The 57671-nt window shown below is 52.5% G+C and carries 49 protein-coding genes, 1 tRNA gene and 1 pseudogene (2 of these 51 cut by a window edge); 22 read left to right on the top strand and 29 right to left on the bottom strand.

Annotated elements, in window-relative coordinates; genetic code table 11:
- Both JWJ90_RS08090 and JWJ90_RS08085 read left to right on the top strand, forming a co-directional pair.
- Positions 1–36, top strand: the 3' portion of a protein-coding gene (locus tag JWJ90_RS08090) for a cytochrome c3 family protein (protein WP_205226706.1). 477 nt of this gene lie to the left of the window's left edge; only the last 36 of its 513 coding nucleotides appear in the window; the start codon falls outside the window, past its left edge; the stop codon is at positions 34–36.
- A gap of 10 nt (positions 37–46) precedes the next feature.
- Complete coding sequence (locus tag JWJ90_RS08085; RefSeq protein WP_205226705.1) at positions 47–1357, top strand: multiheme c-type cytochrome; 1311 nt, start codon at positions 47–49, stop codon at positions 1355–1357.
- Positions 1358–1423: 66 nt separating this feature from the next.
- Here JWJ90_RS08085 and JWJ90_RS08080 read toward each other — a convergent pair whose 3' ends face one another.
- The 3 genes from JWJ90_RS08080 to JWJ90_RS08070 form a co-directional block, all read right to left on the bottom strand.
- On the bottom strand, positions 1424–2446 hold the full coding sequence (locus tag JWJ90_RS08080; RefSeq protein ID WP_205226704.1) for an Lcl C-terminal domain-containing protein: 1023 nt from the start codon (positions 2444–2446) through the stop codon (positions 1424–1426).
- A gap of 396 nt (positions 2447–2842) precedes the next feature.
- The gene (locus tag JWJ90_RS08075; RefSeq protein ID WP_205226703.1) at positions 2843–3622 is read right to left on the bottom strand and encodes an enoyl-CoA hydratase/isomerase family protein; all 780 of its coding nucleotides are present in this window, start codon (positions 3620–3622) and stop codon (positions 2843–2845) included.
- Positions 3623–3857: 235 nt separating this feature from the next.
- Positions 3858–4088, bottom strand: a complete 231-nt coding sequence (locus tag JWJ90_RS08070) for a hypothetical protein (RefSeq protein ID WP_205226702.1) — start codon at positions 4086–4088, stop codon at positions 3858–3860.
- A 399-nt stretch (positions 4089–4487) separates the two neighbouring features.
- On the opposite strand from JWJ90_RS08070, the gene JWJ90_RS08065 reads away from it, so the two are divergent.
- Positions 4488–6326, top strand: coding sequence for an SLC13 family permease (locus tag JWJ90_RS08065; protein WP_205226701.1), 1839 nt, complete (start codon positions 4488–4490; stop codon positions 6324–6326).
- A gap of 425 nt (positions 6327–6751) precedes the next feature.
- Complete coding sequence (locus tag JWJ90_RS08060) at positions 6752–8011, top strand: HD-GYP domain-containing protein (protein ID WP_205226700.1); 1260 nt, start codon at positions 6752–6754, stop codon at positions 8009–8011.
- A gap of 94 nt (positions 8012–8105) precedes the next feature.
- Here the strand turns inward: JWJ90_RS08060 and JWJ90_RS08055 are convergent, their stop codons facing one another.
- From JWJ90_RS08055 to JWJ90_RS08040, 5 genes and pseudogenes are all read right to left on the bottom strand, one after another.
- The gene (locus tag JWJ90_RS08055; protein ID WP_205226699.1) at positions 8106–8408 is read right to left on the bottom strand and encodes a phage integrase central domain-containing protein; all 303 of its coding nucleotides are present in this window, start codon (positions 8406–8408) and stop codon (positions 8106–8108) included.
- Between the two features lie 9 nt (positions 8409–8417).
- Positions 8418–8519, bottom strand: a pseudogene (locus JWJ90_RS23910) (integrase arm-type DNA-binding domain-containing protein); the annotation flags it as partial.
- A gap of 457 nt (positions 8520–8976) precedes the next feature.
- Positions 8977–9053, bottom strand: a tRNA-His gene (locus JWJ90_RS08050).
- Between the two features lie 59 nt (positions 9054–9112).
- Positions 9113–9763 (bottom strand): zinc ribbon domain-containing protein, encoded by a 651-nt coding sequence (locus JWJ90_RS08045; RefSeq protein ID WP_205226698.1) that lies wholly within the window; start codon positions 9761–9763, stop codon positions 9113–9115.
- Positions 9764–10078: 315 nt separating this feature from the next.
- Positions 10079–11764 carry a prephenate dehydratase domain-containing protein gene (locus JWJ90_RS08040; RefSeq protein ID WP_205226697.1) on the bottom strand — a complete coding sequence of 562 codons (1686 nt, stop codon included), beginning with the start codon at positions 11762–11764 and terminating at the stop codon, positions 10079–10081.
- A gap of 519 nt (positions 11765–12283) precedes the next feature.
- Between JWJ90_RS08040 and JWJ90_RS08035 the strand changes: the two genes are divergently transcribed.
- Entirely contained in the window at positions 12284–13315 is a 1032-nt protein-coding gene (locus tag JWJ90_RS08035; RefSeq protein WP_205226696.1) for a response regulator, read from the top strand.
- A 153-nt stretch (positions 13316–13468) separates the two neighbouring features.
- On the opposite strand, the gene JWJ90_RS08030 is transcribed toward JWJ90_RS08035, so the two are convergent.
- The 3 genes from JWJ90_RS08030 to JWJ90_RS08020 all read right to left on the bottom strand — a co-directional run bounded on the left by JWJ90_RS08030 (position 13469) and on the right by JWJ90_RS08020 (position 17136).
- A complete protein-coding gene (locus JWJ90_RS08030; RefSeq protein ID WP_205226695.1) occupies positions 13469–14389 on the bottom strand; it encodes a plasmid pRiA4b ORF-3 family protein in 921 nt (306 codons plus the stop codon).
- A gap of 257 nt (positions 14390–14646) precedes the next feature.
- Positions 14647–16341, bottom strand: coding sequence for an FAD-dependent oxidoreductase (locus JWJ90_RS08025; RefSeq protein ID WP_205226694.1), 1695 nt, complete (start codon positions 16339–16341; stop codon positions 14647–14649).
- 222 nt (positions 16342–16563) lie between these two features.
- Positions 16564–17136 (bottom strand): TetR/AcrR family transcriptional regulator, encoded by a 573-nt coding sequence (locus JWJ90_RS08020; protein WP_205226693.1) that lies wholly within the window; start codon positions 17134–17136, stop codon positions 16564–16566.
- Positions 17137–17331: 195 nt separating this feature from the next.
- On the opposite strand from JWJ90_RS08020, the gene JWJ90_RS08015 reads away from it, so the two are divergent.
- From JWJ90_RS08015 to JWJ90_RS07980, 8 genes are all read left to right on the top strand, one after another.
- Positions 17332–18735, top strand: coding sequence for a sigma-54 interaction domain-containing protein (locus tag JWJ90_RS08015; protein ID WP_205226692.1), 1404 nt, complete (start codon positions 17332–17334; stop codon positions 18733–18735).
- A gap of 184 nt (positions 18736–18919) precedes the next feature.
- Positions 18920–19441, top strand: a complete 522-nt coding sequence (locus tag JWJ90_RS08010) for a NifB/NifX family molybdenum-iron cluster-binding protein (protein ID WP_205226691.1) — start codon at positions 18920–18922, stop codon at positions 19439–19441.
- A gap of 63 nt (positions 19442–19504) precedes the next feature.
- Positions 19505–19732: a DUF5320 family protein gene (locus tag JWJ90_RS08005; protein WP_205226690.1), complete on the top strand. Its 228-nt coding sequence runs from the start codon at positions 19505–19507 to the stop codon at positions 19730–19732.
- Positions 19733–20001: 269 nt separating this feature from the next.
- Positions 20002–20400 carry a hypothetical protein gene (locus JWJ90_RS08000; RefSeq protein ID WP_205226689.1) on the top strand — a complete coding sequence of 133 codons (399 nt, stop codon included), beginning with the start codon at positions 20002–20004 and terminating at the stop codon, positions 20398–20400.
- A complete protein-coding gene (locus tag JWJ90_RS07995; RefSeq protein ID WP_205226688.1) occupies positions 20397–21263 on the top strand; it encodes an ATP-binding protein in 867 nt (288 codons plus the stop codon). Before JWJ90_RS08000 ends, JWJ90_RS07995 begins: the two co-directional genes overlap by 4 nt.
- The gene (locus JWJ90_RS07990) at positions 21248–22162 is read left to right on the top strand and encodes a nucleotide-binding protein (RefSeq protein WP_205226687.1); all 915 of its coding nucleotides are present in this window, start codon (positions 21248–21250) and stop codon (positions 22160–22162) included. Before JWJ90_RS07995 ends, JWJ90_RS07990 begins: the two co-directional genes overlap by 16 nt.
- Before the next feature lie 17 nt (positions 22163–22179).
- On the top strand, positions 22180–22554 hold the full coding sequence (locus JWJ90_RS07985) for a NifB/NifX family molybdenum-iron cluster-binding protein (RefSeq protein WP_275889082.1): 375 nt from the start codon (positions 22180–22182) through the stop codon (positions 22552–22554).
- A gap of 24 nt (positions 22555–22578) precedes the next feature.
- The gene (locus tag JWJ90_RS07980) at positions 22579–22938 is read left to right on the top strand and encodes a NifB/NifX family molybdenum-iron cluster-binding protein (protein ID WP_205226685.1); all 360 of its coding nucleotides are present in this window, start codon (positions 22579–22581) and stop codon (positions 22936–22938) included.
- Positions 22939–23051: 113 nt separating this feature from the next.
- Here the strand turns inward: JWJ90_RS07980 and JWJ90_RS07975 are convergent, their stop codons facing one another.
- The 9 genes from JWJ90_RS07975 to hcp all read right to left on the bottom strand — a co-directional run bounded on the left by JWJ90_RS07975 (position 23052) and on the right by hcp (position 34837).
- The gene (locus JWJ90_RS07975) at positions 23052–23576 is read right to left on the bottom strand and encodes a shikimate kinase (protein WP_205226684.1); all 525 of its coding nucleotides are present in this window, start codon (positions 23574–23576) and stop codon (positions 23052–23054) included.
- Positions 23577–23914: 338 nt separating this feature from the next.
- Positions 23915–25342, bottom strand: coding sequence for an aldehyde dehydrogenase family protein (locus JWJ90_RS07970; protein WP_205226683.1), 1428 nt, complete (start codon positions 25340–25342; stop codon positions 23915–23917).
- A gap of 11 nt (positions 25343–25353) precedes the next feature.
- Complete coding sequence (locus tag JWJ90_RS07965; protein ID WP_205226682.1) at positions 25354–26511, bottom strand: iron-containing alcohol dehydrogenase; 1158 nt, start codon at positions 26509–26511, stop codon at positions 25354–25356.
- A gap of 129 nt (positions 26512–26640) precedes the next feature.
- Positions 26641–27351: a hypothetical protein gene (locus tag JWJ90_RS07960; RefSeq protein WP_205226681.1), complete on the bottom strand. Its 711-nt coding sequence runs from the start codon at positions 27349–27351 to the stop codon at positions 26641–26643.
- Between the two features lie 15 nt (positions 27352–27366).
- Positions 27367–28797, bottom strand: coding sequence for a hypothetical protein (locus tag JWJ90_RS07955; RefSeq protein WP_205226680.1), 1431 nt, complete (start codon positions 28795–28797; stop codon positions 27367–27369).
- A gap of 617 nt (positions 28798–29414) precedes the next feature.
- The gene (locus tag JWJ90_RS07950; protein ID WP_205226679.1) at positions 29415–31514 is read right to left on the bottom strand and encodes a sigma 54-interacting transcriptional regulator; all 2100 of its coding nucleotides are present in this window, start codon (positions 31512–31514) and stop codon (positions 29415–29417) included.
- 228 nt (positions 31515–31742) lie between these two features.
- Complete coding sequence (locus tag JWJ90_RS07945; RefSeq protein WP_205226678.1) at positions 31743–32483, bottom strand: ATP-binding protein; 741 nt, start codon at positions 32481–32483, stop codon at positions 31743–31745.
- An 18-nt stretch (positions 32484–32501) separates the two neighbouring features.
- On the bottom strand, positions 32502–33107 hold the full coding sequence (locus JWJ90_RS07940; RefSeq protein WP_338032304.1) for a nitrite/sulfite reductase domain-containing protein: 606 nt from the start codon (positions 33105–33107) through the stop codon (positions 32502–32504).
- A gap of 101 nt (positions 33108–33208) precedes the next feature.
- Complete coding sequence (hcp, locus tag JWJ90_RS07935; RefSeq protein ID WP_205226676.1) at positions 33209–34837, bottom strand: hydroxylamine reductase; 1629 nt, start codon at positions 34835–34837, stop codon at positions 33209–33211.
- Between the two features lie 156 nt (positions 34838–34993).
- Between hcp and JWJ90_RS07930 the strand changes: the two genes are divergently transcribed.
- The 5 genes from JWJ90_RS07930 to ade all read left to right on the top strand — a co-directional run bounded on the left by JWJ90_RS07930 (position 34994) and on the right by ade (position 41075).
- Positions 34994–35659, top strand: a complete 666-nt coding sequence (locus tag JWJ90_RS07930; RefSeq protein ID WP_205226675.1) for a Crp/Fnr family transcriptional regulator — start codon at positions 34994–34996, stop codon at positions 35657–35659.
- Between the two features lie 146 nt (positions 35660–35805).
- A complete protein-coding gene (locus JWJ90_RS07925) occupies positions 35806–36387 on the top strand; it encodes a DJ-1/PfpI family protein (RefSeq protein WP_205226674.1) in 582 nt (193 codons plus the stop codon).
- A gap of 515 nt (positions 36388–36902) precedes the next feature.
- Positions 36903–37781, top strand: a complete 879-nt coding sequence (locus JWJ90_RS07920) for a transporter (RefSeq protein WP_205226673.1) — start codon at positions 36903–36905, stop codon at positions 37779–37781.
- A 446-nt stretch (positions 37782–38227) separates the two neighbouring features.
- Positions 38228–39418: an MFS transporter gene (locus JWJ90_RS07915; protein WP_205226672.1), complete on the top strand. Its 1191-nt coding sequence runs from the start codon at positions 38228–38230 to the stop codon at positions 39416–39418.
- 7 nt (positions 39419–39425) lie between these two features.
- Entirely contained in the window at positions 39426–41075 is a 1650-nt protein-coding gene (gene ade / locus JWJ90_RS07910) for an adenine deaminase (protein WP_205226671.1), read from the top strand.
- Positions 41076–41130: 55 nt separating this feature from the next.
- Here ade and JWJ90_RS07905 read toward each other — a convergent pair whose 3' ends face one another.
- Positions 41131–41964: a competence/damage-inducible protein A gene (locus JWJ90_RS07905; RefSeq protein WP_205226670.1), complete on the bottom strand. Its 834-nt coding sequence runs from the start codon at positions 41962–41964 to the stop codon at positions 41131–41133.
- A gap of 371 nt (positions 41965–42335) precedes the next feature.
- On the opposite strand from JWJ90_RS07905, the gene JWJ90_RS07900 reads away from it, so the two are divergent.
- Positions 42336–42680, top strand: a complete 345-nt coding sequence (locus tag JWJ90_RS07900) for an Lcl domain-containing protein (RefSeq protein ID WP_338032305.1) — start codon at positions 42336–42338, stop codon at positions 42678–42680.
- Positions 42681–42702: 22 nt separating this feature from the next.
- Here the strand turns inward: JWJ90_RS07900 and JWJ90_RS07895 are convergent, their stop codons facing one another.
- The 4 genes from JWJ90_RS07895 to JWJ90_RS07880 all read right to left on the bottom strand — a co-directional run bounded on the left by JWJ90_RS07895 (position 42703) and on the right by JWJ90_RS07880 (position 49762).
- A complete protein-coding gene (locus JWJ90_RS07895; RefSeq protein ID WP_205226668.1) occupies positions 42703–43473 on the bottom strand; it encodes a L,D-transpeptidase family protein in 771 nt (256 codons plus the stop codon).
- An 88-nt stretch (positions 43474–43561) separates the two neighbouring features.
- A complete protein-coding gene (locus JWJ90_RS07890) occupies positions 43562–44728 on the bottom strand; it encodes an MBL fold metallo-hydrolase (RefSeq protein ID WP_205226667.1) in 1167 nt (388 codons plus the stop codon).
- 139 nt (positions 44729–44867) lie between these two features.
- Positions 44868–46112, bottom strand: coding sequence for an MFS transporter (locus JWJ90_RS07885; RefSeq protein ID WP_205226666.1), 1245 nt, complete (start codon positions 46110–46112; stop codon positions 44868–44870).
- Positions 46112–49762: a hydantoinase B/oxoprolinase family protein gene (locus tag JWJ90_RS07880; protein ID WP_205226665.1), complete on the bottom strand. Its 3651-nt coding sequence runs from the start codon at positions 49760–49762 to the stop codon at positions 46112–46114. Before JWJ90_RS07880 ends, JWJ90_RS07885 begins: the two co-directional genes overlap by 1 nt.
- Before the next feature lie 447 nt (positions 49763–50209).
- Between JWJ90_RS07880 and JWJ90_RS07875 the strand changes: the two genes are divergently transcribed.
- Together JWJ90_RS07875 and JWJ90_RS07870 are read left to right on the top strand one after the other, a co-directional pair.
- The gene (locus JWJ90_RS07875) at positions 50210–52024 is read left to right on the top strand and encodes a hybrid sensor histidine kinase/response regulator (RefSeq protein WP_205226664.1); all 1815 of its coding nucleotides are present in this window, start codon (positions 50210–50212) and stop codon (positions 52022–52024) included.
- 362 nt (positions 52025–52386) lie between these two features.
- A complete protein-coding gene (locus JWJ90_RS07870; protein ID WP_205226663.1) occupies positions 52387–53292 on the top strand; it encodes an RluA family pseudouridine synthase in 906 nt (301 codons plus the stop codon).
- 5 nt (positions 53293–53297) lie between these two features.
- On the opposite strand, the gene JWJ90_RS07865 is transcribed toward JWJ90_RS07870, so the two are convergent.
- From JWJ90_RS07865 to JWJ90_RS07850, 4 genes are all read right to left on the bottom strand, one after another.
- Positions 53298–54086, bottom strand: coding sequence for an EI24 domain-containing protein (locus JWJ90_RS07865; protein ID WP_205226662.1), 789 nt, complete (start codon positions 54084–54086; stop codon positions 53298–53300).
- Between the two features lie 214 nt (positions 54087–54300).
- The gene (locus JWJ90_RS07860; protein ID WP_205226661.1) at positions 54301–54585 is read right to left on the bottom strand and encodes a hypothetical protein; all 285 of its coding nucleotides are present in this window, start codon (positions 54583–54585) and stop codon (positions 54301–54303) included.
- Positions 54586–54652: 67 nt separating this feature from the next.
- A complete protein-coding gene (locus JWJ90_RS07855) occupies positions 54653–55789 on the bottom strand; it encodes an SPL family radical SAM protein (RefSeq protein WP_205226660.1) in 1137 nt (378 codons plus the stop codon).
- Positions 55790–55993: 204 nt separating this feature from the next.
- A complete protein-coding gene (locus JWJ90_RS07850; RefSeq protein ID WP_205226659.1) occupies positions 55994–56830 on the bottom strand; it encodes a glycosyltransferase family 2 protein in 837 nt (278 codons plus the stop codon).
- 346 nt (positions 56831–57176) lie between these two features.
- Here JWJ90_RS07850 and JWJ90_RS07845 point away from each other — a divergent pair, with 346 nt between their 5' ends.
- Positions 57177–57671, top strand: partial view of an Rne/Rng family ribonuclease gene (locus JWJ90_RS07845; RefSeq protein WP_205226658.1) — the 5' end (the start) only. 1011 nt of this gene lie beyond the right edge of the window; 495 of the gene's 1506 nt are visible here — the first part of the coding sequence; its start codon is at positions 57177–57179; its stop codon lies off the right edge, out of view.

Below are 57671 nucleotides of genomic sequence, written 5' to 3'. Positions count from 1 at the left end.
AACATCAAGAAATACCTCAACAAACAGCAGCTATAGGAGGAGGAAAATGCGTATACTACTCGCGGTGATCTTCGCTGTCGGGTCGGTTGCCCCAGCACTCGCCCTGGACAGCCCCGTCAAGACCCTCAAGGTCGAGCGCGGCCTGAGCGCGGAAGGGCAGAAATGTGTGGAATGCCATGCCGAGAAACATCCCGGTATCGTTGCCGATTGGGCTGACAGTCGCCATGGCCATGTCGGCGTTTCCTGCATCGACTGCCACAGTGTTGACCCGGGCTCCCCTATGGCGGCACAGAACTGTCCCGGCGTCAAAGGAACAGAAATCTACGTAACCTCTATGGTAACCCCCGACACCTGTGGTCGCTGCCACGCCAAAGAGGTGAAAGAGTTCAGCATGAGCGGCCACTATCGTGGCAGCCTGCAGTACAACGTTCCCGAAGGTCGCAACTACAAAAGCATGACAGCCCTGATCGAGAAACACGAAGGCCAGGGCATGGAAAAATTCAAACGCGCCGCGGAAATGACGGGCTGTATGCAGTGTCATGGCTCCAAAATTTCCATGGGTCCGGATAAACGCCCGACCAAAGAGAGCTGGCCAGCAGCCGGAGTCGGTACCATCTGGCCCGACGGCACGGTGGGCAACTGCGTGGTCTGCCATACCCGTCATCGTTTCAGCATTGCCGAGGCGCGTCAGCCTGCTGCCTGTGCCTCCTGCCATCTTGGTCCGGACCATCCCGACATCGAGATCTTCAACAACAGCAAGCATGGGCACATTTACGCCTCCGAAGGCGATGAATGGAACTATGAGACAGCTCCGGATGCCTGGGAGCCAAGTGATTACCGCGCTCCGACCTGTGCGGTCTGTCATATGAGCGGTATTGGCGAGCTGACCACCACTCATAATATTTCCGAGCGGTTGAAATGGAACCTCTGGGCCAAAACCTCCAAGGTCCGCAACTCACCCGATCCGCTGAGCATGCTGACCGGTGACGGCATCGAGGGGCGCAAGAAGATGACTCAAGTCTGCAACAACTGCCACAGCACGCTGCATACCGAGAACTTCTTTGGGCAGGCCGACTCCCATATCGAGCTCTATAACGAGGGCTACTTTGCTCCGGCAGAGGCCATGCGCAAAGAGCTCGCTGAGAAAAAACTGCTCAAAGCCAACCCCTGGGATGACGAATTCCAGATTGTCTACTACCATCTCTGGCACCATCAGGGACGCCGCATGCGTCAGGGTGCAGCCATGGCCGGGCCGGACTATGCCCACTGGCATGGTGTCTTCGAGTTGCAGCAGGATCTCTACAAACTCAAGCGCATCTACAAAAAACGTCTTGAATCAGGACAAATCGAAGACTGATCCATCAAAATGAACAAGGGAGCAGCCTCGCTGCTCCCTTTCTTTTTCTGCTGCACAGACCCCTTTTTACTCCTCGTTCTTTCGTTGTACGCCAACCGGCCAGACCCAAAAGGTGGAATCCGGTTTGTAGCCCACCCCCAAAGCTCCTTTGTCCGTATAGAGAACCCAGGCCCAATCCGGCTCAAAAGCACTTGTGGTTGCGGCCCAGTACCCTTCCTGTAAATCCCAAAAGGGATGGTTGCTCGGCAGTGCCGGAGAGTGTTGCCCACAATCAACCAGCGATGCCAATTCATTGATGGTGGGGAGATACCAGTCAATGCTCAAATGTGCATGCCGCTCATTCCACTCCTGGACCGCAACATAAGCCTGTTCCCAGGGGATCGGTCCGGCAGTCGCGTTTGCCTGCGCTGCCCAGACAAGCCCTGTGAGATGATCGATCACCAAGTCATCCTGAGGGGTAAAGCGTGGTTCAGGCCAGGGGCGTCCCAGATGAATGTCTCCATCCTGGCCCGTTTGAGCGCAGGCAATAGGCAGCCCTTGGCTATCATAACAGCGCTGCTGCCCGGTTGCGGCAAGCACGCCCTTGCCTTTTCCGCGAACCGGCCAGAAGAGATAGGCCTGATCTTTACGTCCATAAAACATACGCGCCCCTTCTAACTGCACAGCCCAGGCATAGGCAGGATTGATCGCGGCAGTAGTTGAACTCCAGTACCAGCCAAGAAAAATATCGACAAAGGGGTGTCCAGGGGGCAATGCGGGGTTCTTGCTGCCGTAACAGAGGAGACTGTGCAACTCATTTCGGTTGGGCAGCCGCCAATCTTCATAGCCGCCGTACCTTTCCCGGTTTAGCTCGGCAACCTGCAAGAAGGCTTCATTCCAGGTACAGGGAAATCCCCCGATATTGACACTTCTCGTCCAGAAGAGTCCGCTCAGATGGTCCTGGACCACCTTATCCTGAGTTGTAAAGCGGGGGTCAGGCCAAATAAGCCCCCGACCAAAGGCTGCGTCCTGTCCTGTCCCCATGCAGGGCAGTTCTACTCCATTTTGGTTATAACAGTGTTTCTGTCCGGTTTGTAGAATGTGTCGCATAGTCGCCCCATATTTGTGTTCTGGGCATCTTGAATAATTGCTTTTTCTGCCAATCCCTGCGTCATACGCAAAATTTTATCCTCGGAGGTAAGCGAAGACTCCGATATCAACTATATGCCTGCGGTAAAATTTTACGCAATCCTCGGAGTCTGGCGCTTACCTGGCCTTGATTGAAAAATCTAATTATTCAAGACACCCTTCTGTAATGTAAAACACTAGGGAGACTCGACCGGGAGAGCAAGGTTTCAGGCGTGCATAAGGGGAGCGGGCAGGGGAAAGGACAAAGCGACAATCTCTACGATCTATTGTCCTTACGTTCTACTGCAGGGACAATAGATCGTTGATGTATTAAGGGGAAGGCGGAATCGTCCACGAGAGGGTTCAAACAGAAATGGATTACTTCTCCTGCCAAACAGGGCTCCGTTTCTCTCGAAAGGCGTTGACGCCTTCTTTGGCATCTTCCGTGGAGCAGAGGCGGGCGAACGCCTCGTTCATGAAATCAAAGGCTTTGTGGTAGTCGAAGTCTTCAGCCGTATAGTAGGCTTTTTTGGCGATCTGCATGGCAATCGGACTTTTGACGGCCAAGGTCTGCGCCCATTTTCTGGTTTCCTGGTCGAGTTCCTCATCAGGAACCACCCGATTGATCAGCCCCAGGCGGGCGGCCTCTTCAGCCTGAACAAACTCACCGAAAAAAAGCATCTCCAATGCTTTTTTTCGACCGACCGAGCGGGCAACCGCTACAACAGGACCTATACAGTTCAGCCCGACATTGATGGCTGTCAACCCCATTCGGGCCTTGGTTCCGGCAATGGCAAGGTCGGCTGCTGCAACCAACCCAGCCCCATTAGCCGCTGCAACCCCGCTGACCTGGGCAATAACCGGTTTACTCATTCGACTGATCGAGACCAGAGGTGCCTCCATGGACTCAACCCAGCTGCGGAGTTCCTGGGTCGAATGGCCTTCGATATAGCTCACATCAATGCCGGCACAAAAGGCCTTGCCCTCCCCTTTCAGCACAATCACCCGAACTTTGGAATCGACTTCCATCTCCCAGAGAGCCCGATCCAACTCCCAGGCAAGTCCAAGTGTGAACGTATTCAACTGGTTGGGACGATTCAGGATGATTTCTCCCACATAATCATCTCCAACGTTGACAATGATGTTATCGTATCCCATGACCAACTCCTCCGTTTTGGTGTTGTCTGAATGGTTTGATATTTCAGACTCTGTAAGACATTCACAGGGAACGCCGCCAATACTGGTTTGCTGGTACTGCCGATACTGCTCTCATTACGAGCAGGGGGGCTACTACGCTGTGGCTAACAAAGAGCTTCTATAAAGAAGAAGAAATAACAAGCAATTAACTCAACAAAAAAGTACAACAGAAACCGTCTTCCCACAAGGGGAAAACTCAGTCGGCAAGCCTGTACCCCCTCGATTCCATACAGGCGTGGAGCTCAATCGTGTAGCGATCAATGTGCTCCAAATCATGACTCTGCCCCCAGTTGGGCGCCTGCTCTCTTGATGTCTGCCGCCGACAGGAAGCCATATCCGCTGCAAATCCGGCCTCGGTGATCCCTGGCTTGGTCCAGCGCTGGGGCCCACCACATCCCCAAACAAGACAGCCTGCGATGGCGCCCAAGATAACTCCTTTCCAAAAATTCCTTCTCCTCATTAACATCGACACCTCCGTTTGTTCTTTGTCTCTTGAGAAAAGCGCAACTTCTTCGCCACCCAGACTTCTTTTTTTTATTCTCTTACGAAGAACAATGATTATTTTTCCAAGATGTTGAGATTTCCGCCCTACAAACACACATCATTATAGGGAATCTTGAATAATTGCTTTTTCTGCCAATCTCCCGGAGCCTGGCGCTTACCTCGTCATACTCAAAATTTTATCCTCGGAATATCAACTATATGCCTGCGGTAAAATTTTTTACAATCCTTGACCTTGATTGAAAAATCTAATTCTTCAAGACACCCTATAGAGAGAGCGGGACAGCTCAACGAGCAATGCGTTCGTGCAGCCAAGGAACCGACCATGCATTTCCCCCTGCCCCCGAATCCCCATGCGATTGCGGTCTTACTGCTCACCATTCTCGCTCTTGTCCTGTTGAGCCGGGAAAAAATCGCTCTGGAAACCTCCAGTCTTTTTCTGCTGGTGAGCCTTAGCGTTGGCTTTGAACTTTTCCCTTTTGCCGATCAGGAGGGAACCCAGGTGCATGCCGTTGATTTTTTCTCCGGTTTTGGTCATGAGGCCTTGGTCGCCGTCTGCGCACTGATGGTTGCCGGTCAAGGCGTAATGCGCACCAACGCCCTGGAGCCCGCAGGCCGCATTCTTGCCCGGCTATGGAAGCGAAGCCCTTCACTCTCCCTGCTGCTGACGCTTTGTTTCGGCGCAGCCATCAGTGCCTTTATCAATAATGTACCGGTGGTGGTCCTGTTAATGCCGGTCTTGATCAGTGTGTCGTGCAAAACCGGTACTTCGGCGGCCTCTGTCCTCATGCCCATGGGTTTTTCCACCCTCCTGGGGGGGACCGCAACCACCATCGGCACCTCCACTAACCTGCTTATCGTTTCCGTGGCCTCGGATATGGGCCTTAAACGGATGAACATGTTCGACTTCATCCTGCCCGCGGCCCTGGCCGCCAGTGTCGGCCTGCTCTATCTCTGGTTGGTGGCGCCCCGCCTACTGCCACGGCGGGGTATTGCCATCGATAATGGCTCCCCTCGGGTTTTCGATGCTCATCTGGCTGTCCTGGAAAAGAGTAAGATCGTTCACCTGCCCCTTGCCAAAGCCATCGAACTGACTGGTGGCAGTATGCGTGTGCTGGCTCTGGAACGGGGACATGGCAACCTGATTATGCCGCTGCCGGATGTGGAGCTACGTGCCGGAGACCATCTTGTGCTCAAGGAGACACCGGAAAAGCTCAAGGAATTTGAACAGATTTTAGAGGGGACCCTCTATCCGGTGGACTCGGCAGAGCGCCCCATTGATAACGAAAATCCCCTGCAGGCACCAGATCAGCAGATTGCCGAGTTGGTGATCCTGCAAAGCTCCCCCCTGCATGGGCAGAGCCTGAGTGAGTCCCACTTCGCCGAACAGTATGGCCTGGTGACTCTGGCTATTCATCGAACCGGTCGATCGCCCAAACGCATCTACGATCGTCTTGAAAAACTCCCCCTGATGGTGGGTGATATTCTTCTGGTGCAAGGGCCTCGCAGACAGATTGCCAAGCTCAAGGAAAGAGCAGAGATGCTGGTTTTGGACTCCACCATGGACCTGCCCTTCTCCCAAAAAGCCCCTGTGGCCATGTTTATCATGAAGGGGATTATTCTGACAGCAGCCTTTGGCCTGCTCCCTATAGCCGTCAGCGCCACGCTGGGGGCTCTACTGATGATTCTCACTGGTTGCCTGAACTGGCGGGATGCCAGCCGGGCACTCAGTGTGCAGGTCATCCTTATTGTCGTGGCGAGCCTGGCGCTTGGAACGGCCATGCTCAGGACCGGTGCTGCCGAATATCTGGCCACACTATTTCTAACCCTTGCCGGCAATGCCTCTCCTGCGCTGGTCCTCAGTGGCCTGATGCTCCTGATGGCACTGTTTACCAATATCATCTCCAACAACGCCACGGCTGTCATTGGTACGCCCATAGCTGTTTCCATTGCCGAGCAACTGCAGCTCCCCGCAGAAGCCTTTGTGCTGGCGGTCCTCTTTGGGGCCAACATGAGCTATGCCACCCCCATGGCCTACAAGACCAACCTGCTCATCATGAATGCCGGAGAATACAATTTTCATGATTTTCTCCGTGTAGGTGTACCGCTTCTGCTCTTGATGTGGGCACTGCTCAGTCTTGTATTGCCGATTTTGTACCTCTAGGAAGTCCGACGACAAAAGCCCTTACGGACACAGATCATGAGCGAGGCCAACCGTCCCGCCAACAGAAACCTGAGATCAAGTTAGCTGACTTCGCTCATTCGCCAGTAATAGAAAAGAGCTGTGAGGGAGGCGACAACACATGCAAAATCAGACCGGAGGGCGCCATACTCCAGAAAACCACCGGCTGGCTATACTCATCAGCCTGTCTACCGAGGGTAGCCCCCAAGCCCCTGCATCCATGGTATAATTCGCCACATCCTCTGTATTGCCTCCCGGGCTTGTTCATAAAATTTGTCCCGGTTTTGAACTTGGCGCGAAGAGTATGCTAAAATTAGAGTAAGATTTGGCGTCACCTTCTCCAGAGCAACGGACAAGACTCTACCGATTTTCACAGCAAACTGTACAAGCAACGTAAAAGAAAAGCCATGCAAGCAAATCTCAGACAGGTAATTTACGCTCTTTCCGATGCCCTTGATTTGGTCGGCGTCGATGATATAGCCCACGGCAAACGAGTCGGCATTATGGCGACTGCATGTGGCCAATCTTTGCAAATGCCACCAGAAGAACTCACTTTTCTCTTTGAGCTCGGCCTTCTTCACGATATTGGCGTGAGTTCGACCCGGATGCACAAACATCTTGTGGAAGAGTTTGATTGGGAGGGGTCCCAGGAACATGCGGAAACGGGATGGCTCCTGCTACGCGATTTCCCGCCCCTTGAGTCCATGGCCCTCCCCATTTTCTATCACCATACGCGCTGGCAACAACTGCTCTCAGATGAGGTTGAACCACGCGTTGCCCAACGGGCCAATCTTATCCTCTTGGTTGACCGGGTGGATGCTCTGTCAGCCCCCTACTACGGAACAAACGCCATACTGGCACATAAGGAAACGATTCGAGAGGAGATCCGCAAGCGTACGGGAACCTATTTTGCGCCGGATCTGGTCACCGCTTTTTTAAACGCTTCCCGCGCGGAGGCATTCTGGTTAAGCCTCGAACCACGATCGGTGCAGCGTTTCCTGCAACAACAGTTGATAAAAGCGCCCCCTGTTGCGGCCCCCCTGGAGCAATTGCTCTATCTGGCTCGTATCTTTGCCCGCATCGTGGACGCCAAGAGTCCCTTTACAGCGGCCCATTCTCTGGGCGTTTCACAGCTCTCCCGTTTTCTTGCGCACACCTTGGGACTCGACAGCACGACCTGTTGCAAAATTGAAATTGCCGGTCTTCTCCATGATCTGGGGAAGCTACGTGTTCCGGATGAAATATTGGAGAAACCAGGGCATCTCAACTCAGAGGAACTGCTTTCCATTCATACACATAGTTTTGAAACCTTCCAGATCTTGTACTCCATCGAAGGGTTTGAAGAAATCGCCAGTTGGGCCGCCTATCATCACGAGGCACCCGATGGCTCCGGCTACCCTTTCCATCTCAGCGGTGCGGAACTCTCCCGGGAGGCAATGATTATTCGTGTTGCCGATATCTTTCAGGCCTTGGCTCAGGATCGCCCCTACCGGGAGGGGTTACAAGCTGAAGCGGTTCTGACTGTTTTGGAACAGTTACGCCAAAAGGGACAACTTGACGATGAGATCCTACAGGTGGTCAGGAAGCATCTCGACCAGGCGATGGCTATCGCCTGTCCAGTAAAGGACCATGCAGGGAAGGGGGAAAGCACGAGGAAGAAAGAATAAAATGAAGCTTCCGTGGTAAGCGTCAATTGCCCGTAATAGTCGTGCCGTTTCCTCTTGGGTTGTTGGCGCGGCCATGTGCTTGACGATTCTTGAGCTAAATGATTATGGAGCCCTTCGGCGGGGAGACAACGATTTTACCTGACGGAATGGTGTGAAGGAAGACTTGTTTGCATGACGAATAGGCTTTTCGTGCCGTAGCGCTGGATCTGGCATCAATACGTTTCAACACCATCAGAAGTTCGGCAGCTGAAATTTCGTCGATTGGTCTGTCGCTGATGTACGGGAAGACATCTTTTTCCAAAATGGTCAAAGTCTTTTCCCGGTGCAATGGCGACCACCCCGGCGATTTCAGTGCTACCCATTCGAGGGCAATCTTTTGGAAACTGTATTCTCCCACGACATTCTATTTGAACGCCTTTTTGACCTCACTGGGATCGATTCCATTTGCAAGGTGCTTTCTTGCTTACTGGTGCCTTGTTCTGGCATCCTTAAGTGAAATCTCAGGGTAAAGCCTGAATCCGTGAGGATTCATCGGGGCGTCAGTTTCGCTATTTGTGACGTACCGATTAAAGTACACTTTATCAGTATGTTGCAGGCAATAAGAATGGCGTGCTGATGGATGCCCCAAGGGGCGGCGGGTGAAGTTGAACAACAAATGAATTAATTTAAAAATCCTTGTCCCATTAATTGGATATGCTGTTCAGTGACCACCCGCCGTCACGGATTCAGGTAAAGGTCCAAGGGAGATGAGCTTTTCTTTTATACCGAAACGATATTTGTACCGCCAACGTTTGGAACCTTTGGGAGTAACCACTTTGGCTATATGTCGAGTTCCCCTGAAGTTACCCCCAGCTTACCGTCGATGTCAATGAATTTGCTTAGACACTACTAGACAACAAAAAAGCCCGCATTCTCAATGAAAATGCGGGCTTATTGATTTCTTTGGACTGCTTTAGATAAATGAATGGGGTGAGCGATGGGACTTGAACCCACGACCTCCGAGGCCACAACCCGGTGCTACCACCAGCTGAGCTACGCTCACCACGCAATCGGACGCTTTTATACACGCCTTTTAGCTTCTTGGCAAGTACAAAGTCACGCTTAAAGCTCTTTTGAGCAGTGTTTACAAATTTTTGCCTGCAACTTGACCAACTCGGAGCAGTAGGGGCACTCTTTAACGAAGTTGGCCTCCAAAACCTTTTTCAGGGCCAGGTTCACTTCCATGGCCAGGTGCTCATCGCGAAAGCTGTGATTGCGCAAGGGATCAAGACAACTCAGGTCGTTGATTTGAGGCAGCATTTCTATGGCTCGCTTGCGATCTTCCACCTTAGCTGACTCGTCAAGAATAATGGTCAACACCGGTTCAAGATTTTTCTCCTCCACTGCAGTATCCAGCGCGGCCAGGGCCTTCTTCTGCGTCATGTAGCGCTCGTTTTGTTTCTTGAGCGCTTCAATATCGACAATGCTGCCGGTAAAGGCGTCTTTTCCCGCCACCATCATGGTGTAGGTCTCTTTGGAGCCGGGAATCTCCATATACCGGTACGACCCTACATGACCGTACTGGTTGGCAATATAATCCCAGCCTTTGACAAAAAGCGGGCAGGTATCGTTAAGACAAATAAAGAGATACTCCGATCCCCAGCCCAAACCATCGCCAACATGAACCTGAGGTGCATGACAGAGGGTCAGGTCACCGCTGCAGTGGGGACAGTAGTGTTTTTCTTCAGAATATTTTATCACGGTGGACAACATGTTCAGAGGCTCCTTAGGGTTGAACTATTATCTCTGTCCCCGGCAAAGGACAGGGGGCACCGCCGACCGGCGGTCTTTGCAAGCTGGGTCAACTCCCACCGGAAGGTCCGGACGGGCGCAACAGCAACAGCATGCACCATAGGGCAAAAAGCACCAGAAAAAAGATTTTTTTGTTTTTGCGACGATTTTCAGGCATGCTCCTAGGGTAACCATTGACCTGATCCTGGTCAACCAACCCCCCCGAGAGCATTGTTGCTGGCAAAATCATTCTCCCGAATCTGTGGAGAGGAAATTCAGAATTCTGCTCGGCTCTGGCTAGAGCATCCTCCCCAAAACTTCATCAACAGCCTTCGCCTGCTTCATACGTGCCTTGAGAAAATGCGCTGTTAAGTGGTCGCTGTTGCCGTCAATCAAATCGCAGAGTCCCTTAATCGAGGCTTCATCAGCCATCCCCATAACCTTACTGAGATTTTTTGCAAAATCGATCACGATTTTGCGGCTATCGCCCGAGGTCGACATTATCTCGGCATAGGTGCGTGGATTTTGTGAATGCACCCGGGACATGGCCAAAATAGGGTAAAGCGAGGTCAGGGTGCAGTGGCTTGCGATATCATCGGCGGTAATTTTGTTCTCGCCCAGCGTCATGGCCAGGGCCACGGAAATCATGGTGGGCAGCTTCTGGCCAATCCCCATGAGCAGGTCATGTTTACTGGGGGAATCATGAAAAATGTCCGCCCCATGTTTATACAAAAAGGCCTCAAACTCACTGCAGAACATACCGCTTCGCGAAGTACGCACTACAATGGCGTTTTTATCCTTCATGGTCGCAGCCTGTGGGCCCCAGAGATTATGAACCAGCATAACCTCGACATCTTCCTTGGTGGTTTCAAGCGCGGTTTGTATCGTGTCTTCTGACTCCCCGGCAAGCAGGACCAAGGCCTGGCCTGCAGCCAGCAGGGGGGCATAACGACGAATCGTGGCAGAGGTCACTGAGATTGGTACACAGATCACCACCACATCGACCTCTCCTATCATTTTTTCCGGACGAAGCGTTGAAGTGCGTCCCGTCATCTTGATCTCGTAGCCTTCGTTCTCCAACCGGTCGGCAAACCACTTGCTCATGGCACCTGTCCCAATGAAACCAAATGATTTTATATATTTGGTTCGCATATCCACGCGCGGGAATGACCCAAGAACCCGAATCATCCCTTCCTGACCAATAACCTTTGATTCGATATGGGCAATGGCCGCGTTCATACTCTCGCTGGAGCTATGCCCCTCTGCCTCCAGGTAGATACGCAGCTTTTGGGTCTTGATATCATTTTCCGTGCGCATATCGGCAATATTGATGCCACGGCGGGAAAATTCATTCAGTATGTCGACCAAAAGGCCTACCCGATCATCCAGGGGCTCGGTGATGAGCGTGGTAGCATCGTAGCCGGTAACAGGGGCCAATGCATGCCCCAGGACTGCATAACGAGTCCGGTTATGAGGGGCAACCTCACGCTCGATAATACGCAGGCCATGAGCGGTCAGGGTTTCGGCGTTATCGATCACCGCCACCCCTTTGGTCTGGCCGGAGCGTTGCCTCTCGTTGATGACCTGGCTCACATCAGGTACACTCATTTCCGCGACAGCAGGGAGCAGATTCTCAATAAACTCCTCGCATTGGTGGAACACCTCCCGCTTGCTTACCAGCAGAGTGATATCCTCTACCGTATCTTCCGGGTCAAAGACGCCTAAAGAGAGGTTTGAGTGGAGAAGCACATTATCCACCCAATATCCGCGACGCACCTGGTCAAAGAAACGAAAATACTGTTTTTTCTCTCCTTCACGGGTGTTATACACCGGCAGGATGGCATAATCGGTTTCTCCGCTTGCAAAGGCTGCAAGCAAAGCCTTAATGTGCGGATAGAGACAGATTTGGGCCTCTTTATCAAAGAGGATGGCAGCCTGCCAGGATTGGGAGTATTCCGGACCAAGGGTCGCGATAGTTTTCATTGCGGAAAATTCCTTAACCATGAGTATCGGGTGGAGACAACGCCCTGAAGCCCTTCTTTTTCTCAACAACACAAAAAAAAGACTACAACTGAGCGGGGAAACGGGCAAAAACAAGTCCAACCCGCTGAAATACAAGCTCAGGGCCGTATAGTAAAGGGTTTTTTCGCCTTTTCCATCTTTGAAGCTCTGGAAAAATTTTAGCGCTTCAAAGACGTTTACTCCTAGCCCCAGGGAACCCGGCAGTTCGTTTCCCCTTGTTTTTTATTGACTCTTTTTCTCTCCCTTCCCTACAATGCTGCTAAAGGATGCTTTGAACCTTTCATGTTCCTGAATCCGTGACGGCAGGGGGTCACTGAACAGCGTATCCTATTAATGGGACAAAGATTTTTAAATTAGTTCATTTATTGTTCAGCTTCACCCGCAGTCACGAATTCAGACATAAATACGCAAGACTGTCCCTGTGAAGAAGATCCACCTCAACACCCCCAGGAACAATTTTTCACCAAGTGGAGTTTGCCTATGCCCGGTTCTCTCTTCCGCCAGCCAGCTGTCCTTATCATAGAAGATGAAGCCACCCAACGCCTAATGCTGCAAAACCAACTCACCCCCCAGGGCTATCCCGTTATGGTTGCAGAAGACGGGAAATCGGGATTAAAGCTCTGGGCTGAGCACCCGGAAATTCGCTTGGTCATCACAGATCTTTCCATGCCGGATATGGATGGCGTTGAGGTCGTTCGGGAGATACGTCGTCAGGAAAAGAGCTACACCTATCTTATGGTCCTCACAGGCATTGACGATAAAGAATGGTTGCTCAAAGCCCTCTCTGCCGGGGCTGATGATTTTGTACATAAACCGGTATTACGAGAGGAGTTGAATCTTCGCTTGCTGAGTGCCCAGCGTTTACTTCGACTGGAAGACCAGTACAAACTGGTTGGAGGCTTGGCAGAACTTGCTGCCGTACGTGCAGGTGAGGAGGCATCTCGTGTGCAGCGACTCAAGCTTTACTGTCGGGTATTGGCCCACGACCTGCTCACCCATCATCCGGAGTTGGGACTCAACAAGCAGTTGATCGATGACCTGGCCAATGCGAGTGTTTTGCATGATATCGGAATCATGAACGTTCCAGACGGCCTGCTGAACAAGCGGGGAAGGGTCTCCCAGCGCGAAAAGGAATTGATCCGGCAACACGCCAGGGAAGGCGGTAAGATTTTGCAAAAACTCTATGTCGAGACCGGATCCACCTACCTGCTCCTGGCCCACCAGATGGCCTCCTATCATCATGAACGTTGGGATGGCACAGGGTACCCGGAACAGCTCAAGGGCTCGGAAATCCCCTTGTCCGCTCGAATAGTCGCTCTCGCCGACACCTATAATGTGCTGCGCTCACGCAGGCCCTACAAAGACCCCATGCCCCAGGAACATACCGAGCGAGTTATTATTGAGGAAAGCGGCAAGCATTTTGATCCAATGCTAGTGGAAAGCTTTGAGCGGGTTAAGCTGCAGATGGCGGAGATTCACGAAGAGAACCGGGATCTTTCAGAGACCTGGTAGCCACTGAAGAGACCAAATCGGGCGGGAGGAGGCACAACTGTGTTGTGCTTCCTCTGCCACCCTCAGGGAAGATCTGGTCCCCTGCGATTTTTCATTAACTTCCGTAGGGTGGTTATTGCTTGAGGGGTCTTGAAAAAAATTATTTTATTAAGTTTACCAAATATCCTCGAGATCCACATTGGGATCATCATATCGCTCAACGGTTTCAAACCACTCCTTCTTATTAGACTTGATTTCTTCTTTCATAAAATCAAGATCTTCTTGGCTCACATTGCCCACACTCTCCATGAAAGTGTAAAAATGTTTCAGGCTGGTGATATTTTCTTTGATCGAGGCAACTGAAGCCCAGAGAGCCTTTCTGATAAACCAGAAACCCAAAAAGGACGAGACATGTTCCACACCTGCGGGTGGTTCTATTGACTCTTCGTACAACAAAAATTCATTTATGTAGAAATCGATATTGGACACATGTTTATTGATCGTTTTTCGGGAAAGACTCTTCGCCGCTAAATACCCTTCAAACTGTTGAAGCAAAGGGGCATTTTTCTTCCGAAGAACATCTCCTTGTTCCTCTCGATCCTCATCATATTCCCAGGCGTCTTCATCCTCGTCATCATAGTCAGGATACTGGTCAGGTGAAGCACCGGCCTTTTCACTGACACGTGGATAGTGTTTTTGGGGGTAGAGATCCAAAATTTTTTCAACACGTATTTCGTGTTCCCAGGAATCACCAAAATCAAAAATGTACTCAAAGCTGCCTTTGGGGCTCAACAGCAGGTCAGCTATTGTGGTTTCGGATGCATCCAACAAAGTTTTGGAGCTGCCCCCTTCATCAAGTAACTCCAGCATGCCAGGATCTGTATATTCAACCGCCTGGGCAAACCTCATGCGACTCTTACCCATGCCTTGAGTCATAAAGAACGAATACATATGCGGATCATAGCGATCAAAGGCATAAAAAATAGCTTCATGCAGTTCTTCAAGAGTTTGAGAACCTAGGATTTCAATCCTCCGCCAGATTTTTTTATCGCCGGAGAGGATTACCTTGAGAGTATAGAGTTGACTTTGGGCCATATGCTTGTCGTTGTCTATAAGAATTGAAAGTCGGATTTTGTGGCAAGGAAGAATAGAAGAATATTCGGACAGAGGCTAGTATTTCTTTACAGATCCCCAATTTTAAGGCCATTCACCTCAAAAAAAAACCGGCAAGGACCGGAACCGCTTACGCGGAATAATCCTTGCCGGCCGAGTGGGCAACTCGTTCAGACAATCTTTACTATAAAAAAATTGCAGGCAGAGCTTAGTCGGCCCTGCATGGGCTGGGCAGGTTGTTATTTCTTGCGACCATACGGCCAAGCCATGATACCGCCTTCCATAACTTTGACATTTGTAAACCCGTGGGCACGGAGAATACACTCAGCCTCATAGCCGCGCAGGGAGATCTTGCAGAATGCGATGATCTCGGCATCTTTGTCTGCGGGCAGAGCATCGAGTTTTGTACGCAGAGCCCCAAGCGGAATCAGGTTTTCGCCGATTCCCATCTCCATCTCTTCAAACTCGTTGGGATTTCGCCCATCAAGAAAGAAAGGCTTCTCACCGGCATCCAGCTTTGCCTTGACATCCACACTGGAAATGCCGTGCATCCGCCCCTTGAGCTTATTCTCCATAATGTGACAGGCAGCAATAAAATGATCAATGGCCGGAGAGAAAGGCGGTGCATATGGCAGATCCGAGGTAATCACATCGGTCACCGTCATTTTTCCCTGGATAGCCATGGCTGCAGTGGCAATCTGGCGGCTGACATCCCCCAGGCCCACACACTGATACCCCAGAATGCGCTGATCTTTATCCACCAGCAGTTTGGAAATCAAAATTTTCGCACCCATGAAACCTGGTTTATCAGGGCTTGCATTCACCACGGTAGTATAGCCCTCAAGACCGATACGCTTGGCAGCCTTCTCAGAGAGACCGGTAGAGCCCGCGGCGAAATCAAAAGCTTTACAGATGCCGGTATGAATGGTTCCGGGAAAAGTGGCCACATTGCCACTGATGAGGTTCTCGCCAATAACGCGGCCCTCTAAGTTAGCCAGATCCCCCATGGGCGCAAACGCCTTGTCACCGGTAATTCGATTGGTCACCTCAACACAGTCTCCCGCAGCATAGATGTCTGGATCCGAAGTCTGCATGTACTCATCGACAGTGATACCACCGAATTTACCGATTTCCAGTTTAGCTTCCCTGCCTATCTCCGAATTCGGTCGTACACCTATTGCCATAACCGCCACGGAACAATCGATTACGGTACCGTCGGCAAGTTTTACACCGGTGAGTTTCCCCCCCTCACCAACAAACTCAGAGACGCCGACCCCGGTGACCACGTTTGCCCCCTTTGATTTAATATGGTTCTCAACCAGTTTGGCAAGATCCCAATCAAGGAAGGTGAGGACCTGGTCAACTGCCTCAACCACAGTGACCTGAATACCGGATTCCTGCAGGGCCTCACAGGCCTCGATACCAATGAGCCCGCCACCGATGACCACGGCCTTTTTGACCTCGCCATTATCACGAACCTGGCGCAGATAATCGGTATTTTCCATGGAAACCAGAGTAGTGATGCCTTCAAGCTCAACACCGGGGATTGGCGGTACGTTGGCGCGGGCACCAGTGGCGATAACCAGTTTGTCATAGGCGATGGTCTGCTCTTCGCCACTTGTAACATTCCGGCAAAGAACTGATTTTTCCGGGCGATTAATCGCAACGACTTCGGTCTCGATCAGTGCGTTGATTTTTTTTGCTTTCTGGAAAAAAACCGGGTCACGGACCACGCCTGCAGGGGTACAGAGCAGGGCATTCCGATCGTTAAAGGTTCCCCCCACATAGTAAGGGTAGCCACAGGAAGCCATGGAGAGATCGTGGTCTTTCTGAATAATAGTGATATCTGCAAACTCATCAAGCCGCCGTGCTTTGGCAGCAGCTTTGGCACCGGCAGCGGAACCACCGATGACAACAATCTTCTTGGTGCTCATGAAAGGTTCTCCTTCTATATTGTGTTCAATCAACTATGCTCAGTGTTGAGCGGAAATGTATCTTCAGGGAATCTTGAATAATTGCTTTTTCTGCCAACCTCGGCGTTATGCGAAAAATTTTATCCTCGGAATATCATGTATATGCCTGCGGTAAAATTTTTTGCATGCCTTGACCTTGATTGAAAAATCTAATTATTCAAGACACCCTTCAACAACAAAAGGTTACTCATTTGGGCGCTGTTTAGGCTTTAAAAGGGCCAGCATTCCGCGAACAGCCCTGAAATAGGGCTCATCGTTCCCCGCAGCCTTGGCCAGAACGTAGCCTCCTTGTAGGATACCGGTGATGGCTGCCGCCGTATCTTCAACCTCCAACTCAGGATCAAATTGACCGTCGGCTATTCCTTCTCTGATCACAGCAGAGACTTTCTGCTGCAGCCAATCAAAGGTCTCATGCACCGGACGGTGCAGGTTATCGTTGACCACAATTTCAGGGTCAGCCGTCAGTCGCCCGAGCTGGCAGCCCTGAAGTACGTTGCGTTCCTGCAGCAAAAAGGCCTCGATACGCTCGTAGGCGGTTCCCGGCCCCTGCAACTTGTCCTTGGCAAAAGATTTGATCTGCTCGGAACAGCGTTCGATAGCTGCCAATGCCAGATCAGATTTCCCACCAAAGTGGTGGTACATACTCCCCTGCCCCACACCAGCCCGCTGCTGTATTGCCTTGGGGCTTGTACCGACATAGCCACGTTCCCACAGTAACGCCTGGGTACTCCTAATTAATTTTTCTCGTGCATCCATTCAAAATCCCGTGTTTTTCAATTTTACATACCAGTAGGTACAATACTAAATACGCTTGCGCAAGAAAAAAATTCACCGCTGTGCAAATACCACAATTGTGTGGAATAACTCGCACAGACCTTGCCATTCTGCCGGTGGCTGATTATCAGAGAAGCCTAACCTTTTGTTACCATCGGCAAGCACAAACACGCATTCATGGCCAAAAACGACAAACCCAGCAATTCCGTCACCGACATCATCTTGGAATCCATTTCTGATGGGGTGTTCACCGTCAATCACGAATGGAGGATCATGTCGTTTAACCGTGCTGCCGAGGAAATTACCGGGGTCCCAAGGGAGGAGGCTATTGGCCGCTTTTGTTGGGAGGTTTTCCGCTCCAACATGTGTGAGGGCAACTGTGCGCTAAGGCGAACCATGCAGGAAGGCCGCTCTTTTGTCTCGAGTTCCACCTACATCATCAGTAGCGATAAAAAACGTATTCCCATCTCTGTTTCCACAGCGCCTCTCAAAGATGAATCCGGCGAGATTCTTGGTGGGGTGGAAACCTTTCGTGACAACACCGTGGTCGAGGAACTCCGCCGCAAGCTCAGCGGCAGCTTTCAGCAAGGGGATATGGTGAGTTGCAGCCACGCAATGAAGAAAATCTTTGCTGTGTTGCCCCAGATCGCGGAGAGTGATTCCACCGTGCTCATCGAAGGGGAAACCGGGACGGGCAAAGAAATCATGGCCAAATCCCTGCATGATCTCTCCGGTCGCCGCGACAAACCTTTTGTTGCCATCAACTGCGGCGCCCTCCCCGACACCTTGCTTGAATCGGAGCTTTTTGGATACAAGGCTGGTGCCTTTACCAATGCAGCTCAGGACAAACCCGGCTATTTCAGCTTGGCCGAAGGGGGAACAATCCTTCTTGACGAACTCGGTGAGACCAGCCCGGCCTTTCAGGTTAAACTACTCCGGGTTTTGGAAGAACGGGAATTTCTCCCTCTGGGAGGGGTCAAAAAGATCACAATCAATGTACGGATTCTTGCAGCCACCAACAAAAACCTGGAATCCATGGTTGAACAGGGAACCTTTCGCAACGATCTCTTTTACCGGATTAACATCGTCCGCCTCGCCCTGCCTCCGCTACGTGAGCGTAAAGAGGATATTCCCCTGTTAATCGAACGGTTTATAGATAGAATGAATCGCCTCCGCGGCAAGGCGGTCAGTGGGATCGAACCCGAAGCTCTTGAACGTCTCATGGCTCACCATTACCCCGGCAACATTCGTGAACTGGAAAACATCATTGAACATGCCTTTATTCTCTGCACTCAGGGGCCAATAGGCCTGCATCACCTCCCCTCGCACCTGAGTGGACCGACAAACATTACCCCGCCTGCAAACCGCCATTCCTCCATGAGCCAAATCCATCAGGCTACGGAACGTGAGGTCATCCTGGCAGCGCTTGAGCGCAATAAGTACAATCGCCTGGCCACGGCCAAGGAGCTGGGGATGCACAAGAGTACCCTCTTTCGTAAACTCAAAAAGCTCAAACTCGATCTTCCCGATATCGACGGTCGCACCCAGGGGACACGCACTCCCCTCTCCCCCTTTGAATAGCGCTGGCAACAGTCGCTTCTCCACACTTACAAAGAGTCGCATACAGTCGCAGGAGAGTAGCAACCGCAACTCTTCCAACAGTCTCGCCACAAGTGACAAAATAATTTATACATATCAATTTAAGCAGTTACGCCTATCCCATCAGGACACCCTCACTTGGCATGATCTGTGCTTTTGAACCTGTATGGATGCATTAAGCCAAGGGCAAAAAATAGCGATCACAGTTTGGGGACAGCGGGTATCGCCGGTCTTTGATTCAGCGCGTACCTTGCTCTTAGTCGAGGATAACGGCAATGGCCTTGCCGCAACCACGCGAATTGGCTTTGATCCTGAACGCCCTCTGGAGCTGTTGCACCTGCTTCGCGCCCAACATGTGGCCTTAATCATCTGCGGCGCAGTTTCAGAAGGACCGGCAGCCATGATTGAAGCCGCAGGTATCGAACTGATTCCGTTTATTACCGGAAATGTGCAGCAGGTACTTGAACATTTCCTTGCCGGACATACCTTTGACAGTACCTTTTGTATGCCCGGCTGCGGCAAGAATATCTGTTGTCGCGGAAGAATTCGTCGGGGCCATGGCTTTCGTTCTGCAGATATCCCGCAGGAACAGATGGTCTCTCCCGCTCCCTCAAACGGTTCACATGCCATGGGCGAGGAAGAGCACATCGGCGATCGGCCTCAGAAGGCGAATATTTATAAAAAGTAGGTTGTACAACCTACAATCCGTGGTGAACACCACGAATACAGACACAACCATCGGAGGAATATAATGCCTAGTATGGACGGAAAAGGTCCGCAAGGAAATGGGCCCATAGGACGAGGCATGGGGAATTGTCGCACAAACGGTGCACCTCTTCAGGACACCACCAACCCGGATCAGGCGAGTGGATTCGGCCAGGGAGCTGGGCGAGGCATGGGCCGGGGCAATCGCAACGCCGGTGGCATGGGCCGAGGTGGTCGTGGCGGCCGAGGACAGGGACGCGGCGGTAAGCGCTAATCCCCTTAAGAACTAACGGGTATCTTGAATAACGAAATTTTTCAATCAAGCTTAAAAATTGCTGATAATTTTACCGCAGGCATATGGTTGCTATTGGAGTCTTCACCTGTCTCCGAGGATAAAACTGTCAGCATGACGAGGTAAGCGCCAGACTCCGCGAGATTGGCAGAAAAAGCAATTATTCAAGATGCCCTAATAACAGAAGCTCACCACACTATCACTGGACCATTCTCCATGACAAGGTGGTGGACAAGAGCAAGAGGTTTCCATTGACCATCGTATTTATTGCCAAGGATTTTTCCCGCTTTTCCGTTCTCGTCGACCGCCTCAAACAGGAGCAGGATGTGGAACTGGTACCGGTTGCTACCGGGGCGGCGGGACTTGAGAAACTGACAAATAAACCCCTTGATCTGGTGATTGTTGACGAACAACTCGACGACATGTCCGGCATTGAATTTGTCAAACAGTTTGTGAATGTTAACCCACTGGCCAACACCGCTATTCTCGGCTCTTTGCCGGATGGAGAGTTCCATGAAGTCACCGAAGGGCTCGGTGTACTCATGCAGCTCCCCCCGCAACCAGGTAAACAAGACGCAGAAAACCTGCTTGCCGTACTGGCGAAAATCAGTGGTCTGCTTGCCACTCCCACCCCCAAGGCAAATCCATGATTATTTCCATAGCATCTGGGAAAGGCGGCACCGGTAAAACCACGGTGTCGACCAACCTCACCCTCGCACTTGGTGATCGCGTCGAATTGCTTGACTGTGATGTTGAGGAACCCAACGCCCACCTCTTTCTCAAGCCGGAGATAGAGCAGACCAGGCGGGTCGAAACGCCTGTTCCCAAAGTGGACCTGGAGAAATGCACCTTCTGTAAAAAATGCCAGGAAATATGCCGCTTTAACGCGCTTGCCGTGGTAGGCAAGCAGGTACTCGTCTTCTCCGAGCTCTGTCACAGCTGCGGTGGTTGCATGCTGGTCTGCCCGGAAAAAGCCATCTCCGAGGTTGGTCGCGAGTTGGGTGTACTCAATTTCGGCAACCGGGATGGTATCCGTTTCATCAACGGCCTGATGCGTGTAGGTGAGGCTATGTCGCCTCCTCTGATCAAACAGGTGCGAGCCAATGCCAATCCAGATAAAATCACCCTTATCGATGCGCCTCCCGGCACTTCCTGCCCGGTTATCGCAGCGATGAATGACACCGATTTTGTTCTGCTTGTCACCGAGCCCACTCCCTTTGGGCTCCATGATCTGAAGCTGGCGGTTGAGGCGGTGAAACTTCTGGGGATTCCCGCAGGGTTGGTGGTCAACCGGGCTGATCTGGGCACTGATGATGTCTATCGTTACGCCGAGCAGGAAAATCTACCGATACTGCTTTCCATCCCCTTTGATCGACGCATTGCCGAGGCCTATTCCAGAGGCAAACTGATTGTCGAGGAAATGCCGGAGTGGCGGGAAAAATTTGTGGGCCTCTTTGAACAGATTGAAACCATCGTGAACAGGAGCAAGGCTCAGTTATGCGCGAACTCGTGATAATAAGCGGAAAAGGTGGAACCGGAAAGACCAGCCTGACCGCAGCCTTTGCGGCCCTGGCAGCTGAGGGCAAGCGTTCCATTCTCTGCGATGCCGATGTTGATGCTGCTGATCTGCACCTGCTCATGCAGCCGGATGTCAGGCAGAGCACAGATTTCATGGGAGGTGGCCTGGCAGAGATAAACCCCGATCTTTGCACCGGATGCGGAACCTGTCGTCCCCTTTGTCGTTTTGATGCCATCAGCGAAACGTTTGAGGTCAATCCCATCCGGTGTGAGGGTTGCGGTGTCTGCGTTGACTTTTGCCCTGAGAATGCGATTGACTTCCCTACCCAGCGCTGTGGAGAGTGGTATATCTCAGACAGCCGTTTTGGGCCGATGGTCCATGCACGGTTGGGGATTGCCGAGGAGAACTCCGGCAAGCTGGTCAGCCTGATCCGCAAAGAGGTGCGACAGCTGGCTGAAGACCAGAACAGAGACCTGATCATCACCGATGGTCCCCCTGGTATTGGCTGTCCGGTTATCGCGGCCATCGGCGGAGCAACGGCCCTGGTCATCGTGGTTGAGCCCACCGTTTCCGGCCTGCACGATATGGAGCGGGTCATTGACCTAGCAGCCCATTTCAAGGTGCCGGGTATGATTGTGGTCAATAAGTTTGATCTCAATCCGGAGATGACCGCAACCATTGAAGAGGCGGCGACACAACACAACGTCGCCCTGGTTGGAAGGGTTCCCTTTGATCCTGTCTTTACCCATTCCATGGTGGAGGGCAAAACGCTCTTTGAGTATGGCGAAGAGAGCGCAACCCATAAACTCGTCCGGGAGGTCTGGACGAAAATTATCAACTCACCCTCCATGAACCCTCTGGGGATTGTGGATTTTAAAGCAACTATTCAATAAGTATGGAGAACAGACCCATGATACGATTGGCGATTCCCTCTGAGGGACAAGGCGGCTTAGATGGCATGCGTGCAGGACATTTTGGACACTGTGATGTCTTTACCTGCATTGATGTGGAAGACGGCCAGATCAAAGAAGTTTCCATCCTGGCTAACAAAGAGCATGTTCAGGGCGGCTGTATGGTTCCGGTAAATCTTCTGGCCGAGGCCGGGGTGAACGCCCTGGTGGTTGGCGGTATCGGAATGCGTCCCCTGATGGGTTTCCGTCAGGTGGGAATCGATGTATATCACGATGGTGTTCGCCCGGAAATTCGCCCTGTGGTTGACGACTTCCTGGCTGGAAAACTGCCCCAGATCACCAATGATCAGGTTTGCGGAGGCGGCGGAAACTGATTTACAAGCACCAAGGAGGACGCCATGAAAGTGGCCATTACATCCAAAGGAGTTACACTCGACAGTGAGGTTGACCCGCGATTTGGCCGGGCCCCGTATATTGTCGTTGTTGATACCGAGACCCTGGAGTTTGAAGCAGTTGACAACAGCAGCAACGTCAACGCTTTCAAAGGTGCTGGTATCCAGGCTGCAACCACAGTCTGTGAAAAAGGTGCCGAGGTCCTGATGACCGGATACTGTGGCCCCAAGGCTTTTGCCACGCTGGAGGCAGGCGGCGTCAAGGTTGTTGATGATGTCACCGGTACGATCCGCGAGGCCGCGGAGCTGATGAAATCCGGCAAGGTGACCTACTCCACCGCAGCCAACAAAGAGGCACATTGGTAATGCTTCACCGACGGCTTACTGAAGCCTGAATTTGTAAAAGCCAAGCCCAAAAAGCCGGACAGCTTACGCTGTCCGGCTTTTTTTATTCCCGAATTGATCCTTTGTGCTCCTACTTATTGATTGAGCAGACAGCAGCCGTTGGGATAAAGACGGGCGATGATCTCGTCGGCCACCTGGTCCTGGTTGAGTCCTTCACAGGGGACCACAATATCAGCATAGCGGTTGTAGAGCACCTGACGTTCATCAAAGAGTTCCTCAAAGGACTGGTCTTCTCGCTTGGCAATGCCGCGGGTAGCAAAATTTTTGATCCGCCGGTTGAGTTCTGAAAATGAGACATGCAAAAAGATAATGGTCGATATCTGCGCAAGATGGGCCATGGCCTTTTCACTGTAGGCTGCACTCCCCCCGGTGGCGATGACTAAATGAGTGACATTGAGCTTAAGAATTTCCCGCTCTTCAATGGCCCGCAGGTTGAGGTGATCCGTGGTGTCGATGATCTGCTGCAGGGTCTGCTGCTCATTGATCTGAATGAGAATATCTGTATCGATAAACCCAATGCCGAGATTTTTGGCGAGAATGATGCCCACGGTACTCTTGCCCGAACCAGGCATTCCGATGAGAGTCAGGTTGGTTTTCATGGTGGCTTTCCTTGAAGGAAGAACGGATTGTTCCAGGGCACCCCTTAACGGTGCGTAGACATGTATGACCTCATGATAATCCTCACTCAGTCAAAGCTCCAGTAAAAGAGTGGGCGTCTGCCCATTCCAACTTTATTGGTCACCAGATAAAAAAAATACCCCCACACCTGGTTTTTCTTGGGGAGGGAAATCACCAGATGCGGGGGCAGGCAGAGGGATATATACTTCTAAAACAACCTACTGCAACAACTGACCGATCGTGTACCTCCAGAGGCCAAATGACTTCACAGGGGGATGAAGCCTTGCACCTGGCTGGCCCACAACCAGTCAGATTTCAACTAATTTCTGTTAATCATCACCATCTTGATATTGGTCATATCTTCCATGGCAAAACGGATTCCCTCACGGCCCAGGCCGGAGAGTTTGTTCCCACCATAGGGCAGATGATCCACCCGGTAGGTGGCGGTATCGTTAATCATGACACCACCCACATCCAGGTCATCCACTGCCTGCAGGGCCTTGTTGATGTCGTTGGTATAGACACCGGCCTGGAGCCCGAACTCTGAACCATTGACCAGATCTATGACCTCCTCAAAGGAATCATAGGCCACGATGGAGACAACCGGAGCAAAGGTCTCCATGCACATGATCTTCATGTCTTCGGTCACCTGGGTCAGCACCGTGGGCTGATAGACCCGTCCCTCGCCATGACCTCCGGTTGCGACCACGGCCCCGAGCTTGACTGCCTCTTTGACCCAGGTATCGATACGCTCCACCTCCTTGGCATCGATCAACGGCCCTACATCGCAGTCTTCATCCAGCGGATTGCCCACCTTGAGTCCCTTGACCTTGTCCACAAAAATCTTGGTAAACTGATCCAAACACTGACGGTTCACATAGATGCGCTGCAGGGAGATACAGACCTGACCAGAGTTGGCAAAAGCACTGACCACACAACGCGCGGCCGCCTTTTCCAGATCCGCATCCGCCTCGATAATGGTGGCCGAGTTGCTGCCTAGCTCCAGGGTCACCTTCTTGATGCCCGCCTTGCGCACGATCTGGTTCCCCACCGCAGGAGAGCCAGTGAAGGTGATCTTTTTGCAGTCTGGATGGACCACAATGGCATCGCCCACCTCACGTCCGGGCCCGACAACCACGTTAAAGACACCCGGCGGCAGGCCTGCTTCCTCCAGAATTTCCGCCAGAATCAGAGAGGAGACGGGGGTAGCGGAGGCCGGTTTAAGCACAATGGTATTGCCGGTGGCAATGGCCGGGGCCACCTTGTGCGCCACCAGATTCAGGGGAAAATTAAACGGTGTGATCGCTCCGATAACCCCCAGGGGTTCGCGGATAAAATAACCAAAACGATTCTCGCCAAAACGGCTTGCGTCCACGGGGATGGTCTCGCCATGGAGTCGCTTGGCCTCGTCTGCGGCAAACTTAAAGGTCTCGGCACTGCGCTGCACCTCGTTCACGGAGAATTTCCAGGCCTTACCTACCTCCTGGGATATGACAGCCGCTATTTCCGCTTCGCGTTTATTGATCAGCTCAACGGTCTTATCGAGGATGGCCGAACGCTGGTGGGCAGGCATCTTGCGAAAACTCTGATACGCCTTCTTGGCACTGGCAATGGCCTTTTCGGTGAGCGCGCCATCTGCCAGGGGCACCGTGGCAAAGACCTCGCCGCTGAATTTATTGAATACATCCATGGTCTGTCCAGTACTGGTCCACTGGCCATCCACATAGGTCTGGTACGATTTCGTCATAGCTTCACTCCTTACAAAACCTGGCGATAGATGGCTTCCGCATCTTCAAGGCGCAGGGTACGCGGGTTGTTGGCCAGAAGTCGCGTGACCTTCATCACACCTTCAGCCAGGGTGGGGATATCTTTTTCCTGGACGCCATAACCACTGAGTTTCTGGGGCACATTGAGATCAGTGGCCAGCGCATGCACGGCTGCCAGCCCATGCTCAGCCAGCTTACGACTGCTCATGCCTTCGCCGTTCTCACCAAAGATACGGGCGATATCGGCAAACTTCTCCAGATTACCGATCAGATTGAAGGCCATGACCGGCGGCAGCATGATGGTGTTGGCAATACCGTGGGGGATGTGAAACTCAGCCCCAATGGGATAGGCAAAGGCATGGACCGCCGTCACTCCGGCATTGGCGAAAGCCATACCGGCAAGCATTGATCCCTCAAGCATCTTCTCCCGTGCCGCGATATCACTGCCATTAGCATAGGCCGTGCGGATATTATTGTAAATCAGATCCATGGCCTGAATCGCCAGCATATCGGTCATGGAGTTTGCGTTGATGGAGGTGTAGGCCTCCATGGCGTGGATGAGTGCATCCATACCCGTGGCCGCAGTGACCGCTGGTGGTAGGCCCACGGTCAGTTCCGGATCAAGCAGTGCGGTCGACGGAAAGAGATGGGCGCTGACCACACCTTTTTTCAGCTTTTCCTGGTGATCGGAGAGGATGACAATGGGAGTGACCTCACTGCCGGTTCCGGCGGTGGTCGGAATCAAGACCAGTGGGATACCGGGCTTCTGAACCAGATCGATACCAAAATACTCCTCCACACTGCCGGGATTGGTGACCATGACCGAGACCACCTTGGCAATATCGAGCGAGGAGCCGCCACCAATACCGACAACACAGTCGACCTGCTCCCCCTTGACCAGCTGTACCACCTCATCGACCAGTTCAAAACGCGGGTCCGCCTCGACCTGGTCAAAACGAACAAAGGGCATATTTCCTGCTTTCAGCAGTTCTTCCAGCTGGTCAATTATACCGGTTGCCACCAGGCCAGGATCGGTAACAATGATAGCCTTGGTGCCACCAAGTTGCTTTAATTCATCAACAATGCTGTTCAGTGTTCCAGCGCCTTGCACGATGCGGCCGGTGGTCCGAAACAGTGTTTTTTTCGACATTTTTTTCTCCTTACGCAGGGGAGTTCCAAGCAAATGGTCTCCCCCTGCTGTATCTGCAGCATCAGCGAACAAGAGCGGGGGGCTCTAGAGGCTGCCCCCCCGAACGAATGCTGACGGTTATCCAGTGTATTATCGCAGGTAACGCTCCCGAACGTAGTTCCCCATTCCTCGGACAAGCTCTTGCGGCACAGGTTCATCAGTGGCTGCTTGGATCACCTGCACCAGTTCCCCCGGCGAGCGAATGGCAATGGAGTCAAACTCCTCAAGCGATGCGGCCTCGCTGTGGGTCGTGATCAAAATGGGCTTGGGCATAAACTCTTCCTTGTAGCCTTTTTGAATCACCAGATTGAGCAGGTGACAGATGCGCCAGAGGCTGCCGGTTTTCCGGTGCAGGCTGTGACTGCCAGCCATGAGTATCCCGTTTTCAACCTCCAGGGGATCTCTTGCGTGGGTGGTTCCCACCACAAAAATGCCTGTCGGACCAAAAATGAGAAACTCGATATGGAGCAGCTCAAAGGTAAAGCAACAGAGCACCAGGTAAGACGCATCCAACTCCTTGAGTGCTTCCAGTACCCTGTGCTTGCCTTCCAGCTGCTGACGGTATTCATTTTTTTTGAAAATCCGTTTCCAGCCCATGGGATTCACCCGGTTGAGGGCAAATCCAAGCAGCACCAGAATAATGACCACCGTGCCCATCAAGGCAGGAAGGTCACTTGTCCAGTTGCCTGGAGCCACCAGCATGAAGCCGACCAGAGAGACAGCAACCACAACCAGTAAAAAAAGATGGGTTGCCGGAATCTCTCTGCCAATGAAACGTTCTGAGCCTACAATACGGGGCATTACCTTTGATCCTTGTTATTGATTTTCCTTCATGGCCTCGGCAACTTCCTTGGCAATGGTCTCAGGCGAATCACAGGGAAAGATGGGTTCTTCTTTTTCATAGGCTTTACGGAAGTTACTGAGGTAAATGAGTCCGGTCAAAACAATGGCCGAACCAAGGCCCCAGGCGGCACCGCGGGTGGCAAGAATGGCTCCGGCCACACCGGCAATGCCCAGATCATTAAAGCCGCGTGATTTCAAGACACCGACACGCACACTGACATAGCCCTGAATCAGCATGGTCGAGGCCAGACCCACACCGAGGATGGGCTTCACCGTGGAGACAATCGGGGCCAGAAAATAGCCAGTCCAGGTTCCCATACGAAAGGATCCTGCACCACTGTTGATGGTTTCCATGGCTTTGGGGCCGTGTTTGAAACGCTCACAGACCACAACCTGCATCGCGGCCCAGAGCGGACCGCACATGGAGATGTCCGGGCCAATCACAGACATGATGGTGTTGCGGGCGCCAAAAATCACGTGGGAGCGGTTGGGGTTGTAATCGACGTCCTCATCCGGACGATATTTCTGGGCATCGTCAAGCAAGGCCTGTGACTGAATAACATCACCAAAGACAACTACATAGGAGCTGATCACCATGGGCAGGCCGGTGAGAAACATTTTCAGCGGGGGAAAAGGAATATTGCCCATGAAGGTAAAATCCCGGAACAAACCGGCAAAATCCGGATGGGTGATAATGCCCGCATCATAGGTGGGCCAGGGCAGTTCCCCCAGAAGCGGTCCGACAAAAATTGCCAGAGCCAGGGCCGGCATCATGCCCAGGTTGCCCAGGTAGTACATAAACTTGTTGGTGCGACGCAGCTTTTTGAAATGCTCGGAAAATAGCAGGTAAAAGGCGATACCGATACAGATGGTGATGGTCCAGGGGTTGGAATCAAAGCTCTTGAGCCCCTCGCCCGGTTTAAAGACCAGCATGACCGCGGAAAAGCCCGCCCCAAGCAAAATGGCTGACTGCACCGCATTGGGGATCAGCGAGACAAAGCGCCTGGCAAGCCCGGTTACACCGAGAAAAACGCAAAAGAGGCCAAAGGTCATCTCAAAGGAGATGAGGGCCTGGATGCGCTCCACTCCAGGGGCAAAGGTCTCAATATAGGCAATTAAAAGAGGGATGGCTGGGGTAACCCAACCGGGTATCACAGGGTCGCCAAAGGTGACATGGGCTAGATACAGGGTCCCGTTGAGGACAACAATGGCCAGGGCAATTTCAAAGGACATGCCCAGCTTTCCAGTTAAAACCGGAATGATCGCCAGACAGACGGTGCACATCAACAGCCCTTGCAGGTAATCAGCCCACTCGAAGCGATAATGAACAAAAGGCAGGCGTAAGGTAAACATCCCCATACGGATGCCGGGATGGCAAGCTCCATATTCTCGTTTTGCTCTCATACACACTCCTTGCAATGTTCAGGATTTCTCCAAAGCAGATTGGTCTCACCTCCCAGAGGCTGCGCCTTCATCTTACGAAAGACGAGGGACCAATGTGCCCAAGAAAAATCCCAATAAATGTTGTTCGACTACTCCTCCTCTTCTCCGTACAGAGATTTCATACCGGTCCGGCGATGTATACGAGGAGCTATCGAGCAAAAAATGAGCCGAATTGATTTTTGGTCTTGATTTTGACCTGTTGAAGAAAAAGAGAGCGTGAAGAAACGAGGACGCCGGCGGCGAAAAGGCTGCGTTCAGCGCCAGAAGAAATGAGGAGAAAAAAACGGCCAAGCAACTGATCTGTTTTATATTTTATTTATGAGGCACCATGCCTCACCAGCCTGCACGGCTCGCATTGTGCACGACAACCTATCCGTGTCAGGAAAAATAAATTTGTTGCTCTTTCGGGGCAAACAGAACCACAAGCAATGTACCTTGAGAGACACAACTCGATGCATATATGCATCAAAACAAGGTTTCACAACACATATCTCAAAAAAAAACACAGTACAACTAGCTGAAATAGAACAATTAAATTCCGTTCGATGCAAACATGCATCAATCGATGCAAAAAAACATCAGTTCGCCTGCTCGCCAAGACATATTCCAAGCCGACTGGCCTTGCGCACTACAGTCGACTGATTCACCCCCAGAGCTGCGGCGGCTTTACGGGAGCTTCCATGCTTTACAAGCGCTGAGCGCAGAAGCTGTCCTTCCAGCTCAGCCAGGGCCTGTTTCAGGGGTTTTTCTTCCAGGGATTGCGTATTGCCCACCACCTGTTCGCCTTTCACCCGCCCCGGCAGATCATCGGCAGCTATAATCTCCCCCTGAGCCATAACCACCAACCGCTCAATCATATTTTCCAGTTCGCGCACATTGCCTGGCCAGTCGTACTCCACCAGGGTATCGACAGCCTCGGGAGTAATCTGGCGGCTGAAACCGTATTTCCGGTTATGCTTATCCAGAAAGAAGTAGATAAAATGACTGATTGCCTCCTTGCGTTCCCTCAGGGGGGGAATGAGCACGGGGACTACGTTCAGTCGAAAGAAGAGATCTTTACGAAACTGCTTATGGCGCACCATCTCTTCCAGATCACGATTGGTTGCGGCCATAATACGCGTGTCAACTTTGATAGAGCGTGAGCCTCCCACACGAACGATTTCGCGTTCCTGCAGCACCCGCAAGAGCTTCACCTGCAGACTCATGGGCAACTCGCCAATCTCATCGAGAAAGATGGTGCCGCCGTTGGCTATTTCAAAAATACCGGCACGCCCTTCTCGGTTGGCCCCGGTAAAAGCGCCGGGAGCATAGCCAAAGAGTTCGGATTCCAGCAAATTTTCGGGAATAGCGGCACAACTGATTTTCACAAAGGGCTTTTTCTGGCGGGCACCGTGAGAGTGGACAATTTCAGAGAAGACCTCCTTGCCGACACCGGAGTCCCCCTGAATAAGAATAGTGGAGTCCACCTTGGAAAGCTTGAGCGCAAGTCCATAGATCTCTTTCATTTTCTTGGATTTGATCACAAAGCGACGTTGATCCTCAGTGCCCCCGCGAAGCTGTTGCAACTCCAGCTCGTAGCGGCTCTGCAACTGCTCCATTTTTTTAATCTTTTCCTGCAGCTGGTTCAGTTCGGTTACGTCACGCACATTGGTGACAACGCGAAAAATAGTGCCGTTGTCATCATAGACGGGGTTCCCGGTGACCACGATAGTCTTCCCGGTCTTCATGATATGCTGAACAATAGTGACAGGCCGCCCCTCCTCCAGGACCTTCAGCGTTGCGGATTCATTGTAAAAGCCCTCAGTTACCAGGCTGGACATGGTCCGTCCCACCACCTCCGCACTTTTAATCCCGCTGATACGTTCATAGGCCTGATTGACCCTCAGGGTTCGGCTCTGGCCATCCGTGACATAAATGCCGTCAAAGGAAGAATCAATAATGGCATTAAGCTCTTTGGAGAGATCAGTCACCCGGTCCAGTTCACTGGTGAGCGACTCATAAAACGACATATCACGCAAAAAGGCCAACTCCCCCAGTGGTTTACCTTGAAGTTCCATGGTGGCCCAGTTGGCCAAATAGACCTTCTCGTTAAGTTTAAACTGCTCACTGTGCACACCGCCTCCGGCAAGGGGGGTACTCGTTGCGTGGCAGGGGGGAAGCACCTCCTCTATCGGCAGCCCCAGAATCTGCTCTTTTTTTCGCCCAATGACACTGCAGGCTGCGTGGTTCACCAAAAGTACTTTGCGCCCGCCATCAACGGCCAGAATCGGTGCACCTATACCGTCCAGCACCGGGGCAAGCCTTGCTAGAAAGGCTGTGGGACTTCCCGTGAGCAAACGATCAAGCTCTGCTCTGCGGACGATGCCAATCACCTGTTCCTGATGGACCACCAACCAGTAGGAATAGGAAGTGTGGACCAGTTCTTTGAGCGGTGTGTTTTCACTGACCTGACCAAAGGGGGAAAGACGCAGAGAACCGACGGGCGCTGAAGGCAGCTGCCCCCGTGAGAGGGCTTGCACTAGGACATCATTGGTGCAAATGCCGGTGGGCGTTCCATGTGTTCCGACCACGACCAGCTCTTTTGCACACTTTTCATTCAACTCCATCGCCGCCTGTTGCAGATGCGCGTCCGCATTACAACAGTGCAACTGCGTCTGCATGATCTCCTGCACGTTCATTGCTGTGCTCCTTAACCTTGGGGAGTGCGAGCGATGCCAGGGGGCTGGTGATGCTGAAGCATCGCAGATGGGCAAACATGGCCTCCGTCATGCTGATTGTCAAGCGCTCATGCAACGCAAGCAACAAGAAAAGTGAGAACAAAAATGCCCGGTATATTGAAAGTACTCCTTCAACATACCGGGCATTCAAAGCAGGTTAAACACTCCCCTGCCCTTAAGAATCGCATTTCAGGACCAACTCACCTCTTCTTTGATCTCTCCCTTGGTGGTGATAACCACATGGCGAACCGGAAAATCAGGACTGGCTGCTTTCCAGGCTTTCTCGATAATCTGAAGCATGGAGTGACAGCAAGGAACCTCCATCACCAGAATGGTCAGAGAATTAAGCTTGCGGGTGGTAAAGATCTCGGTAAAGCGCTGAACATACAGCTCCTGATCATCAAATTTGGGACAGCCCATCATCACCACCCGACCGGCAAGAAAATCCTGCTGCAGCCCGGCATAGGCCAGAGTGGTGCAGTCAGCCGCCACGAGCAGGTCAGCATTCTCCAGAAAAGGTGCCGTGGCAGGGATCAAACGAATCTGTATCGGCCAGTGCGACAATGCCGATCCCAGCTGTTGACCGGGTGCATTGGCTCCCTGACAGGAAGTCACCGGCTGAAGCGACTGAATCTGTGAGGAAGGACAACCGCAGGCACTTGTCGGCTGCTCCTGCGCTTTTTCCCGGGCAAGAAACTCCTCAACAGCCTCTTCGTCAAACTCCTCTGCCTCACGTTCGATAATTTTGAGCGCGCCGGTGGGACAAGATCCCAGACAGGCCCCCAGACCGTCGCAGAGTTTATCGGCCACCAGGCGGGCCTTGCCATCGACAATGCGCAGGGAGCCTTCGGCACAATCGGGCACACATTGACCGCACCCATCGCAGAGTTCATCATCTATCTCAACTATCTTCCGTGTAACCTTCGTCATAGCCTTTCCTTGTTCCAATCAACCTAAAACTGCTTTTTTCAATCCTTCAACGCCCAATCGCTCTGCAAAACGGGCGGTACGAGTTTTTGATGTAGCCTCTTGGCGGTAGTAGTTCAGCGCCTTACGTACAAGCTCCACGGCCTCATCACCACTGAGACGGTCAGCAATAATGTCCCCTATTCGTGGCCTTCCGGCCGCATTACCACCAAAGGTGAGCCGCCAGCCCTTGCTTTCTCCGGCAAGGCCGATATCCCGCATCCAGGACTCGCAACAGCAAAAACGACAGCCGGAGATCCCCACCTTGACCTTGGCAGGCAAAGGCCCGTCCATCTCCAGTTTTTTGATGCGCTCAGCCAGCGAGAGAGCGTCCTGATGCCCATATTTGCACCAGGTTTTTCCAGGGCAGGCCTGAATATAATGAACCCGGCTCCGCTGCTCCGGCTTCCCTTCAGGCAAGCCCAGCTCATCTTTTAAGGCGACCACAGCCTCTTCCTCCATCCCCAAAAAGGCGATGCGTTGGGCACCGGTGATCTTGGTTGCAGGAATATTGTACTTGCGGGCCAGGGCAGCCAACTGTTCAAGCTCCTCAGGGCTCAATAAACCGGCATCATAGTGAGGCAACACGAGATAAGTCTTTAAATTTTCAGTCATAAGATTGTGAGAGAAGGCATCGGTCGGCAATCAGTACCGACCGATGCCAAGTGTAGATGATGGAAAAAGCAGCCTTAACCGAGGATCGTTTTCAGATCCGCCTCCGGGGTATCCACCGGTTTGATATCAAAGGTGTTTACCAAAAACTCAAGCACTGCCGGACTGACAAAGGCCGGGAGGGACGGCCCGAGGCGAATGTCTTTGATCCCGAGGTAGAGCAGGGTCAAGAGAATAGCCACCGCCTTTTGCTCGTACCAGGAGATGATCAGCGACAGGGGCAGATCGTTCACCTCACACTCAAAGGCCTGGGCCAGGGCAACCGCGATCTGGATGGCGGAATAGGCATCGTTACATTGCCCAACATCGAGAAGACGGGGAATGCCGCCGATATCGCCCAGGTTCTTATCAAAGAAACGAAATTTACCACAGGCCAGGGTCAGCACCATGCAGTCCGCAGGCACCTGCTCGACAAAGCGGGTGAAGTAATCGCGCCCCGGCTTGGCACCATCGCAACCACCAACCAGGAAGAAATGGCGAATGGCCTTTGATTTTACCGCCTCGATCACCTTGTCGGCGACGCCAAGAACAGTATTGCGGGCAAACCCGACCAGTACCTGAGAAGCCTCGACATCATCGGTGAACCCGTCCATGGCAAGCGCCATCTCAATAACGGCTGAATAATCCTTATCGTTGATGTGCTTGACGCCCGGCCAACCAACCAGGCCATTGGTGAAGACACGGTCGATATAGTCGGGACCGGGCTTTTGAATACAGTTAGTGGTAAAGAGAATCGGTCCGGGAAAATTGGGGAACTCTTTCTGCTGATTCTGCCAGGCCGTACCGTAATGGCCATAAAAATGGGGGTATTTTTTCAATTCCGGATACCCATGGCAGGGCAACATCTCACCGTGGGTATAGACATCAATGCCTTTGCCTTCGGTCTGCTTGAGCAGCAACTCCAGATCATGCAGGTCATGCCCGGTGATCAAAATACATTTCCCCTTGCGATGCCCCAGCGGCACGGGCGTGGGAACCGGATGACCGTAGATGCCGGTGTTGGCGGCATCAAGCAACTCCATGGCACGCAGGTTGATTTCACCGGCCTTCATGGCCACCGGTACGCACTGCTCAACAGTCAAACCGGGCACCATGAGCACGGCCAGCGCCTCGTAGCAAAAAGCAGCCACAGCGGGATCACTCTGCCCAAGAATGGCAGCGTGGTCGGCATAGGCGGCGATACCTTTCACACCGTACAGCAGCGTCTGTTTCAACGATTTAATGTTTTCGTCGCTGTCCAGGTTTTCGATCAGGTTCAGCGCCTTACCCTGGGCAGCCAGCTCACTGACTGATCCAGCGGGGACAAAAGAGGCCGGAGCCTCGGAAAAATCAGTCTTACCGCCGCTCTTGGCGACCTTTTCTTTCATCGCCTCACGCAGTTCAACGGTTTTGTTGATCAGAGCTACAAACCGATCCGGGTCAAAGTCAACATTGGTGAGGGTGGAGAAGATCGCCTCATAGGTGAAGCGATCGGTTGGCTCATCGACAATCCCTTGTTTGCGGCCTTCCTGGGCAAACAGTGCAAGTCCTTGCAGCGCATGGATTAAAAGGTCCTGAAGATCGGCGACCTCTTCATTTTTCCCACAGACACCGACGATGTTGCATCCGGTTCCCTTGGCGGTCTGTTCACACTGGTTACAAAACATGGCATTCCTCCTCAAATAATGTATTGTCGCACCTGAGCGCTGTTTCTTTGTGGTATGCCTGCACTGTACACCCACTGTCTAGATCTTCTTTGACCTAGATCAAAAAACAAAATTATTTTTCCATTTTTTAAAAAATTTGTTTCCCCCAAGGAACCCATGCCAGAAAAATTCAACATCCTCGCTGCCAGCCTGCTTTTTAACGGGCTCCCTCAAGAGCAGATAGAAAAAATCAGCGCAATAACGATCAGTAAATCCTATAGAAAGGGAGAGACGATCTTTTTTGAGGGAGATCCGGGGATTGGTTTTTACATGGTCAGCCAGGGCCAGGTAAAAATCTTCAAGACCTCCTTTGACGGCAAGGAACAGATTCTTCACATCTTTGGACCGGGTGAGCCCTTTGGCGAGGTACCGGTCTTTCATGGCAACCCTTTTCCCGCCAACGCTATGGCCCTGAGCAATTGCGAGACCTTGTTTTTCCCGCGCACCGAGTTTGTGGATTTGATCACCGCCCACCCCTCTCTGGCGCTGAATATGCTTGCTGTCCTGGCGCTGCGCTTACGACGCTTCACCACTCAGGTGGAGAACCTTTCACTCAAGGAGGTTCCAGGCAGACTTGCCTCCCACCTGCTCTACCTTATGGAAGAACAGGCTCGTACAGACCAGGTCACGCTTGATATCCCCAAGGGGCAACTGGCAAGCCTGCTGGGCACCAGCTCAGAGACCTTGTCGCGCATCTTTAGCAAGATGAGTGAGGAAGGATTGATTCGGGTGAAGGGAAAAACCATCGTTATTCTTGATCGAGACCGCTTGAAAATGCGCTGAGCCCCTCCCTCCAGGGGATCGGTGGTTGCCTTCTCTCCTCCGGTGGTTATTGTCCTGATCGATATGAGGAATTACCAAAGCCCGTTCATCGCGAACGGGACGCTCCATCGAGAATTCTCACACAAAGACACTGAAGGAAAAGAGCAATGACGACAAAAAAGCTTTTGATGCTGGTCGGTGATTACGTTGAAGACTACGAAGTGATGGTGCCGTTTCAGGCCCTGAGCATGCTGGGCTATCAGGTAGATGCAGTCTGCCCGGAGAAAAAAACCGGTGATTTTGTCCGCACTTCGGTACACGACTTCGAAGGAGACCAGACCTACAGCGAAAAACGGGGACACAACTTCACCCTCAATGCCGATTTTGCGACGGTCAAGCCTGAGCAGTATATTGGCCTTGTTATCCCCGGAGGACGCGCTCCGGAATATCTGCGTCTCAATGAGCAGGTCCTGGCCATTGTTCAAGCCTTTGCAGCAGAAAAAAAACCGATTGCGGCCATCTGTCATGGAGCCCAGATCCTCAGTGCAGCCGGGGTGCTTTCCGGGCGAGAATGTTCCGCCTACCCGGCCTGCGCACCGGAAATTCGTCAGTCCGGTGGTGAGTATATAGAAATCGCCATGGACAGCGCCCATGTCGAGGGCAACCTGGTCACCGCCCCTGCCTGGCCTGCACATCCGGCCTGGCTTGCTCAGTTTGTGCAGCAATTGGGAGCGACGATAACCATTTGATTGTTTTCCCCCAACGAACAGCCCCCGCCGTTTCCACCTCAACGTATGCCAAACGGCGGAGACTGCTCTTTCCTCTTTGCAATTCCCCTAAGCACGCAACTGGTCATACTGCCCCATCATACTTTCCAACTGTAACTTTATGCCCCGCCCCTCCTCCCTTTTAGTCCCGCGCTCTCACCTAAGCCTGCACACCTCTTCTCTTTTCTCTCTCCATATTTGTGGTACCTTCTATAGCCTGAAACCTTTCTGCATACTCCCTGTTTTCGGCCTCTCTCACATCTTGACGCATAATCCTCGTTAACAAATTCACTCCACGCATACTTCTCTCCTGCCCGCTTGCCTGAATTGGGCACATCCATTGCTATAGCCAGGCGCAGTAGGAGCTTTTTTTATTACAGACAGTACACAAATGCGGTTTCGTGTTCTCACGAAATTTAGATGTAGGAGGCAGTAAACCCAGGGTCGTTTCTGACCCGCAATGTATTTCTTATTCAACAAAAAAGAGGGAGAAAGTAATGAAGAAAGGTGTTCTGGCATTAATCTGTACGTGTCTTCTCATACCATCGGTCAGTTCGGCCACGGCCAACATGCGCGACTATATTCCAGCTCCGCCTGACACGTTACTTTCAATGCTTTACTATAACAGCGTCAGCGCTGACGATGTTTACCGAGATGGTAAAAAAATCGGTAATGTCGACCTCTCCCAAAACCTCTTTCTTCTTAGAGAGGTCTATTACACCAAAATCGGTTCCATCGTAGCCGATCCTCAGTTCATCCTGCCCTTTGGCAACGCCTATCTCGACGGTGACCGTTCCGACGGAATCGGTGATCTCATCCTCCTTTGCACCTTCTGGGTGGTCAACAATCCAGAAACCAAAACCTACGTTGGATTCACCCCCTATTTCTACCTGCCCACCGGCGAATACGATGAGAATAGTGCCGTGAATATGGGAACCAACCGCTATGCCTTTCAAGCCGAAGTCGGCTTTGTCAAGGGATGGGAGGTCCAAACGGGTCATAATCTCTATCTCGAAGTTTCCCCCTCAGTCTTCTTCTATGGGGACAACGACGATTATCAGGGAAACAAAGAACTCTCTCAGGATCCCTCCTTTGCCCTGGAAACCCATCTGAGCTACGACCTGACCTCAAACCTGGTCGTCGGCCTGAGTTACTACGGCCAGTGGGGTGGAGAAAGCGAAGTCGACGGGAGTAAAATATCTGGTTCCGAACTCGACAACCACGCCATCGGTGCCCAATTGGCCTACAACTTTGCCCCCGGCTGGCAGTTCATGCTTCAGTACAAAAGAGACATCCAGGTCGACTACGGTGTCGAGGCACAGGTTGTCCAGGGACGCCTGTTCTATGCCGTTGACTTCAACAGCCTGTTTGACTGATAGGTTATTGAGAGGGGGAAAGCCATCCTAGTCCACCAGCATTTGGTTAGCCAGCGGCCCCATGGCCGTGCGACGGACCTCCCCCTCTCTTCCTGCGCCGCACGGCCATGGGAGAAGGCCACTTCAGGACCTGCTTTGTCCAACCCCTGAATCTCAGGTGAACAATTGTGCATAATTTGAGCGTCGCGAATCCCCAGCTCAAATTACGATCACACGACCACAAGAAGTCTTCCTCTGGCATGGGCCGGGGGAAGACCACGTGCCCCACCTTGGTGGAAAAATCATTTTCCACACCTTTGAAGGAATGTCCTCAAGCAAGCCTCTGCTTGTAGAAACGGATGCAAAATTCCTTGCCACACTGTATAGCACAGAGATAACTGCACGGAGATGCCGGATGACAGCCGGTATCTCCGCGCATTTTTTCACCTTCACGTGCTTTGCCTTTCATGACTGCCAATATTCTCAAACTCAATATATTTGCCGCCCTGAAGATGATGCTCTTTCCCATGGCAATCATCACGCTGTTTTGGAAAGATCAGATCGGACTCTCACTCTCGCAGATTCTAGTGGTCAATGTCTTTTTCTCCTCCGCCACCATGCTTATGGAGTACCCTTCGGGGTACGTCAGCGATCGCCTGGGCTACCGACCTTCCCTGATTATCGCCTGTTGCCTGGGCATCTGTGGTTATGTGGTCTACCTTTTTGCCAGCAATTTCTGGCAGGTCATCTGCGCTGAACTCCTTCTAGGCGTTTGTTACAGCTTTATCAGCGGCTCGGATAGTGCCCTTCTCTATGAGTCGCTTAAAGCAGGCGGTCGCAGTGAGCTCTACACCCGCTGTGACGGACGCATGGCCAGCTTTGCCCAGATAGGAGAGGCAGGCGGCGCACTTTGCGCTGGACTGATGTATGTGACCAATCCGCTCCTCCCTTTCATCGCTCAGATTGGCGTCTGGACCACAGCCCTGGTAGTGGTGCTCTCGTTGAAAGAGCCTGAAGTGGAACAGAGCCCGCAGATAAGCTCGCACCTGGGCGAGGCCCTGCAAATCAGCCGTTATGCCCTGAAAGAAAAAAAAGCCATTCGTGCAACCATGGTCCTGGGGCTTTTGCTTGGCCTCTCCAGTTTTTATCCGGTCTGGCTGGTGCAGCCTTTTATGCAGGAGTGCGGGGTCCCCCTGGCCTGGTTTGGCCCCATCTGGGCCGGGGCGAATCTGATGGTCGCCTTCTGTGCCTATAACAGTCATAAGATCCTTGATTGGCTTGGCCTGGAGCGAATGGTCATGCTCTTTATCCTCTTGATCGTCTGCGGCTATCTAGGATTAAGCTTCAGTTCCATGATGGGCAGCTTTCTTTTTTATTATTTGATCACCGCCATGCGCGGGCTTCAGGGGCCCATCACCCGCAGTATCCTCCAACAACGGGCAAGCCGACGAATGCGGGCATCGATTCTTTCCCTGCATAGCCTCTTGTTTCGCCTGGGTTATGTGGTGACCGGCCCGGCTGTTGGCTGGATCAGCGATCAGCAGGGGATTCAACATGCATTTCTCACCCTGGGCGTTGGCTTTACCCTGCTTCTGCCCCTGGCGGCGCGTTCTTTTCTTTTTCACCAGCGCAAAGATCCCATTCCTGAAACCAAGTGAGGTTTAGATGCAGCAACTCCACCAGATCAGCGGGCAGATGGTCGATCTGATCAACCGAAAAATCTATGGTGCTCGCCTTGAGCTCAGTGCAACAGGCACCATTGAGGCACTGCACCCGGAGGACAATCCAGCCCCCATCTACCTACTCCCCGGATTTGTCGATGCCCACGTCCACGTGGAAAGTTCCATGCTCTGTCCCACGGCCTTTGCTCAAGAGGCAGTCTGCCACGGGACCCTGGCTGCGGTGATTGATCCCCATGAGATCGCCAACGTACTGGGGGTGCAAGGAGTAGAATTTATGCTGGCCGAGTGTGAACGCAGCCCCTTTCATTTTGCTATGGGGGCACCATCTTGTGTTCCGGCCACGCCCTTTGACAGCGCAGGGGCAGACCTTGATGCAGAGAGCGTGGAAGCGCTCTTGAACCGTGAAGATATCAGCCATCTCTCCGAAATGATGAATGTCCCCGGGGTTCTTTTCCAGGATCCCCAGGTTTGGGCCAAACTCCGTGCAGCACAAAAGGCAGGCAAACCCATTGATGGCCATGCCCCTGGAGTGCATGGCGAGGAGCTGCGCGCCTATATTGATGCGGGAATATCCACCGACCATGAGTGCGTCACGCCTGAGGAGGCACGCCGCAAAGCGGCCGCGGGTATGCATATTCTTCTCCGCCAGGGATCAGCAGCCCGGAGCTTCCGCCAACTTTTACCGGTGCTTGCCGACTATCCCGAGCAGTGCATGTTCTGCAGCGATGATAAACACCCAGATGATCTACTCCAGGGCTACATGGAAAGGCTGGTACGGATGGCGGTGGGGGAAGGTTATGATCTCTTTGACGTTCTGCGGGCAGCAAGCCTCAATCCCGTGCGTCACTACGGGCTCTCCCTTGGCATGTTGCAGATGGGGGATTCTGCCGACTGGATTGAGGTCGACAATCTGGAAGACTTCAGGATACGACGGGCGGTTCTGGCGGGCCAGGTGGTGGCAGAAGCGGGAAAATCACAGTTACAAACGCAGCAACCGCTCAGCTGCCCCAATCACTTCAAGCTGGAACCAGTGCATCCAGCCCAGTTAAAAATCCCTGCCCAGGGGACGTTCTGCCGCTGTATCGGTGTACGCGACGGAGAGCTCATCACAGACAACATAACTGTCCGGCCCACAATTGCAGGAGAAGAGGTGGTGGCGGATTCCCAGCGCGACCTGCTCAAACTTGCGGTGTTCAACCGTTATGCGAAATCCCCTCACCCGGCCCTCAGTCTGGTGCAGGGAATAGGACTGCGGGAAGGGGCTCTTGCGGCCAGCGTTGCCCATGACTCCCACCACCTTATCTGCGCCGGAACCGATGACGTGCTCATGGCAGAGGCGATCAATGCGCTCATCAGGGAGGGCGGTGGACTGGCCGCGGTGAATGGAGCCGGGGAAATTCAAATGATGCCCCTCCCGGTGGCCGGGTTGATGACCACCGGCGACTGCAAACAGGCCGCAGCCCAGTACCGAAAGGTCAGCGATTCAGCCCACAGCTGTGGATGCACGCTGAAGGCCCCCTTCATGGCTCTTTCTTTTTTGGCCTTGCCGGTAATCCCGGAACTCAAAATAACCGACAAGGGACTCTTTGATGCCACCAGTTTCTGTGCTGTGGATTTCTGGGTGAAAGAATAGTCGAGAGGCTCTGGAACACTTATTCCCTGCCGAATCCGTGACGGCGGCTGGTTGCTTACGGATTTGGGGCCTCTTTCTGCCAATGTTTGAGCCCCAATTCCGTTAACCCATCCTGCAGGTTGGCGACAGCGCCGTTCACCCAGAGCTCCCGTTCCCGGGGCTCGGCACTGGTGGCGGTAAAAAGAATATCAAGCTCCGGAGCTTCCCCAAGGGGCCTGGCGAGCGATTTGATATAGACCTGAGGGTACTCAGCGACCACCCGGCTCAGTGCTGGGGCCATAATTGACTCATCATTACAGCGTACCGTAATCATTCGGGTAAAGGACCCACCACTGCCAAAAAGCGCATCCAGGAAAGGGGCAAGCGACTCGTTGATAATACCTTTGAGTTCCGGTGGCACGCCCGGCAGGGAGATAATCGAGGTTTTCCCCACCCGCAGATGCACGCCCGGAGCGGTTCCCGAAGGGTTATACAGGGGCTCGGCCCCCTTGGGCAACCAGGCCATCTTTTCACGAAAGGGATTAAGTCCCCCTTCATCCATCACGCCCTGGGCAAAAAAATCATCGTAACGTTGCCGCACCATCTCCCGCGCCTGATCGTCGAGTTCAAAAGCAACGCCCGCCCCCTGAGCAACCGCAGCAAGGCTCAAATCGTCTTCCGTCGGCCCCAAGCCCCCGGAGGTGAACAACAGATCAACTTCGCGGTCAATGGCCGCTTGTACAGCTGCGGCTATCTCTTCCTTGATATCAGGGAGCACGGTCACCCGCACCACCTCGCCCCCACGACTGTTGACCAGCTGACACATCCACTGGGTATTGGTATCGAGAATTTCCCCCCGCAGGAGTTCATTACCAATGGATAAAATTTCTACGCGTACCTGCTGTGCCATAGTCGCTCCTCATATTTATCTCACGTATTTAGGGAATCTTGAATAATTGCTTTTTCTTCCAATCCCGGCGTCACGCTTAAAATTTTATCCTCGGAATATCACATATATGCCTGCGGTAAAATTTTGCGCAATCCTTGGCCTTGATTGAAAAATCTAATTATTCAAGACACCCTTTAGGCTATCCAACTTCAAGAACAGGTCATACAGTATGTACGAACGATTATCTTTGCTTAAAAGGAGGCAATAAAATGCTATGCAACGCCCTAAAACAATCTCGAAAGCATCAACCTCAACTTTTCCTGTTCCTGATTATTCCGTTTCTTCTTTGCATTCCTACCAGCTCACTCTCTGCAGAAGGGGCCTTGAGACAAGTGGCTCCAGGGCTCATTGCAGAAAGCAAAACAGGCTTGGTCTGGCAGGAAAAACGGAGCCATAAAAAACATTCCCCGGACGAAGTGCAGCAGTACCTCACCCAGCTCAACCAGGGCCCCTATCATGACTGGCGCCTGCCCAGCAAATGGGAACTCTATGATTTTTTCATGATCTTTGATCTGAAGAAAGATGGAGGGGTCAACTTGAAACTTGAGGGGAGCTACTGGCTTAAAGACGACAACGGTAAGCTGTATCCGGCATCCTGGGAACAGGGTGATCAGTGTGGAGCTGAACGAACATTTTATAAAACCAAGTCTGGCTATGTGCGGGCAGTCCGGCCCTGATCACCATGCAAGAGAGCAAAGTCTATTGCGCATTTTGCAGCGCCAGGCGAGAACCTCTTGAGCTCACCACATATTTTCCCTTATTTACCGCGATCACCGGGACCTGTCTGAGCTGCTCAAAGGCCGTGTAGCCGGGTTGCAGGTTTTGCCAAAATTTGATCCAGGGGGAAGCGGCGTACTTCTTGAGGTTTTTCGGGGTCAGATGAAAGGGGAAGATATGGACGCTGAACTGTTCCTGCCCCTGGGAGAGAGCCGCGTGGGCCAGGAGGTATATTTCCTCGATCCGGTTGTCGGTCATGGCAAAGCAGCCTGAGGATTGACAGTCTCCATGAACCATGATGTATTTGCCGCCCCGAAATCTGGCAGCATCGTACTCGTTGGGATAGCCGATATTAAAGGAGAGGTGGTAGCTGGATTTGGGGTTGAGTTGATCAGGGGTGACCGAATAAAATCCTTCGGGCGCCTGCTTGTCCCCTTCCCTGGTTTTAGGACCAAGAAATCCGGAATAGGTGCAGATACGGTAGGTTTTAAAGAGCTGAAACTGGTGGTTTTTTTCGACCCAAACCTCCAGAGTTCCGGGTATCTTAAAAATGCGAACAAAGATGGGTTGTCCCAGCTTGAGCCCTTTTCGTTGGAGTTGCCGCTCCAACTGGGGCCGCACCTGTGCCAGTAAGCTCTCCGCCTCTGGCGTACTGGGGACTTCGGCAGCAGAGAAAGGGACTCCCGGGCCAAAGAGCAACACCAGTACCATCAGTACCAGAAAAAGGCGGGGAGTAATCAAAAGACGTTGCATAAGTCTCCGAGTATAAAAAAAATCTGAATAAATGTATATGCTGGAGGGTAGGCACAGTCGTCCCCTCCAGCACAAATCCAAGGGCGAGTTATGCCCCGGCCCCCTTTTCCGCCTGCTGCTTGGCATAGGTGGAGGCGGCACACTCATTTTTGCCCAAATCCAGTTCTTCCTGCTTTTCCTCATCCTCTTCACGCAGGTTGGCATTGACCAGACGAATTACAGCGTACTCTTCAGGTTGAGGCCGCATATTCGCCTTGATAAACCCAATAAAACTCTCCAGGGTTTCAAGCCCGTAGATATCTTTATTGCGGTCAAGCACCTCCGCCAGAGTTCGAGTAAAAATCAGCTCATCGTTGGCCTCTTCCCAATCCATGTAATGGGCGGGTAAAACCATCAGGGTTGGGTCGAGCTTTTTAATCATCTGAATCGAGTCGAATAACAGTCCGGCCCACTCTTCAGCCTTTCCACCGAGATCAGGGCGTCCCACTGAATGAATAAACATCATATCACCGGAGATGATGTATTTTTCATCCACGATAAAAGAGGTGGAGCCAGGGGTATGGCCGGGAGTAAAGAGCACCCGTACATCAGGACCGCCCTGGCTGAAGCGATGAATTTCAGCGTCTTGAAGCGAGGTGTACGGATTTTTCGAACTGCTGAAATCACCATCGTTGCCGTAAAAGATGGCACCGGTACGAGCGCTGAGATCGCGGCTACCGGCAATATAATCCGCCTGAAGGTGGGTTTCAAAGGTCTTTGTTAGGATGCAGCCTTTTTCCTTCGCGAAATTCAGGTAAAAATCAATGTTGCGTGAGGGATCAAAGAGCATCATCTCCTTCCCGGAAATAAGCCCATAGCTACACGATGCCTTACCAGGCCGAATAAACTGGTACAACTCGTAATCGCTGCCTTTGGTCAAAAGCTTGGGCACCAAGAGGTTGCCCCAGGTCTTGATACCGCCGGTGAGGTAGCCCACATCATAGCCAAACTTATCAAAAATCTCGGCTACATACTTGGCCGAGCCTTCTTTGGCGCAGACAATGCGTACCTGAGAGCCTTTGGGAATACGACCGACCGATCCCTCTTCATCTTCCATGAATTCATAGTAGGAGATATTGTGCAGGGGGAAAGGATACGGTGCTTCTACATGGAAATTTTTGAAATCCTTTTCGTTTCTCACATCGACCACCACAATATCTTCTTGCATGATCAACCATTGGAACAGTTCCTGCGCCTCATACGTAAAGATGGCCATAATACTCTCCTTATTCAGGTACGGTAGAACCTCATCGTTCGATTTGGTACGATTTTCATAAGCTTTAGCGTTATTTGTAATATTATTTTATGGTTACCCAAAAGTCCAAGAAAGAATGCACTCGATCACCCAAAGGGTTCTATCCCTGCCTCACGCCCCCAGGTTTGGGAAGAACCAGGGCCAGCAGCAGGCCAATCCCGGTTAAGGAGGCGGCCAACAGAAAACTCCCGGAAAAACTCCCCGTCTGTTCTGCAATTCGCCCGGCCATATAGGGCCCGGCCACCTGGCCGCCCGCAAAAAAAAGGGTAATGGCCGAAAACATGGAAACAGCCTTATCCGCGCCGGCGTAATCGCCAGAGAGAGCCGCCATGATTGAGGGAACGGCCCAGGCGACGATACCAAAACAGAAAATGGAGAGATAGAGTGCAAAGGATCCTAGGTTCAGGCCCACGAGCACATAGGCAAGGGTTTGCACGGAAAATGCCGCCATCAACGCCAGGGGGCGACTGAAACGGTCGGCAAGCATGCCAAAAAGCGGTCCGGAAAAAAGGCTGAAAAAACCCACCCAGGACCAGAACGATCCGGCCACCTCCTGACTCAGTCCATATTGGCGCACCATGGCGGTCACAATAAAGGTGGCGTAGCTGACAAAGGTAAAACCAAAAATAGCATACAAGACGCCGCAATGCACAATGAGCTTCAGGGGGACTGACCGTTTTGCAGAAAGTTGATGCGGCCCCTGCCCGGTGGTTTGGGTGAGTGCCCCGGCGGGCTCAAGTCCCAGCTCCTGGGGACGGTTTCGCAAGACGAGCAGGCTGAGACAGCCGATCAAACAGACAATGACACCAAGTACCAACCAGCTCAGCCGCCAGGACCAGGGACTCAAACCGTTGAGCCAGGGCACACTCAAGCCGGCAAAGACAATGGCGGCGCCGTTGCCTGAAACCACAAAACCCGCCGCCTTGCCCCGCAGGTGACTGGCAAACCAGGCGGATAATAGCCCCATGATGGGAATATTCGCCAGGGCCGTGCCGAAACCGGTGAGGATATAGAGCCCGGTTATACCATAGAAATTCTGGGTAAAACCGATAGCGATCATAGAGCCTCCGGAGAGCAGGAGGGCAAGTGTGGTGAGTACTCTGGCGCCAATTCGACGTACCAGTGAAGCCGCCACCAGGATCCCAGCCAGATAGCCGATGAAATTTGTAGTGGAGATAGTGCCCATCTGTGAGTAGCTGAGTTTAAGTTCAGCCCCCATGGAAGGCAAGAGCATGCCAAGGGCAAAACGGGCAAGGCCGATACAGGCAAAGATGCCCAAAGAGCCGACAATAACAATCATCCAGCCATAATGAAAAGGGATACGAGCTGTGCGTGTGGTGGGCATCAGCACTCCTCTGGGTCTTTTGTATCGGGGCTGCCAAAACCACCGCCACCCGGGGTCTTGATCACAATCATATCACCGGCCTCCACCTGCACCTCATCATTGCCTGCCAGGGGATATTTCCTGCCGTCGCGGCGGAGCAAGATATTTTCTCCGCATTGGCCAGGCCCACCACCTTGCAACCCATAGGGTGCGGTGATTCGATGAGAGGAAAGCAGGGTTGCCGTCATGGGTTCCAGAAAACGGAGTTTGCGCACCGCTCCGTCTCCACCAGAGTGGAGTCCCAGACCACCGGAGCCCCTGCGAATGGAAAACTCTTCCACCCGTACCGGAAAACGCAGCTCCAGTACCTCTGGGTCGGTCATACGGGTATTGGTCATGTGGCTATGGACCGCACTGGCCCCGTCATGATCCGGCCCGGCACCGGTGCCCCCGCAGATGGTCTCATAATTCTGGTGGGTACCATTGCCGTAGAGAAAATTGTTCATCGTTCCCTGGGAGGCGGCCAAACGCCCGAGCGCACCATAGAGACAATCGGTTATCGCCTGGGAGACCTCGGTATTACCCGCAATCACTGCGGCGGGGTATTCGGGGTTAATCATTGAGCCTTTGGGGATGATCAGTTTCAGGGGCTTAAGACAGCCCTCGTTGAGCGGAAGATCACTCTCGAGCAAACTGCGAAACACATAGAGAACCGCTGCCCGACACACCGAGCTGGGAGCGTTGCGGTTACCAGGATGCTGGGGAGAGGTGCCACTGAAATCAATACGCGCCTCACGGGCTGCGTGATCCACCTCTATGGTTACCTGAATACGGCTGCCGTCATCCATGGGATAGGTAAACTGACCATCGGCGAGTACCGCCAGTACCTGGCGCACCGACTCTTCGGCATTGTCCTGTACATGGGTCATGTATGCCTGGACCGTTGCCAGACCGAAATGATTCACCATACGCGACAGCTCACGGAGCCCGGTCTCATTGGCGGCTATCTGGGCGGTGAGATCAGCCAGATTCTGATCTACCTTACGGCAGGGATAGGGACCGGAGCTGAGCAGCTCTCTCGTTTCCTTTTCCCGAAACCGTCCCTCTGCAACCAACAGCCAATTATCGATGACAACGCCCTCTTCCTCAATCCGCGAAGAATCCGGGGGAGAGGATCCGGGTGTACGCCCACCGATATCGGCGTGATGGCCCCGGGAACCGACAAAAAAGAGAATCTCTTGGCCGGCTTCATCCCAGCAGGGGGTGATCACGGTGACATCGGGGAGATGGGTACCGCCGTTGTAGGGTGCGTTCTGCATAAAAACATCACCCGGCCGCATGCGCGAGCCACTATCTCGCAAAATAGCCCGCACTGATTCCCCCATGGAACCCAGATGCACCGGCACATGGGGCGCATTGGCCACCAGGTTGCCCTGGGCATCAAAGAGGGCGCAAGAAAAATCCAACCGCTCCTTGATATTGACCGAGTGGGCGGTGTTGGCCAGGGTGACTCCCATCTGCTCGGCAATGGACATAAAGAGGTTGGCAAAGACCTCCAGCATGACCGGGTCCACTCCGGTCCCCACCTCTTCAATCTGGGCACGAGGGGTTATCCGGGTAAGAATGAGGTGATTGCGGTTGGTACACTGCGCCCGCCAGCCGACTTCCAGCACAACGGTGCCGATGGGGTCAATAATAAGTGCCGGTCCTGTTATGGATTCTCCGGGATTAATATCCTCCCGCAGATAGAGGGGAGCCTCACACCATTCATGCTCCGAATAAAGAGCGATCTGTTGCCGAGGCTCAACACGCTTCTCTGTTTGCCCGTATTCCGGTTCTTCCAGGGGCTCACCACGGCCGATGGCCTCTATCACCAGAGCCTCGACAATGAGCGTCCGCTCGGGGCTAATAAAACCAAAACGCTTTGTATGTGCCGCCTCAAAGGCAGCCTGCATGGTCTCGCTTTGGCCCAGGTCGACCTCAAGGCTTGCGTCGGTGCCGCTGTAACGCAGATACGCCTTGCAAACGACTTCAACCTCAGCCCCATCCACGCCCTGGGCTTCAAGCTCTTCTCGCAGGACCTGCACCAGCGGCTCTTTGGCCTCTTGCACGACCCTCTGAAGATCAGGTGCATGCAGGGGATGCTCGATCTGGGCCTCGCGCAGGCTGCGAATATCGGCAAGCCCCATACCATAGGCAGAGAGAACGCCAGCTAAGGGATGCAAAAAGATACGTTCCATCCCCAGCGCGTCCGCCACCCGACAGCAGTGCTGACCACCGGCACCGCCAAAACACTGCAGGGTATAGCCAGTCACATCATAGCCGCGCTGGACCGAGATGGTCTTGATGGCATTGGCCATGTTTTCTACAGCAATACGGAGGAACCCCTCGGCCACCGCCTCCGCGGTCATGGTCTTCCCTGCATGGGCGCTGATGGTTTCGGCAAGCCTGCTAAACTGCTCGCGCACCACGGCATGATCCAGGGATTGGTTCGCCTTCTCTCCAAAAACCGCAGGAAAATACGCCCCCTGAATGCGGCCTAAAAGGACATTACAGTCGGTCACGGTTAAGGGGCCGCCACGGCGGTAACAGGCCGGGCCGGGATTGGCTCCGGCAGAATCCGGGCCAACCTGAAAACGACCGGAATCAAAATGCAGAATCGAACCGCCTCCGGCAGCCACCGTATGAATCGACATCATGGGTGCACGCATGCGGATTCCCGCGACCAGGGTGTCAAAGCTGCGCTCAAAATCACCGTCATAATGGGTGACATCGGTGGAGGTTCCCCCCATGTCAAAACCAATCAAACGCGTCAGCCCGGCCATGGCCGCAGTGCGAACCATGCCCACCACGCCACCGGCAGGCCCGGAGAGGACTGCATCTTTGCCCCGAAACAAGGCTGCGTCAGTGAGCCCTCCGCTTGATTGCATAAACATCAGGCGAGCAGAAGTCCCCTTCTGATCGACTAACTGCGACGCCACCCGATCAACATACCGCCGTAAAATAGGCGAGAGGTAACTATCGACCACGGTGGTATCTCCCCGGGCGATCAGTTTAATCAGAGGGCTGACCTGGTGACTCTGAGAAATCTGGGTGAAGCCAATCTCCCTGGCAAGCTCTGCCAGTTGCTCTTCATGCTGGGGATAGCGATAGCCATGCATGAGCACAATGGCCACGGAGCGCAGGCCGCCTTCATAGGCAGCCTGGAAATCGGCTCGTGCCCGATCAAGATCAAGAGGGAGAATGATCCTGCCCTGGGCATCGCGTCGCTCCCGAACCTCAACCACATCTGCATACAACATTTCCGGGAGCTGAATATTGCAGGCAAAGAGATCAGGCCGGTTCTGATAGCCAATGCGCAGTCCATCACCAAAGCCTGCGGTGATTGCCAGCAAAGTCGGCTCCCCCTTGCGCTCCAGTAGGGCGTTGGTCGCCACGGTGGTGCCCATCTTGACGGCTTCAATGTGCTCGGCAGGAATGGAAGAGGTTGTATGCTCTACCTGCAGCAGACGTCGGATCCCCTCCAGAGCGGCATCATCATACTGTTCCTGGTTTTCTGAGAGTAATTTACGGGTATGCAGCTGTCCCTGAGGATCTTTGCCCACAACATCGGTAAAGGTCCCCCCCCGATCGATCCAAAACTGCCACCGTGCCTGCAGACTCTTCCCCATACTCTTTTCCCACCTCTCCCCTGACCTTACTGGCTTGTCGCCCTATATTCACAGTCTCATTGCTGCTATTGGTAGCAGATAATCACGCACCAGGCATGCTGAAAATGGCATCATCCGCCCCCATTTTTGCAAGCGCCCACGTTGAACAACATTTTCCCAACCACAGAGTCCTCATACGAAGTACGCGGCCTCATATCAGCGGGCCCCTGGAAAGCAACGGTTCGAGGGTCGTTGGGACAGCCAAGCAGCCGGGTGATTTCTGTTCATTTTTCTATTTCACCTTGTTTTTACTCCATTTCTTTTTGACAAGGTAAAAGCCGCCCCTCTACAATAGAGGGGATTGCAGAAAACATGGGCACGCCCAATCGCTCGACAACAGAGTTACCGATAGAGTAGAACGCTTCCCTGGTTTGCGTTTCCTCCTTATTGTTTTTTATTGTACTCCCCATGACCGAAAACTCTTCTTCCATACTGTGGCGGCTTTTCAGCTACTTTTCCGAACTGCTGACGATGTCCACACAGATTCGTCCCACGGACATAGGTTTGATTGTGGTTCTTGGTCTGCTTATTATCCTCCTGGTACTCAACCAAAGAAAAAAACGGATTATCACGAATAAATCAAAACAACTCGCAGAAACAGAAGAGCGCTATGCCCTCCTCTTTGAGCACTCGCCCATCGCCCTTCTTGAAGAGGATCTGAGTTCGGTCAAAAATTTCCTTGATCGCCTTGAAAATGAAGGGGTCAGTGATCTGGAGAGCTACTTTGAGCAGCACCCGGAAAGCCTCAGACGCTGCATTGACATGGTTCGGGTCAATGCAGCCAATCGAGCAGCACTCACCCTCTACGGGGCAAACAAAAAAGAAGACCTGCTCCATCTCACCGCCATTTTACCCGAGTCACAGAATCTGGTCTTTCTGCAAACAGTCATGCTCCTGCTGAAAAAGAAAACTGCCCAATTTCTGTTTGAAAACAACAGCCTGGATGGACGGGTGCTTACCGTTGAGCGGCGGGTGGTGGTTGCCAGCGGATTTGAGAAAAGTTGGAAAAAAGTTTTTGTCACCGTCATCGACATTACTGAGCAGGTGAAACTCAGAAATGAAAACAAGGCCTTTGAAAAGCAGCTGCAGCAGACACAAAAACTTGAGGCCATAGGCAGTCTGGCCGGTGGTATTGCCCACGACTTCAACAACATCCTCGCACCGATCATGGGCAGAGCCGAGTTGATGTTAGTGGAGAGCGATATCAATTCAGAGGCTGCTGAACATTGCCGTGGCATCCTCGAGGCTTCACGTCGAGCACGTGATCTGGTCAAACAGATCCTCACCTTCAGCCGCCAGGTCGATCAGGAAATCCAACCGGTCTGTCTGACAGACATTATTGAAGAAGTCGTCAAGCTCGTCCACCCTACTCTGCCCACCACCATAGAAATCAAGATGCATCTGCCTGAATCATGCCCTCGTATTATGGCCGACTCTACGCAGTTGCACCAGATCCTGATGAACTTGATGACCAACGCCTACCACGCCATGGAGGAAACGGGAGGCCAGTTAAATATTCGCCTTGAAACCATGACCTTGGGATTGGGAGCCTTTGACGACCTCTCGATCACACCGGGGTTGTATCAACAGTTGACCGTTGAAGATACGGGTCATGGCATGGACGAGGCGACCATGACCAAAATCTTTGATCCCTATTTCACCACCAAATCCCGTGGCAAGGGAACAGGATTGGGGCTGGCGGTGGTACTGGGCATCCTTCGTGGCTACGGCGGTGAAATCCGCGTTGCCAGCACCTTGGGCAAGGGGACGACCTTTACCCTCTATTTTCCGGTGGTCGAAGTGGCCGAAACCAGCCCGCAGCTTGCCATCGATCCTCAGGAGCCCATGCCTCGAGGAAGCGAGCATATTCTTTTAGTGGATGACGAAAAATCCATTGCCGATGTGACCACCAGTATGCTAGAGCGTCTCGGCTATAAAGTGACGGTCCGCCTCAGTGGTTTTGATGCACTGGAAGCCTATCGCAGCTTATCAAGTACCATCGATCTGGTCATTGCCGACCTGACCATGCCCCAGATGACGGGCTTACAGCTCTACAAAAAGATCAAACTGCTCCGCTCAGATGCCAAAGTTATTATATGTACCGGTTTTAGCGAACAGCTCACCAGTGATAAGTCACGTGTCATCGGCATTGAGGGCTTTCTCAATAAACCCGTGATCATGGCAGACCTGGCTCATTGCGTACGGCGTGTACTTGACAGCTAAATTACGACCACAGCCTGGTTACGAAAAGCTTTCTTAAAAAAGGTTCTGCTCAAAGGCGCTCCTCCACACGTCATTCACCCTCTTTTCTATACCCTGGATCCGTGAGCATTCATTGGTGTGTCAGCTTCGCTGTTTGTGACATGTCGAATAAAGTATACTTTATCGGCTTGTTACGAAGAGTGAAGGTGGCGTACTAATGGATGCCCCAAAGGGCGGTGGGTGAAACTGAATAGCAAATAAATTAGTTTGAAAATTTCTGCATTATCAACTGAATATGTTATTCAGAGACCATCCGCCGTCACGGATTCAGGTATACGTTTTCAACCCGCCCAAGGCTCATAACACAGCCACCGGAGATCTTTATGCAATCCATACCCGTCCACAAGGATTCCACTGTTCTTTCCTTTTTACTTGCTCGCGGCTACTCCAAAACCAAGATCAAACAGCTACTCAAATACCGCGCTATCCAGGTTGACGGATCCCCGGTCAACCGTCTGGAGACAGAACTCAAATCTGGTGCAACGCTGACCATTTCCACAGAAAAAGAGGTGTCCGAGCGGCCTGAAGAATGCCCGGACTTACATATCGTCTATGAGGATCAAGATATTATTGTCATTGATAAACCTGCTGGCCTGCTGACCATTGCCTCTGCCAGTGAGAAGAAAAAAACCGTTTTTTACAAGCTCAGCAGTTGCCTGAGCAAACGGCCTCAGGAAAAAGATCGGGGCTTTATAGTGCATCGCCTGGACCAGGGGGCCTCCGGGCTCTTGCTCTTTGCCAAGAATGAAGCAGCGCAACATGCCCTGCAAAAGGCCTGGGCTACAGTGGAGAAAAAATTCCTGGTGGTGGTTGAAGGACAGCTGCAGCCGGCAAAGGGAACCGTGAAGAACTATCTCTGTGAATCAAAAATCCATCGCATGTATGCCGCAGGAAAACAAACCACTGGCAGTAAGTACGCAGAGACCAGCTACCAGGTGGTACGCAGCAGCGCAAATTATACCCTGGTTGAGGTCAGCCTGGCAACCGCGCGCAAGAACCAGTTGCGGGTCCACCTGGCCGATCTGGGCCACCCGGTGGTGGGCGATAAAAAGTACGGCAGCAAGGAGGACCCGATCAAGCGTTTGGCGGTTCATGCCTCGTTGCTCCGCTTTGTCCACCCCACCACGGGAACAACCATGGAACTAACGCTGCCACTACCGCAGAAGTTGCAAAAGCTCATGCGAGGTGGGGAGCAGACAACAGGTCCTCAAGCAGAGCCGAAGATGTAACAAAATCAGGTTGCTACCGGCTTGTTCTTCCCTTCAATGGTCAGAAAATTCAAGGTGGTGTGCACTGTAAACAAGGGAAAAAAGAGCGCCATAAAAAAAATATTTAAAATCGGCACCATACTGATCATGGCTGGGAACAGCCCCAAACGAAAAGCCTGGTTGGGATGAAGACGGATCCAGCGCAGTTTACGTCCCAGGCTCCAGCGGTAGCGTGAGGCGGGATAGTCAATAAACATTAGGGCCGAATAAAAGGCATAGATACAGAAAACCGCAGCCTGTCCCACGACAGGGATAAAATTAGCCATGAGGGCCAGTAGGGAGACCACAATCCCCATGGCACCAATTTTAATTCCCTCCCAGAGATCAATCAGTACACCACCAAGACTGATGCCTGCCTCTCCATCAGCCGCCTGCTGGCAGAATCGATTCCCCGCCCAGTTGCTTAAAAAGACATAGCCGGGTGTCGTCAGGGAGTAGGCAACAACAAAGGCGAGATAAAAGGCCACCACCCGAGAGAGAATAACAAAGATCCATTTCAGCGCAGTCCACCCCCAGAGAAGTGGCAGATGCCAAATTGCATTGCCTTCCGGGGGTGTGGTAAAAAAAGAGCCCGTCAGGTGATCGATGAAATCCACGGTGAAGAGATAGCCTCCCCAGGTGAGGCCGCCGGTGATCAATACCAGGATAAGGCTCCAGCCCAGCAGGCGGGGATAGCGAAAAATAAAGGCAAAGGAAAAACCAAGGGGCACCCAGCCGTTGGCGGGACGTCCGGAAGCAGATGTTGCTGTGTTCATAACGAAGAAAAAAGTCTGATTAGATGGAGTTGTTCGTGTGTGGAGGAGAGGGGTGCAGGCTAGCGCTACCTCCCTCATCAGGAGGGAAGGACTATACCGCTTCGAGACTCAGCCAACAAGCATGAACCTGAACTCACTGCTCACGAATTCAGGTTCATGCCAGAAACTTCTTGCTGAAGATGCGTTCCTGCCCGCCGGGCAGGGATGTTTTTTATCAGCCCTGGTAGACGCAGCTCACCAGGTCAGACATCTCAACGTCAAGCTTTTCGTTCTGCAGGGTCAGCATGATCTTGCCAAGCTGCCCTTGCTCGCTAATTTCCACCAGGGTGCTGTCCTGCTCCTGATGAACAAAAAAGCCATGCGAGCGCAAGGCTGCAAGAGCCCTCTCTATCGATGAGACCACCAAGCCCAGCTGGGAAAAATCATTCATGTAAAAAAGTGGCCAACTGGACTGACAGCCACCTTTTTTTCCTTTTTCCATAATTGGTAACCAACCCATATTACCTCCCTTAAAGGTTGAGCCTGGATCTTTAGGACGAGCTCCGCATCTTTCGTTCTCCGCCCCTTCAGGTTGGAGACTTTGGTTCCCATCCCACCGAGCGATCAAGCATGGCTGGGATTCCGCCGTATTCTTCCGGGGCAAAGCCAAAAACCTCGCGCCAGATGGTGTCGTTTTCCATGCAAAAATACATACAGGTCCTGGGGTGGGCATAGAGGCGAAGCCGCTCCAGAATCACCTTGTACATCTCCACCCGTTGGCCGCGAAAATATCGCCGTTTTCCATCCAGGCCATCGATGAATTCTTCATAAAAAAAGCGTGAGGCGGGAAAACGATCGGCAGCGATTTGCTTGAGGGGTGGTAGGTAACGGAGCGCCCCCAGACTGATCCAGGCGATGGACTCGGCAGGCACCACCTGAAAGAGACGATCAATGGTTGCTTTGTACCCTTCTTCCCAGCCCTCATGGTAAATGATCGGGTCAAAATGAAAGGCCAACCGGTAGCCCCACTGCGCACACTGTTTGGCCGCGGCAAGGCGCTCTTCCAAGGTGGCGGTTCGAATCTCTTCCCGCTCCATGATGGGGCCTGAGTTGAGCGACCAGGCAACCAGGGTTCGCCCTCTGTGGTCAAGCCCCTCCAGGTTCTCGATATTCACACTCTTGGACTTGAGTTCAAGCACCGCGTTTGGCCTCTTTGCCATGTACTCCACCAGACGACTGCTGAGATTGGTGAGACTATCTATGGCTAGGCTGTCGGTGAACTCTCCGGTTCCAATGCGAAAGAACCGATCCGGCTCACTATCAAGTCCCTGATCGAGTTCGTGAAAGAGATCCTCGATATTGACAAAGAAACTGAGCCAGGGGTTGTTGAGATAGGCCTGCAAGATGCAATAGACACAGTCCATGGGGCAGTTCATGCCAATATTGAGCACCTGATAATCGCAGCAACGATATTCTCGCGTTCCCGGACAGGGCTTAAAAAAGGTCCCGCGATTACGGCAGAGCAGGAGGTGATGCTTTCCGGCCGTGAGGTTAAAGGGATACTCTCCGGCAATGGCAGGCACACCACGCTCGGGAACAACCGTGACCGGTAATTTGGCTCGGGCTATGATTTCTTGGGTATAGGGCAGATCAAGGCAGTCCTGGGCCACATGGATATGGGTAACAAAACGCGCAGGATCACCGTAGGAGGTATGTTGTTTCACGAGAATAACCGGTTGGTGTTAACAATAAAGGGAATCTTGAATAATTGCTTTTTCTTCCAATCCCGCGGAGTCTGGCGCTTACCTCGTCACGCTTAAAATTTTATCCTCGGAATATCACACATATGCCTGCGGTAAAATTTTGCGCAATCCTCGAAGTCTGCGCTTATCTGGCCTTGATTGAAAAATCAAATTATTCAAGACACCCTAAAGTCTCTGATATTTTGTGGCCAGTGCGGCATACTCCGCGCCCTCGTCCGGCCGTCCGTGCTTGGTGCAGCCCTGGCCGTAGATGCCACATTTGCGCACCAGCTCATCGACAGCGGCCTGTTGTTGCTGTGAGTTGAGCACGGTGGAATCGAGCAGCTTACACAGGGAGCGAATGCGATAGACATCCATTCCCAGCCGGTGCATTGCAGACAACTGGTCTTCTCTCCCCCCGTCTTTGGCCGTCAACGGTTCAGACACAAGAAAAAAGGGTTCGTTGTAACTCACCCGCAACCAGAGGTCGTAATCCTCGCAGCAGGGAAGCGTTTCATCAAAAAGTCCATAGCGCTCAAAGAGTTGCCGGCGGGCCATGGTGGTTGACATTCCCACCACACACATTTTAAGGCTGGCTGCAAAGATATTTCCGCTGGGTGGATCATGTTTTTTTTTCTGGTTGACCCGTTTGCCGCCACGATACCAGATCTCCCGCGTGTGCGAGATGAGTAGCTCCGAATCGGACTCAAAAGCCTTTGCCTGCAAGGCGAGCTTTGCGGGCAACCACTGGTCATCGGAATCCAAAAAGGCCAGTAGATCTCCCTGGGCGGCTTGGATGCCTTTGTTGCGTGCCGCCGCCGCTCCCTGGTTTTCCTGGTAGAAATAGCGAAGGGGAACAGGGGACGTGGCTGCTAATTTTTTCACGATCGCTTGCGTTGCATCGGTTGAGCCGTCATCGATGACAATCAGCTCGTCACAGCGTCTTTCCTGCGCAAGAATCGAACCAATAGACCGCTTGAGAAATCCGGCACGGTTATAGGTGGGAAGAATAACAGAAATCATAAATGCATGGCCTGATGGACCTTGAAGCCGAACACGGTGGAGCCCCCGGCCAATTAAGACTGGCGGTTTATCCACGGTATAGTATAGTAAGCGATTTTAATGACCTAAATCCGAGGCTCGATTCCTTTTGGGAAAAGGACGTTCCCTTTCCCCGTGCCGGGCTTGAAGTAGCTATTGCTTGGCCCCAGCTTCCCCCCCGGATTTCTCAGAAACCTGAATCCGTGAGCATTCAAAAGCACGCCGTTTAAGATTCAGGATAGACATCTTGTCACAATTGGTATGGAAAATTCCCCAGACAGTTGCTGGCAAACAGGAAGACTCTCCACTCAAAATTCCAAAGTAGAGTATGTACACAGACATTCTCATCAATGCAACCTTCTACGAAAACCGGATCGCCCTGGTTGAAAACGGCAATCTGCGCGAATTTCACCTGGAGCGGGTTTCAGAAAAAGGGTTGATCGGCAACATATACCTGGGCCGGGTCGTTCGGGTACTGCCGGGGATTGATGCCGCCTTTGTCGAAATCGGCCTGGAACGGACCGGCTTTTTGTATGTCGACGAGGCGCAGTACATCTTCTCAGACAACTTTCAGCGGTTGATGCCGGGGCATAAGCTCCGCTCAACGCCGCCTGCCGATTTGCCGGAAAATCCCGCAATCGATGACATCCTCCATGAAGGACAGGAAATTCTGGTCCAGATCGCCAAAGAACCCATTGGCTCCAAGGGTGCCCGTCTAACCTGCAATATCACCCTGCCCTGCCGCAACCTGGTCTTCATGCCGCTGACCGATCATATCGGCATCTCGCGTAAAATTGAAGACGAGGATACCCGTCAGCTGCTA

This window comes from Desulfobulbus rhabdoformis (assembly GCF_016919065.1).
GTDB lineage: Bacteria > Desulfobacterota > Desulfobulbia > Desulfobulbales > Desulfobulbaceae > Desulfobulbus > Desulfobulbus rhabdoformis.
This window is presented reverse-complemented; position numbering and strand designations above follow the sequence as displayed.

Coding starts and splice junctions, on each gene's coding strand:
- JWJ90_RS07950 (WP_205226679.1), bottom strand. CDS start 31,514: ATGAACGTGCAGGAGATCATGCAGACGCAGTTGCACTGTTGTAATGCG.
- JWJ90_RS07970 (WP_205226683.1), bottom strand. CDS start 25,342: ATGACGAAATCGTACCAGACCTATGTGGATGGCCAGTGGACCAGTACT.
- JWJ90_RS08045 (WP_205226698.1), bottom strand. CDS start 9,763: ATGTTGTCCACCGTGATAAAATATTCTGAAGAAAAACACTACTGTCCC.
- JWJ90_RS07860 (WP_205226661.1), bottom strand. CDS start 54,585: ATGGGTTGGTTACCAATTATGGAAAAAGGAAAAAAAGGTGGCTGTCAG.
- JWJ90_RS08085 (WP_205226705.1), top strand. CDS start 47: ATGCGTATACTACTCGCGGTGATCTTCGCTGTCGGGTCGGTTGCCCCA.
- JWJ90_RS07895 (WP_205226668.1), bottom strand. CDS start 43,473: ATGCAACGTCTTTTGATTACTCCCCGCCTTTTTCTGGTACTGATGGTA.
- JWJ90_RS07870 (WP_205226663.1), top strand. CDS start 52,387: ATGCAATCCATACCCGTCCACAAGGATTCCACTGTTCTTTCCTTTTTA.
- JWJ90_RS07990 (WP_205226687.1), top strand. CDS start 21,248: ATGCGCGAACTCGTGATAATAAGCGGAAAAGGTGGAACCGGAAAGACC.
- JWJ90_RS08005 (WP_205226690.1), top strand. CDS start 19,505: ATGCCTAGTATGGACGGAAAAGGTCCGCAAGGAAATGGGCCCATAGGA.
- JWJ90_RS08075 (WP_205226703.1), bottom strand. CDS start 3,622: ATGGGATACGATAACATCATTGTCAACGTTGGAGATGATTATGTGGGA.
- JWJ90_RS07925 (WP_205226674.1), top strand. CDS start 35,806: ATGACGACAAAAAAGCTTTTGATGCTGGTCGGTGATTACGTTGAAGAC.
- JWJ90_RS07980 (WP_205226685.1), top strand. CDS start 22,579: ATGAAAGTGGCCATTACATCCAAAGGAGTTACACTCGACAGTGAGGTT.
- JWJ90_RS07960 (WP_205226681.1), bottom strand. CDS start 27,351: ATGCCCCGTATTGTAGGCTCAGAACGTTTCATTGGCAGAGAGATTCCG.
- JWJ90_RS07955 (WP_205226680.1), bottom strand. CDS start 28,797: ATGAGAGCAAAACGAGAATATGGAGCTTGCCATCCCGGCATCCGTATG.
- JWJ90_RS08010 (WP_205226691.1), top strand. CDS start 18,920: ATGGATGCATTAAGCCAAGGGCAAAAAATAGCGATCACAGTTTGGGGA.
- JWJ90_RS08025 (WP_205226694.1), bottom strand. CDS start 16,341: ATGAGCACCAAGAAGATTGTTGTCATCGGTGGTTCCGCTGCCGGTGCC.
- ade (WP_205226671.1), top strand. CDS start 39,426: ATGCAGCAACTCCACCAGATCAGCGGGCAGATGGTCGATCTGATCAAC.
- JWJ90_RS07850 (WP_205226659.1), bottom strand. CDS start 56,830: ATGATTTCTGTTATTCTTCCCACCTATAACCGTGCCGGATTTCTCAAG.
- JWJ90_RS07945 (WP_205226678.1), bottom strand. CDS start 32,483: ATGACGAAGGTTACACGGAAGATAGTTGAGATAGATGATGAACTCTGC.
- JWJ90_RS08020 (WP_205226693.1), bottom strand. CDS start 17,136: ATGGATGCACGAGAAAAATTAATTAGGAGTACCCAGGCGTTACTGTGG.
- JWJ90_RS07995 (WP_205226688.1), top strand. CDS start 20,397: ATGATTATTTCCATAGCATCTGGGAAAGGCGGCACCGGTAAAACCACG.
- JWJ90_RS08035 (WP_205226696.1), top strand. CDS start 12,284: ATGCCCGGTTCTCTCTTCCGCCAGCCAGCTGTCCTTATCATAGAAGAT.
- JWJ90_RS07975 (WP_205226684.1), bottom strand. CDS start 23,576: ATGAAAACCAACCTGACTCTCATCGGAATGCCTGGTTCGGGCAAGAGT.
- JWJ90_RS08060 (WP_205226700.1), top strand. CDS start 6,752: ATGCAAGCAAATCTCAGACAGGTAATTTACGCTCTTTCCGATGCCCTT.
- JWJ90_RS07865 (WP_205226662.1), bottom strand. CDS start 54,086: ATGAACACAGCAACATCTGCTTCCGGACGTCCCGCCAACGGCTGGGTG.
- JWJ90_RS07875 (WP_205226664.1), top strand. CDS start 50,210: ATGACCGAAAACTCTTCTTCCATACTGTGGCGGCTTTTCAGCTACTTT.
- JWJ90_RS07930 (WP_205226675.1), top strand. CDS start 34,994: ATGCCAGAAAAATTCAACATCCTCGCTGCCAGCCTGCTTTTTAACGGG.
- JWJ90_RS08015 (WP_205226692.1), top strand. CDS start 17,332: ATGGCCAAAAACGACAAACCCAGCAATTCCGTCACCGACATCATCTTG.
- JWJ90_RS08040 (WP_205226697.1), bottom strand. CDS start 11,764: ATGAAAACTATCGCGACCCTTGGTCCGGAATACTCCCAATCCTGGCAG.
- JWJ90_RS07920 (WP_205226673.1), top strand. CDS start 36,903: ATGAAGAAAGGTGTTCTGGCATTAATCTGTACGTGTCTTCTCATACCA.
- JWJ90_RS07915 (WP_205226672.1), top strand. CDS start 38,228: ATGACTGCCAATATTCTCAAACTCAATATATTTGCCGCCCTGAAGATG.
- JWJ90_RS07905 (WP_205226670.1), bottom strand. CDS start 41,964: ATGGCACAGCAGGTACGCGTAGAAATTTTATCCATTGGTAATGAACTC.
- hcp (WP_205226676.1), bottom strand. CDS start 34,837: ATGTTTTGTAACCAGTGTGAACAGACCGCCAAGGGAACCGGATGCAAC.
- JWJ90_RS07890 (WP_205226667.1), bottom strand. CDS start 44,728: ATGGCCATCTTTACGTATGAGGCGCAGGAACTGTTCCAATGGTTGATC.
- JWJ90_RS08080 (WP_205226704.1), bottom strand. CDS start 2,446: ATGCGACACATTCTACAAACCGGACAGAAACACTGTTATAACCAAAAT.
- JWJ90_RS07885 (WP_205226666.1), bottom strand. CDS start 46,112: ATGCCCACCACACGCACAGCTCGTATCCCTTTTCATTATGGCTGGATG.
- JWJ90_RS08030 (WP_205226695.1), bottom strand. CDS start 14,389: ATGGCCCAAAGTCAACTCTATACTCTCAAGGTAATCCTCTCCGGCGAT.
- JWJ90_RS08065 (WP_205226701.1), top strand. CDS start 4,488: ATGCATTTCCCCCTGCCCCCGAATCCCCATGCGATTGCGGTCTTACTG.
- JWJ90_RS07880 (WP_205226665.1), bottom strand. CDS start 49,762: ATGGGGAAGAGTCTGCAGGCACGGTGGCAGTTTTGGATCGATCGGGGG.
- JWJ90_RS07985 (WP_275889082.1), top strand. CDS start 22,180: ATGATACGATTGGCGATTCCCTCTGAGGGACAAGGCGGCTTAGATGGC.
- JWJ90_RS07965 (WP_205226682.1), bottom strand. CDS start 26,511: ATGTCGAAAAAAACACTGTTTCGGACCACCGGCCGCATCGTGCAAGGC.